Here is a 40,935-nt window from a genome sequence, read left to right on the forward strand (position 1 = left end):
CGCCCTGCGCGGGCCCGCGGCGGCACTGGCCACCCAGTTGACCGCACAACCGGCCCACCATTGACCGCACAGCTGGACGTCACTCGTTCGTGAGGCGTCGCCGTGGGGTCACGCCGGGTAGAGCTGTGGCCGGAGGCGAGCCATGGATCAGACCACGTTGCGACCCAAGCCGATGCCGGGCCGGCACCCCGGCCACAGCCAGGGTCCGGCCCCCGGGAGGCGCCTCGGGAAGCTGCCCCGGCCCGGCAATCCGCCCGGGCCACCCGGGCCACCTGGGCCTTCCGGGCCCGCAAAGCCTGCCCGGCCCGGGAGAGGCCACCGGCCGCACGCCGCGAGACGGCGCGGCAAGCGCCTGACGACCCTGCTGTTCGGGCTGCTGTGCGCGGCGGTCCTGGTGCTCACGGGCATCGGCCTCGGCACGGTGGGCGCCACGGTCGTCGGCATGAGCAAGCTCGCGGAGATGCGGAGCGAGACGGGACAGCCGGCTCCCGGACCCGCCGCTCCTGGCGCCGGTGCCGCCCCCGGTGCCGACTCCGCTCGCGGTTCGGCCGCCGTTCGCGCGAAGCCCTCCAGCCCCCAGGAGAAGGCCCGCCGCTCGTCCGCGGCCCACCCCCGCACCGCCACCCTCGGCGTCGAGGCCGTCGACGCCCTGCGTGGGTCCGGCGCCCTGCTGGTCGGCGTCCACATCCCCGGCCCTGGCCACGCGGCCGGGCTGGTGCGCGGCGACACCTTGCTGGCGTTCGGCGGGACCCGTATCGACTCGGCGGCCGAACTCGCCGCGGCCGTCGGTGCCGCGCGACCCGGCGGGCTGGTCACCCTGACGGTGCGCCATGCGGGCGGCGCTCGTCAGGCCCTGTCGGTCAGGCCCGGCGTCGTGACGTGAGCCCGCCCCCGAACCCGTGACGTGAGCCCGCCCCGGAACCCGCGTCGTGAGCCCGCCCCGGAGCCCGCGTCGTGAGCCCGTCACGTGAACCCGTGGCGGGACCCGGGTTCGCGGTCGTGCGCCGCCGGGTGCAGGATTCCTGACGTAGCCAACAGGAGGTCCTCATGAGCAGCGCGCCCGAGCCCTTCACCGCCGACGACTACCGAGCACGCATGGACCGCGCCGCCGAGGCGGCCGCGGACGCCGGCCTCGCGGGCGTCCTCGTCGCCCCGGGACCCGATCTCGTATGGCTCACCGGATACCGGCCCACCGCGGCCACCGAACGCCTGACGGTCCTCGTGCTCGCCGCCGGGCAGGACCCGGTCCTCGTCGTGCCGACCCTGGAGGCCCCGGACGCCGCACGGGCCGCGGGCGCGCCCGCGCTCACCCTGCGCGACTGGACCGACGGCAAGGACCCGTACGCCGTCACCGCGCCTCTCCTGGACGTGTCGGGCCGCTTCGGAGTGAGCGACAACGCCTGGGCGATGCATCTCCTCGGCTTCCAGCAGGCGCTGCCAGGCACCTCCTACGTCTCCCTCACGCAGGCGCTCCCGATGCTCCGTGCCGTCAAGGACGCCGCGGAGCTTGAGCGGCTCGCGGCGGCGGGCGCGGCGGCCGACGCGGCGTACGAGGAGATCCAGAAGGTGCCCTTCGCGGGCCGCAGGGAGACGGACGTCGCCGTCGACCTCGCGGACCTGCTGCGGCGGTTCGGCCACTCCCAGGTGGACTTCACCGTCGTCGGCTCGGGCCCCAACGGCGCCAACCCCCACCACGAGGCGGGCGACCGCGTCATCGAGCACGGCGACATGGTCGTCCTCGACTTCGGCGGCCTGCTGGACGGCTACGGCTCCGACACCTCCCGCACGGTCCACGTCGGCGAGCCCACCGCCGAGGAGCAGCGCGTCCACGACGTGGTGCGCGAGGCGCAGGCGGCGGGCTGCGCGGCGGTGCGGCCCGGCGCCGCCTGCCAGGACATCGACCGCGCGGCCCGCGACGTGATCACCGAGTTCGGCTACGGCGAGTACTTCATCCACCGCACCGGCCACGGCATCGGCGTCACCACCCACGAACCGCCCTACATGATCGAGGGCGAGGAGCAGCCGCTGGTGCCGGGAATGTGCTTCTCCGTAGAGCCCGGAATCTATCTTCCGGGTCGCTTCGGAGTCCGCATCGAGGACATCGTGACGGTCACCGAGGAGGGCGGGCGGCGGCTGAACGCCACCGCCCGCGAGATGGCGATCGTCAACTAACTGAGGACCGTCAGCCGGGGGCCGTCAACTGAAGTCCGTGCGGGGGCCGGTGCGCGGTTCGCGCCCCGGGTAGTACGCGAGGACGTCGTACGGGTAGGGCAGCGGCCGCGCGCTCGCCGTCGTCAGCCGCTCGTGCTGCTCGGGCGTCAACTCCCAGCCCACGCAGCCGAGGTTGTCGGCCAGCTGCTCCACGGACCGCGCCCCGACGATGGGCGCGGTCACCCCCGGCTGCTGCAGGAGCCAGCGCAGCGCCACCTGGGCCGGAGTGCGCCCGGCCTCCTCGGCGACCTCGAGGACGGCGTCGACGACCTGCCAGGTCCCCTCGGTGGCGCGCTCCTTCCAGGATGCCGCTCCCCGCGTGCCCTCGGGCGGTGCCGTCATGTCGCGCCGGAACTTCCCCGAGAGCCAGCCGCCCTGCAGCGGGCTGTACGGAATGACACCGACGCCCTCCGCCACGCTGAGGGGCAGCAGCTCCCACTCGATCTCGCGCCCGAGGAGGTTGTAGAAGGGCTGCAGACAGGAGTACGGCTCCCAGCCGTGCGCCCGCGCCACGTCGAGGGCCTTCTGGAGCTGCGCCCCGGAGTGGTTGCTCGCTCCCAAGTAGCGGACCTTGCCCGCCTTCACGAGGGTGTCCAGGGTGGACAGGGTCTCCTCGACGGGCGTCGTCGCGTCCCACACGTGGGTCTGATAGAGGTCGATGTAGTCGGTGCCGAGCCGCCGCAGGCTCGCGTCGACCGCCGACAGGATGTGCTTGCGGCTCAGCCCGCCGGCGTTCGGCGCGTCGCTCATCGTCGCGAACACCTTGGTGGCGACGACGAGTTCGTCCCTGCGGCGGCCCTTGAGCCAGCGGCCGAGGATCTCCTCCGACACACCGCGCCCGTACATGTCGGCCGTGTCGATGAACGTGCCGCCGGCCTCCGCGAACGCGTCCAGCATGCGGTGCGACGTCGCCTCGTCCGCGGCGCTGCCGAACATCATCGTGCCCAGGCACAACTCGCTGACCCGCAGCCCGGTCCGGCCCAGAAATCGTTGCTTCATGGTTCGCCTCCCCTGGTGAGGCCCCTCAAGATAGGCGAGGCGCCGCACGGCCGGTGGACCGCGCGGTGCGTCAGGCGGTGGCCAGGATCACGCACGACTCGGCGGGCAGCCGCACCACCCCGTCAGGGCCCGGTGCCTCGACCGGCTCCCACGCGGCGACCACGCGCGCGTGGCGCCCGTCCAGCGGTACGACGACGGGCTCCCCGCCGAGGTTCACGGCGATCCGCAGGTCGCCGCGCCGGAACGCGAACCAGAGGGCCGTCTCGTCGTACGCCACCCGTACCGCCGCCAGGTCGGGGTCGGTCAGATCGCTCCGGGAGCGCCGCAGCGCGATGAGCTCGCGGTGCCAGGCGAGCAGCCGGGCGTGGTGGCCCTCCGCGGGCTCCGACCAGTCGAGACAGGACCGGTCGCGGGTCCCGTGGTCCTGCGGATCCGGGATGTCCTCCTCGGCCCACCCGTGCGCCGCGAACTCCCTGCGTCTGCCCCGGCGCACGGCCTCGGCGAGTTCGGGGTCCGTGTGGTCGGTGAAGAACTGCCAGGGCGTCGAGGCGCCCCACTCCTCGCCCATGAACAGCATCGGCGTGAACGGGCTCGTCAGGGTGATCGCGGCCGCGCAGGCGAGCAGGCCGGGGGAGAGGGAGGCCGAGAGGCGGTCCCCCTGCGCGCGGTTGCCGATCTGGTCGTGGGTCTGCGCGTACCCCAGGAAGCGGTACGCGGGCGTCCGCGCGCGGTCCACGGGACGGCCGTGGGCGCGGCCCCGGAACGTCGAGTACGTGCCGTCGTGGAAGAACCCGCGCGTCAGCGTCTTGCCGAGCGCGGCCAGCGGGGCCCGCGCGAAGTCTTCGTAGTAGCCCTGCGCCTCACCGGTGAGCGCGGTGTGCAGCGCATGGTGGAAGTCGTCGTTCCACTGCGCGTGCAGGCCGAGGCCGCCGCTCGCGCGCGGGGTGACGAGCCGCGGGTCGCCCAGGTCCGACTCGGCGATCAGGGACAGCGGCCTGCCCAGCTCCGCGGCCAGGGAGTCGACGGCCGTGGAGAGTTCCTCCAGGAAGTGGCACGCGCGCGTGTCCCGCAGCGCGTGCACGGCGTCGAGCCGCAGGCCGTCGATGCGGTAGTCGCGCAGCCAGGCGAGGGCGCTGCCGATCAGATACGCGCGCACCTCGTCGGAGCCGGGAGCGTCCAGGTTGACCGCGGCGCCCCAGGGTGTCTGGTGCGTCTCCGTGAAGTAGGGCCCGAAGGCGGGCAGGTAGTTGCCGGAGGGGCCGAGGTGGTTGTGGACGACGTCCAGGACGACGCCGAGACCGTGCGCGTGCGCCGCGTCGACGAACCGTTTCAGCGCCTCCGGGCCGCCGTACGGCTCGTGCACCGCCCACAGCGACACCCCCTCGTACCCCCAGCCGTGCCGCCCGGGGAAGGGGCACAGCGGCATCAGTTCCACGTGCGTGACGCCGAGCTCCGCCAGGTGTCCGAGCCGGTCCGCCGCCGCGTCCAGCGTGCCCTCGGGCGTGTACGTCCCGACGTGCAGCTCGTACAGGACCGCTTCCCGCACGCCGCGCCCCGCCCAGGGCGTGCGCCACGCGTACCGGTCGTGGTCGACGACGGCGCTCAGCCCGTCAGGACCGTCCGGCTGGCGCCGCGAGCGCGGGTCGGGCAGGACCGGGCCCCCGTCCACCGAGAAGCCGTACCGCGTGCCGTCGTCGGCCGCCGCCTGCGCCGTCCACCACCCCTCGCGGTCCGCGTCGCGCTCCATCGCGCGCGTGGTGCCCGCACACTCCAGCACGACCCGCTCGGCCTCCGGCGCCCACACTTCGAACCTCACCGACGGTTCTCCCTCGTCCGCTGTCCATCACACCGTGCGTCCCATGGTGCGTCAGAAGCCGTCGCGCCGTGGGAGGAAGCGGACGATCAGCCGTCGGTCCGCCCGTTCTGGACACCCGGGGCGCGGGTGCACGACAATTGCCTGGTGACATCCTCTTTCGAGTTCTCCACGTTCCCGGCGGCGCCCGCGCGGGTGACGGACGCCGAGCGCGACCGGGCGCTGGACGCACTCAAGGAGGGCGCGGCCGTCGGCAGGCTCTCGCACGACACGTTCCTGCGGCGCATGGAGCTCGTGCTCGCCGCCCGCAGGCCCGACGAGCTGGCCGCACTCACCGACGACCTGCGCACCGAGGGCCGCTGGTCGCGCATGGTGCTCGGCGGTGTGGAAGCCGTCTCCGGGTTCACGATGAAGCTGCGCAGGGCCTGGGAGGCCGAGCGCCTGCCGAAGCTGCTCCTGCCGTCGCCCGACAGCCACCACCCGCTGCGGATCGGCCGCGACCCGGCCAACGGCCTGCGGCTCAGCCACGACACGGTCTCCAGGGTCCACGCCGAGCTGCGGTGGCAGGGCGGCATGTGGGTGCTGCGCGACCTCGGCTCCACCAACGGCACTTCGGTGAACGGCCGCAGGGTGACCGGCGCGGCAGTCGTCCGCGACGGCGACTCCGTGAGCTTCGGCCGGATGGCGTTCCGGCTCGCGGTGAACTGACAGGGCAGCATCACCCGGACGGGCGTACGAGGCCTGCGGCGCGGGCCGCGCGGTGGTCGTCTTGGACACACCCGCGCGGCCGCTCGCCGCGCCGACGCACAGGTGGGAGCCCCGCGGTGCGCTGCCTCTCCGTCCCGCCCGAGGATCCGCCACCCGCGGCCACCCCCGCCGTCGCACGCGTCGAAGTGCCGGTGACGCCTCTCGGCCCGGCGCCGGGTCTCCTGTCACCCGCCGTCGCGCGCGACCCGTACCCCGCGTTCCGCGTGCTGCGGGAGAGCTTCCCCCTGGCACGGGACGAGTTTCTCGGCGCGTGGCTGGTGAGCCGGTACGGGGACGTGTGCGAGGCCCTCGCGCGGGACGAGCTCGTCGCGCTGCCGCCGGGGCGCACCCTCGCGCACATGGAGGGCGCCACGCACCGCGCGCACCGCGCCCTGGTCGAACCCGCGCTGCGGGGCCGCGCCGTCGCCGCCCTGGCCGCGGGCGCCTCGCGCACCGCCCACGTCCTGGCCCGCCGGATCGCCGCCCGCCCGGAGACCGACCTCGTCGCCGAGTTCTGCCGGTGGCTGCCGACCGCCGCGGTCGTGGCCGCGCTGGGCCTGCCCCACGAGGACACCGCACGCGTCCAGCGGTGGTGCCGCGACGGCCTCGGCCACCTCGGCGGCGGCCACCACGAACTGGACGCCCGGCTCCGCCCCCACCTGGCGCGGCGGCGGTCCCGGCCCGGCGACGACCTGCTCTCCGTGCTCTGCGCCGCCGAGGTCGACGGGCGGCCGCTCGCGGACGGAACCGTGGCCGGGCTCGTCGGCTCGCTCCTCGGCGCCGGGGGCGAGGCCACCGCGCTCGCGCTCGCCTCGTTCCTCGCCAACCTCCTCGACGACCCGGCGCAGCTGGCCCTGGTCCGTGAGCGGCCCGAGCTGATACCCGCCGCCTGGGCGGAGTCCCTGCGCCGCGACCCGCCCGCCCCCGTCGTGCTGCGCCGCGCGGTCCGCCCGGTCGTCGTGGCCGGCACCGCGCTGCCCGCGGGAGCCGTCGTGGCGTGCCTGGTCGGCGCCGCGAACCGGGACCCCGCGCGGTTCGCCGACCCCGACCGCTACGACATCCGCCGCGCCGACCCGGGCCGCCTCGCGTTCGGCGCGGGCCGCCACGCCTGCCCGGGCGCCGAGCTCGCGGCCCGAACCGCCGGATACGGCCTGCACGCCCTGCTGGACGCCCTGCCGGGACTGCGCTGGGCGCCGGGCTTCAGACCGGACCCCCGGGGGCTGCTGACGCGCGGCCCGCGGACTCTTCTCGTACGCCCTCGGTGATGCCCTCAGTCACGCCCTCGCTGACGCCCTCAGTCACATCCTCGGTGCCGCCCGCGTCGGCGATGCGCTCCAGGAGCGCCACCGGCGCCACGGCGAAGAGCTCCGCCACGCGCGCGTGGCCCTCGAACTCCCGCTCCGGAGCGAGCAGGTCGGCCCACCGGCCCGCCGGGAGCACCAGCTCCGTCTCCCGCCAGCCGCCCGCGTCCGCGAGCCGCAGGGACAGCCGTGTCGCTGCCACCACGACCTCTCCGGAGCGGACGAACGCCAGGCAGTGCGCGGCGCCGGGCCCCTCGGCGGCCAGCGGCTCGTACGTGCCCGTGCCACCGAACAGCTCCGGCCGCCGCCCGCGCAGCCGCAGCGCCGTCGCGGTGAGGGCCAGCTTCTCCTCCGACAGGTCCCACGGCTCTCGCTGGGCGTCGAGCCGCTCCAGGACGTGCGGCTGGAAGCGGGCGGGCTGCCGGTTGTCCGGGTCGACCAGGGCGCGGTACTCGCCCTCCGTGCCCTGGTAGAGGTCGGGCACCCCGGGCATCGTCAGGTGCAGCAGCGCCGCCCCCAGGACGTTGGCGCGCACGTGGTCGCCGAGCTCGCGCGCGAAGGCCGCCACCGCGTACAGCGGCGGTCCGCACGGGCCCGCCTCCACGAATGCGCCCACGGCCTTCTCGTACGCCTCGTTGGGCTCGGTCCAGCTGGTGTGGAGTCCCGCCTCGCGCACGTGCTTCAGGAGGGCGTTCTGGAGCCGCATGTCGTAGGGGAAGCCGAAGCCGACCGCCGTCTGCCAGGCGGCCCAGGCCAGTTGGGGGTCGGGTGCGCACGTGCCGCCCACGCGCGAGGTCTGCTCGGTGACGTCGACGAGGAGGTCGGCCCACCGGTCCGGGCACTGGGTCAGGACGGAGATACCGGCCCGGACGTCGGCGCTCCGCTTGGTGTCGTGGGTCGTCAGGACAGTGCCTGAGTAGGGCCAGTCGCGCTGCACGCGCGCGCAGTACGCGTGGAACTCCTCCACCGGCACCGCGGGCCGCTCGGGCGCCCCGCCCACCTCCGCCGCCGAGAGGAGCGGCGCGTGCCGGTAGAACGCGGTGTCCTCGACGGCCTTGGCGCGCAGCGCCGACGCGGTCTGCGCGAACCGCGCCCGGAACTCCTCCACGGCCGACAGGACGTCAGGATCCGGAGCCATGGCGGACCCCGGGCCCTCTGAGCGCGCTTCTGCCGCCCGCAGCCGCCCCAGCGCCAGGTCCCGTACGACATCGACCGTCCGGGCCTCCTCGGGCACGCTGAAGGCCGCCCTGGCCTCCTCGGCGGCGCGGGCGGTGAGCACCGTCTCGGGCGCGTCGCCCCCGGAGGCGTACGGCCGGTAGACGGGCAGCCGCACCAGCAGCTCCCGCAGCGCGGTGCGCAGCATCCACGGCGCGTGGTCGCGCAGCGCGGGGACGGCCGCGCAGATGGCGCCCGCCGCGCGCGTGAGCCGGTCGACCTCGGCCGCCAGCTCGCGCGTGACGACCTTGTACGCGGCCCTGCGCACCGTCGCGTCCCAGTCGCCGCCCCGGTCGGCGGGCGGCGCGGCGAAGCGGCGGTACTGGCCGAGGAGTTCGCCGGCGCCCGCCGGGTCGGTGAGGACGCCGTCGATGTGCCGCAGCGCGTCGTAGCCGGTGGTGCCGGCCACCGGCCAGGCGGCGGGCAGCCGCTCGCCGTCGGCGAGGATCTTCTCGACGACCGTCCACCGCCCGCCGGTCGCCTCGTGCAGTCTCTGGAGGTACGTTCCCGGGTCCGCCAGGCCGTCCGGGTGGTCGATCCGCAGGCCTTCGACGACGCCCTCGCGGAGCAGCTGGAGGATCTTCCCGTGCGTCGCGTCGAAGACGTCCGGGTCCTCGACGCGCACGCCGATGAGATCGGAGATGGTGAAGAAGCGCCGGTAGTTGAGCTCCGTGCGGGCGAGCCGCCACCACGACAGGCGGTACCACTGGGCGTCAAGGAGCTCCGGCAGCGGCAGCTCCGCGGTGCCCTCCCGAATGGGGAACGCGTGTTCGTGGTAGCGCAGCACGGCCCCGTCGACCCGCAGCTGTCCGAGCTCGTCCCCGAGCCGGCCGCCGAGGAAGGGCAGCAGGACGCGCCCGCCGCCCGCGTCCCAGTCGATGTCGAACCAGCGCGCGTACGGCGACCCCGGGCCCTCGCGCAGCACCTCCCACAGCGCGTGGTTGTGCCGCGGGACCGCCGCCATGTGGTTCGGCACGATGTCCACGACCAGGCCGAGCCCGGACTGCCGGGCGGTGCGGGACAGGGACCGCAGCCCCTCCTCGCCGCCCAGCTCGTCCCGCACGCGCGCGTGGTCCACCACGTCGTAGCCGTGCGTCGATCCGGGGACCGCCTCGAGCACCGGTGACAGGTGCAGATGCGAGACACCGAGCGAGGCCAGATGGGGGACGGCCGCCTCGGCGGCCGCGAAGGGGAAGTCCGGCTGCAGCTGGAGCCGGTACGTGGCGGTGGGCGGCGGTGGTACCGCGGAGCCGGGCCGCTCCGGTGTCATGCGCGTCATGCGAACGTACGTACCCGGTCTGGAGGCTTTCGTGTCATCGACTCATGCGTGTCCGCCCTACGGCGTCGTTAGCGTCGGACGATGGCTCAGAACACCCGCGACGCGTACCGCACGGTGATCCGGATGACGGGGGCGGCGCTCCCCGTCGTGTCGTTCCTCGGCAGGCTCCCCGTGGCGATGATCCAGTTCGGCAGCGTGCTGCTGGTGACCGAGACCAGCGGGTCGCTGGCCACCGGCGGGATCGTCGCCTGTGCCCTCGCGCTCGGCCAGGTGTCCCTGGGGCCGTTCGTCGGGCGGCTCGCGGACCGGCACGGGCAGCGCGCCGTGGTGCTCGTCCTCTCGCTCGTCAACGCCGTGGCGATCGCGGCGTACACCCTGGGCGCCCTCGCGGACCTGCCCACGCCCGGTCTCGTCGCCCTGGGCGCCCTTGCGGGCGCGACGATCCCGGGGATCGGGCCGCTGGCCAGGGCCCGCGTCGTCCCGCTGGTGCGCGCCAAGGGCGGCGACGACCGGCTGGCGAGCACCGTGCTCTCCCTGGAGAGCACCATGGACGAGCTCTCCTTCGTGCTCGGCCCCGCCCTCGTGGGCCTCGCGGCCGTGGCGGGCCACCCGGCGTACGCCTTCGGGGCGGCCGCGCTGCTGGTGGCCGTCTGCGGCACGGCCTTCGCGCTGCACCCCACGGGACGTACTCCCAAGGCGGACACCTCCGGACCGGCACGCGCGCGTGGCGCACGCCCGCCGCTGCCGCGCTCGGTGTACGTGGTGCGGGCCGGGCTCCTCTTCCTCGGTGTGCTGCTCGGCGCCTGCGGCGCGGGCATCACCGCGCTGACCGAGGAGCTGGGCCGGCCGGGCCAGGCCGGGCTCGTGTACGCGGCGATGGGCGTGATGAGCGCGGTGGTGGGGCTCTCCATGGCCGCGCTGCCCGAGCGCTTCGGGCTGATCGCCCGGTGGCGGGTGGCGACGGCGGCCGCGGCACTCCTGTCGCTCCCCCTGGTGTGGACCGACAGCCTGGCGGGCCTCTACGTAGTGGTCACCTTCTTCGGCGCGATCTACGCCCCGAACCTCATCACCGGCTTCGCGCTCACCGAGCGTGCCGTGCCGCCGCAGCGGCTCGCTGAGGGCATGACCTTCGCGGCGAGCGCCTTCGTCGGCGGCCAGGCGGTGACGCTCGCGGTGGCCGGGCGGCTCGCGGAGTCGCACGGCGCGGGGGCCGCGTTCGCCCTCGGCAGCGTGGCCGCAGCGGTGGCGTTCGTGATCGCCCTGATCGCCCGTCACGAACCCCACCGCCCCGACCCGGTCGACCCGGCCCGTCAGGAACCCCACCGTCACCAGCCGTCCCGCGCCGGCGTCACGCCGGACGTTGCAGCACCGTGAGGCTCCGGTCGGTCAGCGTGAGCCGGTCGCCTGCCCGCACCTTCGGCCCCGGCTCCGGCGGCACCCCGTCCTCGTGCGCCGTGTCGATCACGAGCTGCCACTGGCGGCCGTGGTTGACCGGCACCACGAACTCGATCGGCTCGGGGGACGCGTTGAACATCAGCAGGAACGAGTCGTCGGAGATCCGCTCGCCGCGCGGCCCCGGCTCCGAGATGGCGTTGCCGTTCAGGAACACGCTCAGCGCCCTGGCGTGCGAGGCCTCCCAGTCCTGTTCCTCCATCTCCTCGCCCTCCGGGGTGAACCAGGCGATGTCCGACAGCTCGTCGTGCGTGCCCTGGACGGGCCGGCCGTGGAAGAACCGGCGCCGCCGGAAGACCGGATGGTCGCGCCGGAGCATCGCCATCGTGCGGGTGAAGGCGAGCAGCGAGTTCTCGCCGTCCGGCCAGTGCACCCACGCCAGTTCGCTGTCCTGGCAGTAGGCGTTGTTGTTGCCGCCCTGCGTGCGCGCGAACTCGTCGCCGTGGCTGAGCATCGGCACGCCCTGGGAGAGCATCAGGGTGGCGGTGAAGTTCCGCATCTGCCGGGCGCGCAGCGCCAGGACGTCCGGATCGTCCGTCTCGCCCTCGGCGCCGCAGTTCCAGGACCGGTTGTGGCTCTCGCCGTCCTGGTTGTCCTCGCCGTTGGCCTCGTTGTGCTTGTCGTTGTACGAGACGAGGTCGTGCAGCGTGAAGCCGTCGTGGCAGGTGGTGAAGTTGATCGACGCCAGCGGACGCCGCCCGTCGTCCTGGTAGAGGTCGGACGAGCCGGTGAGCCGGGAGGCGAACTCCGCGAGGGCCCGCGGCTCGCCCCGCCACAGGTCGCGCACCGTGTCGCGGTACATGCCGTTCCACTCGGTCCACAGGGGCGGGAAGTTGCCCACCTGATAGCCGCCCTCGCCGACGTCCCAGGGCTCGGCGATCAGCTTCACCTGGCTGACCACCGGGTCCTGCTGCACGAGGTCGAAGAAGGACGAGAGCCGGTCCACCTCGTGGAACTGCCGGGCCAGCGTCGCCGCGAGATCGAAGCGGAACCCGTCCACATGCATGTCCGTGACCCAGTGCCGCAGCGAATCCATGATCATTTGCAGCACGTGCGGCGAGCGCATCAGGAGCGAGTTGCCGGTCCCCGTGGTGTCCATGTAGTAGCGGGGATCGTCCATCAGGCGGTAGTACGAGGCGTTGTCGAGCCCCTTGAAGGAGAGCGTCGGGCCCAGGTGGTTGCCCTCGGCCGTGTGGTTGTAGACGACGTCGAGGATCACCTCGATGCCCGCCTCGTGCAGCGCCTTCACGGCCTGCTTGAACTCCAGGACCTGCTCGCCGCGGTCGCCCCACGAGGCGTACGCGTTGTGCGGGGCGAAGAAGCCGATGGTGTTGTAGCCCCAGTAGTTGTTCAGGCCCATGTCCACCAGACGGTGGTCGTTCACGAACTGGTGGACCGGCATCAGCTCCAGCGCGGTGACGCCGAGACCGGTGAGGTGCTCGATGATCGCCGGGTGCCCCAGCGCCGCGTACGACCCCCGGAGCTCCTCCGGAAGGTCCGGGTGCAGCATCGTCAGGCCCTTCACATGGGCCTCGTAGAGCACCGTCTCGTGGTACGGGGTGCGCGGCGGGCGGTCGTCGCCCCAGTCGAAGTACGGGTTCACCACGACCGACGTCATCATGTGCGGCGCCGAGTCGAGGTCGTTGCGCTCGTCCGGTTCGTCGAAGTGGTAGCCGTACACCTCCTCGCCCCACTCGACGCGCCCGCTCACCGCGCGCGCGTAGGGATCGAGCAGCAGCTTCGCGGAGTTGCAGCGGTGCCCCTGCTCCGGTGCGTAGGGGCCGTGCGCCCGGAAGCCGTAGCGCTGTCCCGGCATGATGCCGGGCAGGTACGCGTGCCGCACGAAGGCGTCGGACTCGCGCAGCTCTACGGCTGTCTCCGAGCCGTCGTCGTGCAGCAGACACAGCTCCACGCGCTCTGCGGCCTCGGAGAAGACCGCGAAATTCGTGCCGGCTCCGTCATATGTGGCACCTAAGGGATACGCCTGCCCAGGCCAGACCTGCATGAATACGACTCTTCCACTCACGCCCCCGCAAGATGGGGCCACTTCGGCCACAGTCGCCCGGAAAGTGGGGCAACCACCCAGGAGTTGTACCCGTCTAACCGTCTGACCACATACTCGGCTTGCCCACGAATGGGGCGCCAGGGGAGTAGGGGGAGTAGTGCGAGAGATAGTCAGACGCCACCTCGGGAAGGTGGTGGCGGGTGCGGCGGTCGCGGCGACCGCCACCGCCGTGCTGGTGGGCGTCAACATGCCGGGCTCGGAGGCAGGTGGGTCGGGGGACCGCCAGGCCAACGCGGCAGCGGCGAAGCAGGACGCCATCGCCAAGGACGGCGTCGTGGAGGCCGCGCCCGAGGAGGGCGCGAAGGGCATCGGCAGCGACCCGCTGACCGACGAGGAGATGGAGCGCGCCGAGAAGGCCTCGGCCTCGGGCCGGCTGCGCTCCAGCGCCCGGGACGTCGAGGGGGACCGCGGCCCGCAGCTGCTGTCCACCAACCTCAGCGAGCCGGACCCGGCCGACACCGGCAACGCGCCGCGCCGCGCCGAGGTCGTCTACTACGACTACAAGCAGGACGCCGTCATCACCAAGACGGTCAATGTGGAGACCGGCAAGGTCGAGGACACGGTCACCACGCGGAACGTCCAGCCGCCGCCCAGCCAGGAAGAGCTCGCCGAGGGCGCCAGGCTGCTGATCGCCGACCCGCTCGGCAAGGGCCTGAAGAAGGACTTCAAGCACGCCACGGGCAAGGCCCTGACCGGCCCGCAGCAGCTCCAGCTGAGCGGCATGGTCTTCCGCAAGGAGACCGTGAAGCGCGTGCCGTCCGACCTCACCGAGTGCGGCAAGCACCGGTGCCTCCAGGTCGTCACCAAGGTCAAGAACGGTCCGTGGATCGACACCCGGGCCCTCGTCGTCGACCTGAGCACCCGCACCGTGGGCCGCCTCGGCTGACCCGCGCGCCCGCGCACGAGACCACACACCAACTTCTCCTCGTACGAGGGAGTTCACTCCACCATGCACGTCAACAGACTTTCGCGCGCCCGCAAGGGGGCCACGATGGCCCTCGCGGTCTCCGCGCTCCTCGGCGGCGCCGTCACCGTCGCCGCCCCCGCGTCGGCGGCCCCGGCCAAGGCCCCCGCCCCGCCGGCCGACTGCAGCGACGCCTACAAGATCGAGCAGACCGTCGACGGCGGCACGACCTGGCGCATGTGCTGGCACTACAACTCGCTCTCCGGCCTGATCCTCGACAAGATCAGCTACCAGCCGAAGGGCGAGCCCAAGCCGATCCCCGTCCTGACCAGCGCCCGGCTCGCCCAGGTGCACGTCCCCTACGACGACGGCCAGGCCGAGTACGACGACGTCACCGGCACCGACTTCGGCCAGGCCCTGCAGAACCTCAACACCGGTGAATGCCCCGGCGGCACCATCAAGACCGTCAAGGTCCCGAACCGCGGCAACGTCAAGGGCCTGTGCACCACCACGCGCGCGCGTGGGCACGCGTACCGCCTCAACGACGACGCGAGCACCGGCGGCACCGGCAAGGTCTACTCCGCCCAGGCCAAGGACCTGCTCGTCTACACCGTGAACAAGGCCTCCTGGTACGAGTACATAACCGAGTGGCGGTTCTCCTCGGACGGCACCATCACGTCCAACGTGGGCGCCACCGGCAGCCTCTCGCCGTACGACTACGACGGCGGCGACGACCGCGGCTGGCCCATCGGCAAGGGCCAGCAGGCCAAGGCGGAGAGCCACGCCCACAACGTCTTCTGGCGGCTCAACTTCGGCCTGGACGGCTCCCCGAAGGCCAAGGTCGAGCAGTACGACTCCAAGGTCACCCCGCCCACCGGCAACGGCAGCCCGACCACGAAGACCACCCGCACCAAGGTCACCAAGGAGATCGCGGGCGACCGCAAGGACATGCGCTGGTGGCGCGTGGTCAGCGGGGCCGGCAAGAACAAGGACGGCCACCCGCGGTCGTACGAGTTCGTCCCCGGACCCAGCACCAAGCACGCCGGGCGGCCCTTCACCAAGCACGACGTGTACTTCACCCAGTACAAGAAGTGCGAGCAGTACGCGAGCAACAACCCGGGCTGCCCCAACGGCACCCCGGACAGCGTCGACAAGTGGGTGAACGGCCAGACCATGGACCACCCGATCTCCTGGGTGCACATCGGCTACCACCACATCGCGCGTGACGAGGACCAGCAGCCCATGCCGGTCCACTGGCAGGGCTTCTCGCTGGCCGCGCGCGACGTCACCGCCATGAGCCCGCTCACTCCGCAGGACCTCGCGAACCAGAACGGCCAGCCGCCGATCGGTGGTTGAGAAACCACCCTGCCCATCGGGCTGCACCTCCTGCCGCTCCCGGAGTACCCTTCCTTGATCGTTGACCGGGGGAGAGTCCGGGAGCGGAAGGCGGTGCGCGGGTGAGCTCGGGTGGTCGGGGGCTGCCCCCTGGTGACGAGGGTCACGAGGGGAGCTCCGCGGACGTACCCGCTGGAGCGGTGTCCCTGGCTCGGCCGATGGAGACGGGATCTCAGATCGGACCCGAACTGGACTGGGACGCCGACGCCTGGCGCGAGGTCCGTACGCGCGCCCAGCGCGCCGGGCGGGCCTACATCTGGCTGAATCTGGTGGAGCAGCGGCTGCGCGCGGTCGTGGCCGCTGTTCTGCGTCCCGTCTACGAACCCGTCCACGCCGACGACTGGGTCGTCGCCGCGGCGGGCCCCGCCGGGCAGGAGTGGGTCCAGCGGGCCGTCGCCGTGCGGGAGGTGAGCCGCCGCAAGGGCTATCTGCTCGACCCGGCCGACGACAACGTCCTCAGCTTCCTCACGCTGCCGCAGCTGCGCGAGCTGATGGTGCAGCACTGGCCCTGCTTCGAGCCCTACCTCGACGACCGGCGCGACGTCGAGCTGGCCCTCGACGAGCTGGAGGTCACCCGGAACGTCGTCTCCCGCAACCGCGCCCTCTCCGAGGCGGTCCTCGCCCAGGCGGAGCGCGCCTCGGCCAGGCTCCTGGACATACTCGGCTCGGGCACCGACACGCCTTCCGCGCGCCGCCTGCCCGTCGACGCCGTCGAGGACCTGGTCGGCGACCGGTACGCGGACGTGGTGGGCGTCTACGGCGACCGGGTGCGGCTCCTGCGGCAGTTCCCCGCCGAGGACATCTTCGGCGGCGCCCGCCGCCTCGACGCGATCGGCATCGGCCTCAACCTCCTCGTGCAGAACTTCTCCGGGCGCCGCCTGGTCAGGCTCGCCGAGTCGGGCTGCCGGGTGCGGCTGCTCTTCCTCAACCCGGCGAGCAGCTCGGTCAAGCGCAGGGAGCGCGAACTGGGCATCAAGAAGGGTGAGTTGAGCCGTTCCGTCGAGATGAACATCCTGCACATGCGCCGGGTCAGGGCGCGCCTGCGGGACCCGGGCGCCTTCGAGATCCAGGTCTTCGACGAGACGCCCCGCTTCACCGCGTACCTGGTCGACGGGGACGGCGCGGACGGTATCGCCGTCGTCCAGTCGTATCTGCGCAGGACCCGTGGGATGGAGGCGCCGGTCCTGGTGCTGCGGGGCGGCAGCCGGGTGGTGAAGTCGGGCGATCCGGGTGAGAGCGGGCTTTTCACTACATACCGCGAGGAGTTCGAGCTGGCGTGGGCGGACTCGCGGCCGGTGTCCTGACCGTCTCCGCGCCCTCCCGACGCCGCCTCGGCCGGGCAGAAGCGGAATGCGGTCCTCGGATTGTCAGTGGCGCATGGGATCGTGGTGGTCACTGGGGGAAAGCACCACAAAGAAGGGGGCGGCCATGGGCTGGCACCAGGAGCTGCTGATCGGTTTCGACCTGGAGACGACGGGGACGGACCCGAGCGAGGCGCGCATCGTCACCGGCGCCGTCATCGAGGTCAAGGCCGGCGAGACGCTGGGGCGTCGCACCTGGCTCGCGGACCCGGGGATCCCGATCCCCGCCGGGGCGGTGGCCGTGCACGGCATCACGGACGAGCGTGCGACGGCCGAGGGCAGGCCCGCCGACGAGGTCGCGGACGCGCTCGCCGGCGTCCTCACCTCGTACTGGCAGTCGGGCGTCCCGGTCGTGGCGTACAACGCGGTCTTCGACCTCACCCTGCTCTCCGCCGAGCTCCGGAGGTACGGCCTGCCGTCCCTGCGCGACCGCCTCGGCGGCATGGACCCGGGCCCGGTGATCGATCCGTACACCATCGACCGTTCCGTCGACCGGTACCGCAGAGGCAAGCGGAACCTCGAAGCGGTCTGCACGGAGTACGGCGTGCTCCTTGAGGCCGCCCACGACGCAGCGGCCGACGCCCAGGCAGCGGCCCGCCTCGCCTGCGCGATAGCCGACCGCCACCCGAAGGTCGCGTCCCTCGGCCCGGCGGAACTGCACCGCCGCCAGATCGAGTGGTACGCGGAATGGGCGGCGGACTTCCAGAACTTCCTGCGCAAGAAGGGCAATCCGGACGCGGTGGTGGACGGAGTGTGGCCGCTGAGGGTCGAGGGCTAGCCCTCGAAGGGGGCCGGGCCCTCAGAAGGGGTACCAGCGGACGGCCGCGTCGCCGTCCCGAAGGGACGCCACCCGCCGGCGGAACTCGACGAGCGCCTTCGGATTGGCGGGCGCGTGCTGCGCGACCCACGCGCAGCTGGCCGTCTCCCGGGCGCCGCGCAGCACGGCGCACCCCTCCCACTCCCGCACGTCCCAGCCGTAGACGGAGACGAACCCGTCGTAGGCCTCCGGCGAGAGCCCGTACCGATCGCGGGAGAGCGCCATGACGACCAGATCGTGCTCCCGCAGATCCGAGGAGAACGTCTCCAGATCCACGAGCACCGGCCCACCGGGACCGACCAGGACATTGCGGGGCAGCGCGTCGCCGTGGACGGGCCCCGGCGTGAGATGCGGGGTCAGCGCCGCCGCGGCGACGGCGAACCCGTCCCTGCGCTCGCGCAGATAGTCCGCGTCGGCCGGATCGATCGCGTCACCGGCGAGCCGCAGCCACCGCTCCACACCGCCGAGCAGTTCACGGCGCGGGAGCTCGAAGGAGGGGGAGTCCAGTTCGTGCACGCGACGGATGAGCGCCGCCAGATCACGCGGCTCGGCGGGGCGCACCGCCTCGGGGAGCCGGTGCCAGAGCGTCACCGGATGGCCGTCCACCAGGCGCGCCTCGGTCTCGGCTGCCCGCACGGCGGGGACGCCGGCCTTCTCGAGCCACGCGGCGACGGCCAGCTCGCGCCGCGCCCTCGTGAGGAGTTCGGGGGCGGCGCGGCCGACCTTGGCGACCAGCTCGCCCACGGCGAACACCGCGTTCTCGCCGAGCGCGAGCAGCCGGGCCCCGCTCACCGGAACCGGCAGCTGTGCCGCGTCCAGTACGTCCCGTGCCCGCGCCTCGTCCATCCCGTGCCTCCCGCACCCGTTGCCCCGTTCGCCCGACAGTCTCGCATTCGCACAGGCCAACCGGTGTGCGAGGGCGCGCAGCTGCTTGACGTATCAAGATCACATCAGCACGATGACGGGGGCCGCCGGGGCGGCCGGACCCGCATCAGCCGCCCGAAGGAGCCGATTCCGTGACATTGGCGACCGCGACGAAGCGGTCAGCGAGAGGCGCGCCGGGACGAGGGGCCGCGGACCACGGCGCTTGGTTCCTCGTGCTGCCCGCGCTGATCCCGATCCTCGTCCTCAGCGTCGGCCCGCTGCTCTACGGCATCGCGCTGGCCTTCACCGACTCCCAGTCGGGCCGCACCGAACCCACCCAGTGGATCGGCGCGCTCAACTTCCAGGACCTGCTGCACGACACGCTGTTCTGGGACTCGTTCAGGATCGGCCTGCTGTGGGCCTTCGGCGTCACCGTGCCGCAGTTCTTCCTCGCCCTCGGCCTCGCCCTCCTGCTCAACCAGCCGCTGCGGATGCGCTGGCTGGCGCGGGCCCTCGCGATCATTCCGTGGGCGATGCCCGAGGTGGTCGTCGGCATCATGTGGCGGCTCGTCTACCACCCGGACGCCGGCGTGCTCAACGAAACGCTCTCCAATGTCGGCCTGGGGGAGGGCAAGGACTGGCTGACCGGCACGGCCACCGCGCTCCTCGCCGTGATCGTCGTCGGCATCTGGGCAGGCATGCCGCAGACCACCGTCGCGTTGCTCGCCGGACTGCAGAACACCCCGCGGGAGCTGCACGAGGCGGCCGCGATGGACGGCGCGGGCGCCTGGCGCCGGTTCCGCACCGTCACCTGGCCCGCGATCAAGCCGATCGCCCTCGCCATCACGGCGCTCAACTTCATCTGGAACTTCAATTCGTTCGCCCTGGTCTACGTCCTCACCCAGGGCGGCCCTGGCGGCCGCACCCGCCTGCCCATGCTCTTCGCCTACGAAGAGGCCTTCCGCTACGGCCAGTTCGGCTACGCCGCCGCCATGGGCTGCGTGATGGTCGCGGTGATCTCCGTGATCCTCGCCTGCTACCTCGTCGGCCGCCTGAAGGGAGGCGACGAGGCATGATGCGTACGAAGAAGTCGACGCGCGCCGCGCAGTACGTGGCACTCGCCGCCTATCTGGTCTTCCTCGCCTTCCCGTTCCTCTGGCTGATCTCCACGGCCTTCAAGCCCGCCCGGGAGCTCGGCAGCCTGCACCCCACCTGGATCCCGAAGGATCCGACCCTGGAGAACTTCCGGCAGGCCTTCGACGAGCAGCCGCTCCTGCGGGCCGCGGGCAACTCCCTGATCGCGGCGCTCAGCGCGGCCCTGATCGCGGTCGTCATCGCCACCCCGATGGCCTACGTCATGGCCAGGCACCGCAGCCGCCTCGCGAAGGCGGCCACCGGCTGGGTGGTGATCAGCCAGGCGTTCCCGTTCGTCCTGGTCATCATCCCGCTGTTCCTGATCCTGAAGAACCTCCACCTGATCAACTCGCTGGTCGGTCTGATCATGGTGTACGTGGTGTGGTCGCTGCCGTTCGCGCTGTGGATGCTCGTCGGGTACGTCCGCGCTGTCCCCGCCGAGCTGGAGGAGGCCGCGGCGGTGGACGGCGCGAGCCGGGTGCGGACGTTCGTGTCGGTCGTCGCGCCGCTGCTCGCGCCCGGCATCGTGGCCACGGCGATGTTCGCCTTCATCACCGCGTGGAACGAGTTCTTCTTCGCCCTCGTCCTGCTCAAGACCCCGGAGAAGCAGACCTTGCCGGTCATCCTCAACCGCTTCATCGGCTCGGAGGGCGTCGCCGACCTCGGGCCGCTCGCCGCGGCGGCGTTCCTCGCGACCATCCCCTCGCTGGTCATCTTCGCCATCATCCAGAAGCGGATCACGGGCGGCATGCTGGCCGGGGCGGTGAAGGCATGACGCCCCCGCGCACGGCCCCACGCCTGCTGGCCGCCACCGCCACGGCCCTCGCGCTGCTGCTCGCCGGCTGCAGCGGCGACTCCGGCGACGACGACGGGAAGGTCACCCTCCAGTTCCAGTCGCTCGCCTGGCAGAAGGAGTCCGTCGACGCGAACAAGGCGCTCGTCGCCGAGTGGAACGCCACTCACCCGGACGTCAAGGTCGAGTACGTCCAGGGCAGTTGGGACAGCGTCCACGACCAGCTGCTCACCTCCTTCGAGGGCGGCGAGGCGCCGGACATCATCCATGACGCGTCGGACGACCTCGCCGACTTCGCGTACGGCGGATATCTCGCGGACATCGGCGACCTGCTCCCCGAGCGCCTCAAGTCCGACATCCCGCGGCGCAGCTGGGAGACGACGACCTTCCGGGGCAAGGTCTACGGCGTGCCGTTCCTCCAGGAGCCGCGCGTCCTGATCGCCAACGCGAAGTGGCTCAAGAAGTCGGGCGTACGGATTCCGACGCCCGAGAAGCCGTGGAGCTGGGCGGAGTTCCGGAAGGTCACCAAGGAGCTGGGCGACGGCACGGACGGGAAGTACGGCGTCGCCTGGCCGCTCAAGGAGCCGGTCTCCGCGACGCTCAACCTCTCGCTGTCCACCGGCGGGAAGATGTTCCACCGGGGCGCGGACGGCAAGGTCGACGTCCGCTTCGACGCGGCCGACGCGATCATGCCGCGCACGGTCCACGACCAGGTCAACGAGGACAAGAGCGCGTCGGCCACGACTCTCGGCATGGGCGGCTCCGACACGCTGCCCGGCTTCTTCGGCGGCAAGTACGCGATGGTCCCGCTCGGCTTCTCGTACCGTCAGCAGATCGTCCAGCAGGCGCCCGAGGGCTTCGACTGGCAGGTGCTGCCCGCCCCGGCGGGCGAGGAGGGGCTCGCGCAGGGCGTCAGCCCGCAGACCCTGTCCGTCTCCGAGGACAGCCCGCACAAGAAGGAGGCGGCCGAGTTCATCGACTTCTTCCTCCAGCCGGACAACATGGTGAAGCTCGCGCGCGGCGACTGGATGCTGCCGACCGGCAAGGAGGCACTGAAGGACCCCGCCCTGCGCACCGAGAAGGACGACTGGGCCGCGGGCACCGCCCTCGCCGAGGACCTGCGCCCGGCCCCCGCGCAGACGGTGCGGGGCTACCCGGAGTGGAAGGACAAGGTCGCGACGCCCGCGCTCCAGGAGTACTACAGCGGGGCGATCGACCTCGACGAGCTCAGGAAACGGCTCGTCGAGGACGGCAATCTGGTCCTCAAGAGGTATCAGCGGTAGGCCGTCGGCGGGCCCTCGGCGCGGGGTTCAGGGGCCGCGGGATTCAGGGGCGGAGCCCGTGGTTCTGGCCCGCCCGCACGAGCCCCGATTCGTACGCGGCGATGACGGCCTGCGCGCGGTCGCGGACGCCCAGCTTGGCGAAGATGCCGGTGGCGTGGTTCTTCACGGTCTGCACGCCGATGGCCATCTGCTGCGCGATCTCGCTGTTGTCGAGGCCCGCGGCGATCAGCCGGAGCACCTCGACCTCGCGCGGGGTGAGCCCGGAGATGCCCCCGGCCGGCGGGTGCGAGGCCGGGGCCGGGGCCGGGGTGACGAAGGTGGCGAGCAGCCGGGTCAGCAGCCGCGGGGCGACGACGGCCTCGCCCCGGTGGACGGTGCGCAGCGCGGTGACGAGCTCCTCCGGGGAGACGTCCTTGGGCAGGAAGCCGGAGGCCCCGGCCCGCAGGGCACCGACCACGTGTTCGTCCATGTCGAAGGTGCTGAGCGCGAGGACCCGGCACCGGGGCAGCTCGGCGGCCAGGCGCTCGGTGGCCTTGACCCCGTCGAGCACCGGCATGCGGATGTCCATCAGGATGACGTCGGGGCGCAGTTCGCGGGCCGCCGTGATGGCCTGCTCGCCGTCGCCCACCTCGCCGACGACGTCGATGGCGGGGTCCGAGCGGAGGATCAGCGAGAGGCCCCGGCGCACGAGGGGCTGGTCGTCGGCGATGAGCACGGTGATCCGCTCGGGCTCGGCACCGCGCTCGGCACCGCGCTCGGGCTCGGAGGTGGAGGTCATCGCGTCCCGTCCTTGTCGTGTGTGCCGGAGGTACCGGCAGTACCGGCGGTACCAGAAGTGTCAGCTGTGTCGGCCGCGTACGTGTCGGCCGGCAGCGGCACGCTCGCGACCACCTCGAACCCGCCTTCCGCACGGCTGCCGACGCGCAGGGAGCCGTCGTGCAGGGCGATGCGTTCCCGCATGCCGAGAAGACCGTATCCGCTGCCCGTGACGCCCCCGCCGGGCGCCCTGCCTGCCGTGGCCCCCGCCCCGGCGCCGTCATCGGTCACCTCCACGGTGACGCGGTCCGGCAGATAGGCGAGCCGCACCGTCGCACGGGCGGGCCCCGCGTGCTTGCGGGCGTTGGTCAACGCCTCCTGCACGATGCGGTAGAGGGTGAGGCCGACGGTCATCGGCAGCGGGCGGGGCCGCCCGGTGACGTGGAGTTCGGCCGGCAGGCCCGCCGCGCCCGAATCGGCGACGAGCCGCTCGATGCCGTCCACCCCGGGCTGGGGCTCCGACGGCGCCTCCTCCAAAGTGTCGGTGCTGCGCAGCACTCCGAGGAGCTGACGCATCTCGTGCAGCGCCGTGCGGCCGGACTCCTCCAGCGTCACCAGCGCCTCGCGGGCCGTGTCGGGGTCGCGGTCCAGGGTCGACCTGGCGCCGCCGGACATCAGGTACATGGTGGTGATGTGGTGGGCCACGATGTCGTGCAGCTCCCGGGCGATGCGACGCCGTTCCTCGGTCACCGCGCGGTCGGCGAGCAGCCTCCGGTTGATGTCGAGCTGCGACTGCCACTGCCGCACGGCCAGGCCGATGGCGACGATGAGGCAGGGCGTCACCAGCAGGTCGGTGATGCCCATGCCGATGAAGGGCACGTCGTTCTGCCAGTGCCGCGCGAGCTGCACGGGACCGGTGGCGATGACACCCAGCAGCAGGGCCCACCGTCCGCTGTACCTGGCCACGGTGTAGAGCCCGATCGTGACGGCGGCGCCGTACGTGTTCGACACCGGCTCGCCCGGGTCGACGGCGAGCCCGAGGTTGACGGCCAGCTGCACGGCCAGGGCCGCGCCGAGCGCCTGCACGGGGTAGTGGCGTCTGAAGAGCAGCGGGACCACGGAGACGGCGATGAGCAGGATGCCGAGCACGGTGACCGGTGCGTCCGGGCCCTCTTCGCCCGGGACGAGGTAGGCCAGCAGGTCGAGCGTCACGGCGAGGGCGGCGACCACCACGTCCCCCGGCGTCGGCCGCACCCCGCGCGTGGGCGGTACCGTCGGGAAGAAGTCGCGGGCCATCCTGGCGCCTCCGAGTCGAAAGTCCGGCGGGCCCTGATGTCCCGTCTCTGGGCACCATTAGATCCCGCCCGACGGAGCCCCGAGTCGGCGCGGTGGCGGTTCTTCCGGCCAGTACTGGAGTACTGCCCGCGAGGAAGTACCGGACCACGGTCAGGGGTGCGGACCCTTCCGGCGGCCGACGTGCTCAAGGGGCCCCGCGTGATGACCTATTGGCATGATCCGCAAGCTGACCTCTTTCTCCACCCGGCATCGATGGATGACCATCGTCGTCTGGACGATCCTCGGAGCGGCCCTGTCGTTCGTGGGGAACTCGATGATGTACGACGTCACCGACTCCCAGGCCGGGGACTTCCTGCCCAAGAAGTACGACTCGGCGGTGGCGCTCCGGATAGCCGAGGAGGAATTCGGCGCGAAGCCCGACCCCAACGCCCTGACCGTGCTCGTCGCCAGGGACGACGGAGGCCGGCTGACGGTGGGCGACCAGCGGCGCATCGCGGACACCGCCGCGGATCTGGGCCGGGAGCGGATCATCGCGGCGAAGCCCGAACCGCTCATGAAGGACCATTCGCAGACCCCGCGCGTCTCGGCGGGGGCGGTGGCGCCCGACAAGAGTTTCCGGCTCCTCACCGTTTCCCTCGACGGAAATCCCAGTGACCCGGGTCTGCAGGACGTCTACAAGGAATTCCGCGACACCGCGAAGGACGAATTCGCCGACGCGGACATGCGGGTCGGATTCACCGGCGGCATCGCCTCCACGGTGGACGACACCGAGGCCGAGGAAGACACGGCGAAAATCGTCTCCAGCCTGACGATGGGCCTCATCGTCCTGCTGAACGTGCTGGTGTTCCGCTCTCTCGCGGCCGCGTTCGTGCCGCTGATCGCGGTGGCGCTGATCGGCGGAGTCGCCTCGGGTGCCGTGGTCGGCGCGGCGAAGCTCTTCGACATCAGCCTCGACGCGTCGACGCCTTCACTCATCGGCGTCGTCCTCCTCGGGATCGGCATCGACTACTTCCTCTTCCTGATGTTCCGGTTCCGGGAACAGCTGCGGAACCACCCCGAGCAGAACGCCCGGACGGCCGCCGCCGAGACGACCGGGCGGGTGGGCAGCGCGATCACATCCGCGGCGCTGACGATCGTGGCGGCCTTCGCGACCCTGGGCCTGGCCAGTTTCGGGCAGTTCCGGGTCCTCGGCCCGGCGATCGCGATCTCCGTGCTCGTCATGCTCCTCGCCAGCCTCACCCTGATGCCCGCGCTCCTCGCCGTACTCGGACGCGGCATGTTCTGGCCCGCACGCGCCTGGAAGAAGGAGCACACCGGCGGCTTCGCCGCACGCCTGGGCCACGCGGTGAGCAGCCGGCCGCTGCGGTACGCCCTCGGCAGCCTGGTGCTGCTGGGCGCGCTGGGCGCGGGCGCGCTCGGCATCAAGATGAGCTACGACCAGCAGGGCCGGCACGAGACCGCCGCCGTCAGGACCGCCGAGCAGATCTCCCGCAGTCTGCCCGCGGGCGTCTCCGACCCGCACACCGTGTACGTACGCAGCACGAACGGCGAGGAGATCAAGCAGAGTTCGCTCACCGGCATGACCCGCTCCCTCGCCAAGGCGGAGGGCGTCGGCGAGGTGGGCAAGCCGGTGCTCAGCAAGGACCGCACGGCCGCGCGGGTCGACCTCCTCCTGAGCGTCAGGTCCGATTCGCAGAAGGCGCGCGACCTGGTCTCGGGTCCCGTCAGGGAGACGGCCGCGCGGACCGCCCCGGAAGGCACGCAGGCGTATGTCACGGGGACGGCCGCGATCTTCGCCGACATCTCGACGGCCGTGGAGAAGGACCTGCGCCTGGTGTTCCCGGTCGCGGCCCTGCTGATCGCGGTGATCCTCTTCCTGCTGCTGCGCTCCCTGCTCGCCCCCGTCGTGCTGATGCTCGCCGTGGGGCTCGGCTTCCTGGCCACGCTCGGCGCGAGCACGCTGCTCTTCCAGCACGGCCTCGACCGGCCGGGAGTCTCGTTCACGCTGCCCTTGGTGCTCTTCCTCTTCGTCGTCGCCCTCGGCACCGACTACAACATCCTGATCACCGACCGGATCAGGGAGGAGATGGAGAAGCCGGTCCCGGCCCGGCACGCGGTGGCCGAGGCGGTGCGGCACACCGCGCCCGCCATCGCCACGGCCGGCATCGTGCTCGCCGGTTCCTTCGCGAGCCTCGCCGCGAGCCCCGCCACCCAGGAGATCGGCTTCGCCACCGGCCTGGGCATCCTCCTCTCCTCGCTCGTGCTCTCCCTCGTGCTGGTGCCCGCCCTTGCCGCGATGCTCGGCCGCGGTCTGTGGTGGCCGCGCAGGTCGGGACGGACGCCGGGTCACCACCGCGTCCCGGACGGGCCGCACGCGCCGCAGCAGGAGTACCGGCCGCAGCCGTACGGACAGCCCTCGCCGTATCAGTCGTACGGACAGCCCTCGCCGTATCAGCAGCCCTCGCAGCACCCGGAGTACCAGCCGTACGAGGCTGACCCCGCCCGCGCCCAGCACCGGCCGACCCGATGACCGCCACCCCCGCGCACGACCGACGAAGGACGCACATGAAGCCGACTCCCCGCACTCCGTGCTGACCGGCGAAACGCCGGCGAAGGACTGCACCTGCCCGACCGGCACGGGCCGGAAGTAGCCCCGAACCGCACCCGGGCCGGGCGGCTTCAATGCCGCCCGGCCCGGGTACCGCCCGCCGTCACACCGCGACCGACTCCTCCATCTCCTCCTCCATCTGCGCGTCCTGAGCGGCCGCCGGGGCCACCGCGGCACGCCCGCGCCGCTCCCAGAGCCCCGCGACGCCGACCACGACCAGGCCGAGCAGCAGCCACCCGGCCAGCGTCCAGACGTGGCCGCCGAGTCCGTGGCCGCCGAAGTAGAGGTGGCTGCGGATGCCCTCGACGAAGCCCGCGCCGTTCCAGAAGGCGTGCAGGGAGCCGAAGAAGCCGTTCTGCAGCTCGGGGCGGAAGAGCCCGCCGGACGACGTGAAGTTGAGCATCACGAAGAGCACCATCATCGCCAGCGTCGTCCAGCGCTTCAGGAACGTGTGCAGTCCGACGCCGATGAAGAGGATCCCGGCCGCATAGAGCCAGCACATGGCCCACACGCCCCACAGCCCCTGGTGCACCAGGTGGAAGACCGGGCCCGCGAGCGCCGCGCCGATGAGGCTGACGGCGAAGGAGACACCCACGACGAGCCCCGCGCGGGCCCGCATCCGCAGCCCCGCGCCCGCCGCGCCGAGCACCGCCACCGACGCGTACGAGCCGATGCTCACGGCGACGAGCAGGAAGAAGAGGCCCTGGCCCGTGGGGTCGTCGTCGACCGGCGCGGCCACGTCGGTGACCTTGAGCGGCTCGCCCTGCTCCGCCGCGACGGGCGTGAAGATCTTCTGCGCGGCCGTCGCGCTCATGTCGGACCCCGCGGTCGCCACGATCAGCTCGGGCGACTTCGCGTCGGGCACGTAGGCGCCCGCTATGTCCTGGGACTTGAGCGCGTCGACGGCCTGCTCGCGCGAGCCGAGGGTACGCACGTCGAGGGCGTCGCCCGCCTTGTCCTTGACGGTCTGCGCGAAGGCCTGGGTCTGCGGTCCTGAGCCGACGACGGCGATCGGCATGTCGTTCGGCTCGGGCGTGACGAACGCGCCCATGTAGGCGAGGCCCATGCCGAGGCACATCAGCAGGGGCGTGAGCAGGTGGAGCAGGACGTGGCGCAGGACGTCCCGCAGTCGGGCGGCGGGTTCCGCGGGGGTGGCGGACATGGGGGGACTCCGGTTGCTCGGCTTGTTCGGGCTCGGCTTGTTCGGGTTCGACAGAGACGGTCGAGATGGTTGGCATATACAACTCTCGTTGTGTTGTACTGTACAACCATTCATGGAGAGGGAGAAATCGTGACCGATCGAGACGGGTCCGGGGCCGGAGCGAGGGCCGGCGGCCGGGACGAGTCCATCGAGATCATCCAGCGGGAGATGACCGCGTTCGCCCGGCGGGCGCGCGCCACCGCCGCGCGGATGCACCCCGAGCTCTCGCTCGTGTCCTTCACGCTGCTCAGCCATCTCGAATACCAGGGCGGCTGCCGGGCCACGGACCTGGCCGCGCACTACACGCTCGACAAGTCGACCATCAGCAGGCAGGTGGGCGCGCTGGAGAAGGCCGGGCTCGTCGAGCGGCGGCTCGATCCGGCCGACCACCGGGTGCACGTCCTGCATCCGACCGAGCGGGGCAATGAGGTCCTCGCGCAGGTCGGCGCCGCCCGCCGGGTCGCGTTCCAGGAGCGGCTCGCGGGGTGGAGCGGGGCGGATCTGGAGCGGTTCGCCGAGTATCTGCTCCGCTACAACGAGGCGGCGGCGGCCGACGACAATCCGGCGTAGCGCGAGCACAGGTCACGGGCGAGCGCCGTCTGTTTACATCTTGCACGAGACGTCTCGTCTCGCTTAAGGTCTGGGCATGACCTCATCCGGGCCTGCCCACATCGCCATGTTCTCGATCGCCGCCCACGGGCACGTCAACCCGAGCCTCGAAGTGATCCGCGAGCTCGTCGCGCGCGGCCACCGCGTCACGTACGCCATCCCGCACGTCTTCGTGGACAAGGTCGCCGAGACCGGTGCCGAGCCCCGGCCCTACACCACGACGCTGCCCTCCCCGGACGACGACCCGGACGCCTGGGGCACCGAACTGATCGACAACATCGAGCCGTTCCTCGCCGACGCGATCCAGGTCCTGCCGGAGCTGGCCCGCGCCTATGAGGGGGACGAGCCCGACCTCGTCCTGTACGACATCACCTCCTATCCGGCGCGCGTCCTCGCCCGCCGCTGGGGCGTCCCCGAGATCTCGCTCTCACCGAACCTCGTCGCCTGGGAGGGCTACGAGGAGGAGGTCGCCGAGCCGATGTACGCGGAGCTGAAGGAGACCGAGCGCGGCCGGGCGTACTACGACCGCTTCACCGGCTGGCTCGCCGAGAACGGCATCACCCAGCAGCCGGACCCCTTCGTCGGCAGGCCGCCGCGCTCCCTCGTGCTGATCCCGAAGGCCCTGCAGCCGAACGCCGACCGGGTCGACGAGAGCGTCCACACCTTCGTCGGCGCCTGCCAGGGCGACCGGGCGGCGCAGGGCGACTGGGAGCGGCCCGCGGACGCCGAGAAGGTGCTGCTCGTCTCGCTCGGCTCGGCCTTCACCAAGCAGCCCGCCTTCTACCGTGAGTGCGTCAAGGCCTTCGGGGACCTGCCGGGCTGGCACGTGGTGCTCCAGGTCGGCAAGCACGTCGACGCGGGCGAGCTCGGGGACGTACCGGAGAACGTAGAGGTGCACCCCTGGGTGCCGCAGTTGGCGGTCCTCAAAAAGGCCGACGCCTTCATCACCCACGCCGGCGCGGGCGGCAGCCAGGAGGGCCTCGCGACCGCGACGCCGATGGTGGCCGTGCCGCTGGCCACGGACCAGTTCGGCAACGCGGACATGCTCCAGGGGCTGGGTGTCGCACGGCACGTGCCGATGGAGGAGGCCACCGCCGAGACGCTGCGCGAGGCGGTCCTCGCACTGGCCGGTGACCCCGAAGTGGCCCGCAGGCTGGGGGAGATCCAGCGGTCGATGGCGGCGGAGGGCGGCACGGAGAGGGCGGCCGACCTCATCGAGGAGGAGCTGGAGAAGGCGCGGGCGGGGCGGCCCTGACGTGACGCTGCGTGACGCGGTTCCCTCGGTGGCCCAGTTATTGGATAACGCTCTGATAACGCGCCACCGTGCTGGAAGGCCCATTGACTCGCCCTGAAAGGTTGACCGTTACCCCCGGCCAAAGGTTGCACAGCGTAGATCTTGTTCCTTGGGCGAACTACTTCCTAGCGTGAGGTGAACTTTCGCCGAACGCCAGGAAGTTGACCCCCATGCGTCGAGACATACCGCCCCTCGCCGAGGTGCGCCGCATCACCGAGAAGAAGCGTGACGCGTGGTGGACCGTGTTGCTTGTCGACCCGGTCGCCACGCCGCTCGTGCGGCTCACCGCCAAGTACACGCGTATCACGCCGAACCAGATCACCTGGGGCGCGTTCCTCCTCGGGCTCGGCTCGGCGGCGTGTTTCGCGTTCGGCGACTGGAAGTGGCTCGCCCTCGGTGCGGTGATCTACCACTTCAGCTTCATCCTCGACTGCATGGACGGCAAGGTCGCCCGGCTCACCGGGCAGGGCTCGGTCTTCGGCGCCTGGCTGGACTTCGTCTTCGACCGGATCCGCGTCATGGTGTGCGGCGTCGCGCTGATGTGGGGCCAGTACGACCGCACCGGCGACACCCTCTACATCTGGCTCGCGCTCGCCGTCGTCGCGCTCGACACCCTGCGCTACATCAACTCGCTGGAGATCTTCAAGATCCGGCACACCATGCGCAAGCAGATCAAGACGCGCATGCGGGCCGCGCGGCGCGCGCAGAACGAGGCGGAGCTCGCCTTCATGGAGGACCTGCTGCGGGACAACCCCTCGGCGGACATCGAGCAGGACCTGCAGCGGGCCGCGGGCGAGGCGCCCTACGCCCCGCAGCCGTCCCAGGAGGCCGGCGCCGAGGGGGAGACGGCGGCGGTGGCTCCGAAGGCTCAGGTGATCGACCTGCACCAGGAGTTCCGGCGGAAGTTCCCCGCGTATCTGCGGGCCCGTTCCTTCCTGCTGCGCCACCGTATCCGCGCGCACCTGGTGAGCGGCATCGAGTTCCAGATGGGCGTCTTCATGATCGGCCCGCTCTTCGACGCGGTGATCCCCGCGACGATCGTCTCGGGTGCGCTCCTGCTGGTCTTCGAACTCGCCATCATCTACAAACTGCTGCTCTCGACCCGTGACTTCACGCGGACGATCGACTCCTTCGAGGAGCAGAAGGTCCCCGCCGCGGCCTGAGGCGCGACGCCGGTACGCATGGTCCCGACGCCGGACGAGCTGGTTCTGCCAGCGCGTCCGGCGTTGCCCGTGTGGCGCGAAACGCCTTCTGTTACCGCGAGTTGGGGGTGCTGTGGCCCGGGATGTCCGGTCCGGCAGCACAGATCCGGTTTGTTATTACGGAACCTTGTTGAACAAGTCACAGCTGTATGTAGGTATTGATCTGCGCGCGTCAATCAGTCAGGGTTTCGTCCCAACACCCGGAGATCTTCCGGCCCTCGAGGGATGTCGCGACGAACTTGTCGCCACGGCAGGCCCTGGGCGAAACAGCTGAATAAACCCCCCACATCCCCCCACACAGCACTGAGGAGACCCCTCTTCATGGCAACTCACAAGCGTGCCCGCACGATGAAGCTCACCGCCGCGATAGCCACCGCCGCCACCGCGGTCGGTGTCACCGTCTTCGCGACCTCCTTCGCCGGTGCGGCCACCCCCGCCGAGGGCAAGGTGTACGGCCTGAACGCCAAGGGCGCCGTGGCCGGCAGCTACATCGTGATGCTCGACGAGAAGGTCGACAAGGCCGGCAAGTCCGACCTGGCCGAGGAGTACGGCGGCGAGCTCAAGCGCAACTACTCCTCCGCGATCAACGGCTTCTCGGCCAAGGGCCTGAGCGAGACCGAGGCCAAGCGCCTGGCCGCCGACCCGTCCGTCGGCAAGGTCGTCCAGTCGAAGAAGTTCACCATCGACGCCACCCAGGACAACCCGCCGTCGTGGGGCCTGGACCGCATCGACCAGGCGGACACCGCTGCCGACAAGAAGTACACCTACCCGGACGCCGCAGGCGAGGGCGCCACCGCGTACGTCATCGACACCGGTGTCCGCGTCAGCCACAAGGACTTCGGCGGCCGCGCGGTCTCCGGCTTCGACGCCGTCGACAACGACGACAACGCCGACGACGGAAACGGCCACGGCACGCACGTCGCCGGCACCATCGCCGGTGAGGCGCACGGCGTCGCCAAGAAGGCGAAGATCGTCGCCGTCCGCGTCCTGGACGACCAGGGCTCCGGCACCACCGAGCAGGTCGTCGCGGGCATCGACTGGGTCACCAAGAACCACCAGGGCCCCTCCGTCGCCAACATGAGCCTCGGCGGCGGAGCGGACGAAGCGCTCGACGCGGCCGTCCAGAAGGCGATCGACGCCGGCGTCACCTTCGCGGTCGCCGCGGGCAACGAGTCGACCGACGCCTCCCAGGGCTCCCCGGCCCGGGTGAAGGACGCCATCACGGTCGCCTCCTCCACCAAGGACGACAAGCAGTCGGACTTCTCCAACTACGGCTCCGTCGTGGACATCTACGCCCCGGGCTCGGACATCACGTCCGCCTGGAACACCGGTGACGACGCCACCAAGACCATCTCCGGTACGTCGATGGCGACCCCGCACGTCGTGGGCGCCGCCGCCGTCTACGTCGCCGCCCACCCGGACGCCAAGCCCGCGGACGTCGCCAAGGCCCTGACCGACGGCGCCACCCCCGACAAGATCTCCAACCCGAGCGAGGGCACGCCCAACAAGCTCCTGAAGGTCGTCGAGTAACCCTCGCCGCTCCCCGAGCCGCGGTCGTCGTGCCCACCCCCACGGGGCACGGCGGCCGCTCTATCGTGTGCGCATGGCGATCAAGACATACGCGGCGCTGCTGCGCGGCATCAACGTGGGCGGCCACAAGAAGGTGCCGATGGCCGACCTCCGGGCGCTCCTGGAAGGGCTCGGCCACGGCGGCGTACGGACGTATCTGCAGAGCGGCAACGCCGTCTTCACCGCGGACCACGGCGACGAGGAGTCCCTGGCGGCCGAGGTGCGGGCGGCGATCGAGGAGCGCTTCGGCTTCGCCGTCGACGTCATCGTGCGCGACAGCGCCTACCTGAAGGCGGTGGCCGACGCCTGCCCGTTCCCCGCCGCCGACCTGCAGCCCAAGCAACTGCACGTCACCTACTTCTCCGCGCCGGTCACCGAGGAACGCTTCGCCTCCCTCCGCCAACCCGACTTCCTACCCGAGGAGTTCAGGCTCGGCGACCGGGTCCTCTACCTGTACGCCCCCGACGGCCTCGGCCGGTCCAAGCTCGCCGAACAGCTGGCACGACCCGCCCTCACCAAGGGCGTCGTCGCCACCACCCGCAACTGGAACACCGTCACCCAGCTCGTGGAGATGACCCGTGACTGACCGCACCCCCGCCGTCCAGGCCGCCATCGAGGGCGAGCTGCGCCTCCTCGATCCCGAGGTGCGCGCGTCGCCCGAACTCTTCGGGGCGCTGCTGCACCCCGAGTTCACCGAGTTCGGCGCCTCCGGCGCACAGTGGGACCGCGCGTCGATCGTGCGGGTCCTCACGGCGAGCCCGGCACCCGGCACCCGCCCCTTCACGACCTCCCGCATGAGGGGCGTCCAGCTCGCCGACGACCTGGTGCACCTGACCTTCGACACGGACAACAACGGGCGCCGGGCGCACCGCAGTTCACTGTGGCGGCGTACCGACGGCACCTGGCGGCTCTGGTTCCACCAGGCGACCCCGTTCGAGGACGACTGATCCCCCGGCCCGGCGTGCCCGAAGCGGTCCTGCTACCCGAAGTGGCCCGTGCTCAGAGGCCTCGAATGGCCCAGGAGCAGGAGCCATTCGCCGCATAGGGTCGGGGCATGACGACCGTCGACTTCTACTTCGACCCGGCCTGCCCCTTCGCCTGGATCACCTCGCGCTGGATCCTGGAGGTCGAGCCCCAACGCGACCTTGACGTCCGCTTCCACGTGATGAGCCTCTTCCTCCACAACGAGGGCAACGAACTCCCCGACTGGTACAGGGACCTGGTCGACCGCTCGCTCACCCTGACGAGGATCGCCGCGGCCGCCGCGGACCGGCACGGCGAGAAGGTCCTCCGCGACCTCTACACCGCCTTCGGGACCCGCATCCACCAGGACGGGAACGAGGACTTCGGGGAGGTCGCCGAACAGGCCCTGGCCGAGCTCGGGCTGCCGGCCGATCTCGCGGCGGCGGCGCACGACGCCTCGTACGACGACGTGCTGCGCCGCAGCCACGACGCGGGCAAGGACCCCGAGGCCGACGGCTATGTGGGCACGCCGACGATCCACGTCGACAGCACCGTCTGGTTCGGGCCCGTGCTGCGCGCGATCCCGCGCGGCGAGGAGGCGGCCCGGCTCTTCGACAGCTTCCGCGTCCTCGCGGGCCACCCGGACTTCTTCGAGCTGAAGCGCACCCGCACCGGTGGCCTCGACTTCTCCTGAGGCCCCGGCCGCGGGCGTTCAGTCCATGGGGCGCCGCGAGGTCATCTGGAGGGTGATCGTGCCGCCCTCCTCGGGAACCGCGCGGATCTGCGTGTAGCCGATGCGCTCGAGGACGGAGAGGGAGGGGGCGTTCTCCGCGTCGACGGTGGCGTGGACCTCGGCCAGGCCCAGGGTCTCGTGACCGTACGCGGTGAGGAGCCGCGCCAGCTCGGTGCCGAGCCCGAGCCCCTGGCTCTCCCTGGTGAGGCCGTAGACGATCTCGTGGCCGTCGAGCCAGCTCTCCGGGGAGGGCTTGACCTCGGCGTGGCCGGCATAGCGCCCCTCGTAGCGGACCGCCCACACGGGAAAGCGCCCCTCCGCGTACACACGGCTGAAGATCCGTCCGAACAGCGCCCGGTCCTCCGCCTCGCTCTGCATCCCGTCCCCGAACCAGCGCCCCACCGCCTCGTCCTGGAACAGCGCCACGAAGTCCTCCTCGTCGGAGGGTGCATAGGGGGCGAGGGCGAGGCGTTCGGACCGCAGTTCGGGCGTCATCCGCGTGACGGTAGGGGGCGGGGCACGGGGGCGCAAACGGATTCCCGGGCGGCGCTCAGCCGACCGCCCGCGGCAGTCCGATGGGGTTCGGGAACGGCAGGACGTCCGCGTCCAGGATGTGGCGGGCCGCCGGCTCCAGCGCGGCGAGGAGCGCATCCGTCTCCTTGTGGTGCAGCGGACGCAGCATGCGTGCCGCGAGGCGGTCCGTGTCGTCCTCGATCAACTCCCGCTCCGTCAGACCGCGTTCGGTGACCCGGCCCAGTGCGTCGAGCAGGCCGAGGCCGCGCATCCGGTCCACGGAGACCTCCCACTCCTCCTCGGTCCAGCCCCGGTCCTGCCGGATGCCGGCCGCGTCGACCCGGTCGGTCGCGGCGGCCAGGACGAGGCTCTCGCGGGCGTCAAGGCCGCGGTCGGCGAGGACCGCGACATGGGCGTCACCGCGGAACTCCCGGACGCAGGTGCACAGTTGCCAGAGCCGCTCGACCGGGTCGGCGCGGTCCGCCAGGTCGCGGTTGGCGGCGAACAGCGGGCGGGCGAGCGACGGGGCGTCCTCCACCATGGCCATCAGGGGTCCGTTGACCGCGGCGGCCAACGTGCCGACCGACGGGACCAGTTGGCGCAGGGCGGCGGCCGTGAGGCGGGCGCGTTCCTCGACGACCCGGTCCGGCGACGCGTACTCCCACGCGGACGGTAGGGCGCGCGCCACCATGCCGGGCGCGAAGACACCCAGTGCGGCGGCGGCCACCCCGGGGCCGACGCGGCCCATCGGCGCGGTGCGGGCCGCGAAGTACCCCATCCAGAAGCCCTTGAGGCCCACGGCCCTACCGAGGCCGCGGCAGCGTTCCTCGAAGTAGACCACCGCGTGCAGGGGTTCGGTGCGCAGCCACAGCGTGCGGGATCGGCTCGGGGTCATGAACCCACAAGCTAGGCCAGTGCGGGAGTCCGCGCCAGGGGAGCAACGGGGCAGGTGCCAGGCGCATAGGCCTCGTCGTAGCGCCGTACCAGGAGCCGCGCGACCGCAGGCGCCGGTCCGAGGACGTCGGCCAGGACATCGGCACCTGCCGCGCCCCGCGCGATGCGGTCCGGCAGGAAGCCGGGAGCAAGGACATAGGGGGCGACGGCCACCCGCCGCACCCCCGCCACGGCCCGCAGCTCGCGCACGGCGTCCTCCGTGCGCGGCAGGGACGCGGAGGCGAACGCAGGCCGCACGGCGCACCAACCGGTGTGCCGCCACTCCCGCGCGATGTCAGCGATCACTGCGATCGCCTCCGGGTCCGACGACCCCGCCGAGGCCAGGACGACCCCGGTCGAGGACTTGTCGGCGGGGTCGAGCCCCGCCTCGTACAGCCGCTGCTCCAAGGCAGACAGGAGCAGCGGGGACGGGCCGAGCACCGCGGCCTGCCGGACGCGCAGCACCGGCGGCGCCTCGCGCAGCACCGCGGGGATGTCCGCCTTGGCGTGGAACGCCCGCGTCAGGAGGAGGGGCTGCGCCACGACGTCGCGTACGCCCTCGGCCGCGAGCCGCTCCAACACCGCCGGTACGGAAGGGGTGTTGAAGTCCAGGAAGGCCGTCTCCACCCGCAGCCCGGGGCGCAGCGACCGCACCCGGCGCACCAGCGCGTGCACGGTCGCGGCGTGCCGCGGGTCGCGGCTGCCGTGGGCGACGACGAGGAGGACGGGACGGTGCACGGGACTCAGCTCCTCACGAGGAGGCCGCGGCTGCGCAGGACGCGCCGCTCAAGCGGGCTGAAGATCAGCAGGTCGATGGCGACGCCGACGATCAGGATGAGCAGGATGGCGAGGAAGATCATGGGCATGGAGCTGGCGTTGCGGCCGTTCTCCAGGAGCTGGCCGAGACCCACGCCGAGCTCCGGCGAGGACGCGATGATCTCCGCGGCCATGAGCGAGCGCCAGGAGAAGGCCCAGCCCTGCTTGAGCCCCGCGAGATAGCCGGGCAGCGCCGCGGGGAGCACGATGTGCCAGGTGTGCCGCAGCCCCGTCGCGCCGAGCGTGCGGCCCGCCCGCAGGAACAGCGGCGGCACCTGGTCGACGCCCGACACCAGGCCGTTGGCGATGGAGGGGACCGCGCCGAGGAGGATGACGGCGTACATCATCTTGTTCTCCAGGCCCAGCCACAGCACCGCGGGCGGCACCCACGCCACCGAAGGCAGCGACTGCAGACCGGAGAGGATCGGGCCGATCGCGGCCCGGATGAACCGCACCCGCGCGACGATCAGGCCGAGCGGTGTGCCGATCGCCAGGGCGAGCAGGAAGCCGAGCAGACCGCGCGAGACGGAGGTCCAGATGTAGTCGAGCAGGGTGCCCTGCAGCCACGCCTCGGTCACCTCGTCCCACACCGCGGACGGCGAGGGCAGCTTCGTCGGATCGTCGACGATCTTGAAGGAGACCAGCGCCTGCCACACGAGCAGGACGAGCAGGACCGCGGTGAGCGGCGGCACCACCTTCTGGACGAGCACCTGCCGCACCGGCGTGCGGACGGGGCCCGCCTTCGTCTCCAGCGCGTCGAGGCCCGCCTCCAGGCCGGCGAGGTCCTGGCCGTCCCCGGACTCCTTGACCGGTTCTGTCGTCTCAGTGCTGGCCATGGCGGCGGATCTCCCCACGCAGTTGTTCGGTGACCTCGACGGACAGTTCCGCCACGGCGGTGTCCTCGATGCGGCGCGGGTGCGGGATGTCGACCCGCCACTCGTGCGCCACCCGGCCGGGACGCGACGAGAGGAGCACGACGCGCTGGGCGAGGCGCACGGCCTCGCGGACGTTGTGCGTGACGAAGAGGACGGAGACGTTCGTCTCGCGCCAGATGCGGGTCAGCTCGTCGTGCAGCACATCGCGCGTGATCGCGTCGAGCGCCGCGAACGGCTCGTCCATCAGCAGCAGCCGGCTGTCCTGAGCCAGCGCGCGGGCCAGCGCCACCCGCTGGCGCATGCCGCCGGACAGCTCGTGCACCCGCTTGCCGTACGCGCCCTGCAGCCGGACGAGTTCGAGCAGCTCCTCGGCCTTCGGGCGGCGCTCGGCCTTCGGCACGCCGCGCAGCTTCAGGGCGAGCTCGATGTTCTTGCCCGCGGTCAGCCACGGGAAGAGGGCGTGCTCCTGGAACATCAGGGCCGGGCGGCCGTCCGTCGCGATGCTGCCCGCGGACGGCTCGTCGAGCCCCGCGACCAGATTGAGCAGCGTCGACTTGCCGCAGCCGGAGGCTCCCAGGAGGGTGACGAACTCGCCCGGCGCGACATCGAGCGTGATGTCGTCCAGGACCAGCTGGGGTCCGGCGGGACCGCCGAAGGACTTCGAGACGTGCTCGATCCGCGCGGCGTGTCCGGCCGTGGTGCGGGTGTCCTCCGCGGCCGTGGCGAGGGTGGTCGCCATGGTCGTCACCTCCTGGGAACGGGTCGTGGTCCGGGGCTACTTGACGCCGAGACCGGCGTCGTCGACCGGGGACTCGCCCGCGGCCTTGAGAACCTTGTTCAGCGGGCCGAGGTCGTAGATGCCCTTGAGGTCGGGCTTCTCCAGGAGGCCGGCCTTGACGGCGTGGTCCGCCTCCGCCTCGAGGGTGGCGGCCAGCGGGTCGTCGGTCGTCTCGATCGACTTCCACGCCGGGTCGAGCACCTCGGCGGGCAGCGCCTTGCCGGAGTCCGCCTTCAGCCGGGCGTTCGCGGCGGCCTTGGCCTTCTCCGGGTTCTTCTCGATCCACGCGTTGGTCTTCACGGCGCCGCGCAGCACGGCCTCGACGACCTTCGGGTGCTCCTTCAGGAACTCCTGCCGCACGATGATGTTCGTGATCACGAACTTCTTGTCCGGCCACAGGTCGGCCTCGTCGAGCAGCACCTTGCCGCCCTCGGCGACCAGCTTGGACGCGGTCGGCTCCGGCACCCAGGCGCCGTCCACGGAACCGGACTTGTAGGCGTCCGGGGTGATCTTGTTGTCGGTGCGGACGACCGACACGTCGCCCTTGCCGCTCTGCGCGTCGACCTGCCAGCCCCGATCGGCGATCCAGTTGAGGAAGGCGACGTCCTGGGTGTTGCCGAGCTGCGGCGTCGCGATCTTCTTGCCCTTGACGTCGGCCAGGGACTTGATCTTCTCGGGGTTCACCACGAGCTTCACGCCGCCGGACGCGGAGCCGCCGATGATCCGCAGGTTCTTGCCCTGCGACTTGGTGTAGCCGTTGATGGCGGGCGACGGGCCGATCCAGCCGATGTCGATGGAGCCCGCGTTGAGCGCCTCGATCTCGGAGGGGCCGGCGTTGAACTGCGAGTACTTCGCCTCCGTACCGCCGAGTTCCTTCTGGAACAGGCCCTCCTGGCTGCCGACGAGGGCGGTGGCGTGGGTGAGGTTCGGGAAGTACCCGATCTTCACGCTGTCCAGGCCGTCGATCTTCTCGGCGCCCTCGGCGACCTTGGACTTCTCGTCGGCGTCGGCCGCCTCGGAGCCGTAGCCGCAGGCGCCGAGCGCCAGGGCGAGGAGGGGCAGTGCCGCGAGGGCGGCGAGTCGGGTGCGTGGTGCAGGCACGGGAGGTGGTCCTCTCGTTGGCCCGGTCTCACGCCGTCAGGTCGTGGCCGGGAGGTCGGCAGGTCTTCGTCTTCGTACGGGGGCGCCCGCGAGGAAGCGGCGGGCGTGGGCGCGCATGCGGTGCGCGTACGTCATCGAGCACATCGCGCCACCCCGCCCTGTCCGCTGCCGAGGGCACCGCTGCCGATGCGGCCGCCCTCTTTCGCGAACGTCGCGAACACGTCGACGCAGGTCATGGTCAGAAGTCCCAGCCCTCGTCGTCGGCGGCCGGGCCGCTCTCCGGCACGGCGTCGGTGGGCGCGGCGAACGCGTCGCCCGCCATGCCCGCCGCGAGCGTCGTGCCGTCCGCCGGGTCGATGAGCAGGAACGAACCAGTGCGGCGCGAGTCGGCGTACGAGTCGAGGGCGAGCGGCTCGGCGGTACGGACCTTCACCCGGCCGATGTCGTTGGCGACGAGCCGGCCGGGCTCGGGGTGCTGGGAGAGGTCGTCGAGAGTGAGCCGCGACGGGATCTCCTTCACGATCGCCTTGACCGTACGGGTGGTGTGCTTGAGCAGCACCCGCTGGCCGACGGTGAGCGCGGTGTCCGCGACGTGGCAGACCGTGGCCTCGACGTCCTGCGTGGTCGGCGGGGCGTCGCCGCTCGGCACGATCAGATCGCCGCGCGAGATGTCGATGTCGTCCTCGAGGAGCAGCGTCACGGACTGCGGCGTCCACGCCACGTCCACCGGGGTGCCCAGCAGGTCGATCCCGGTGACCTTCGAGGTCCGCCCGGAGGGCAGCACGGTCACGGACTCGCCGACCCGGAACGCGCCGGCCGCGATCTGGCCCGCGTAGCCGCGGTAGTCGGGGTGCTCGGGGGTCTGCGGACGGATCACGTACTGGACGGGCAGGCGCGCGTGGCAGGTGGTCAGGTCGTGGCTGACCGGGACCGTCTCCAGGTGCTCCAGGACGGTGGGGCCGCCGTACCAGTCCATGTTCGAGGACGGCTCGACGACATTGTCGCCCGCGAGGGCCGAGATCGGGATCGCGGTGATCTCCGGGACGCCCAGCTCGCCCGCGTACGCGGTGAACTCCTCGGCGATCTTCGCGAAGACGGTCTCGTCGTAGGCGACCAGGTCCATCTTGTTCACGGCGAGGACGACGTGCGGGACGCGCAGGAGCGCGGCGACGGCGGCGTGCCGGCGGGTCTGCTCGATGACGCCGTTGCGGGCGTCGACGAGGACCACGGCGAGGTCGGCCGTGGAGGCGCCGGTGACCATGTTCCGCGTGTACTGCACGTGCCCGGGGGTGTCGGCGAGGATGAACCGGCGCCGGGCGGTGGCGAAGTAGCGGTAGGCCACGTCGATGGTGATGCCCTGCTCGCGCTCGGCGCGCAGGCCGTCGGTGAGCAGCGCCAGGTCGGGCGCCTCCTGGCCACGGCCGAGGGAGACGCGCTCGACGGCCTCGAGCTGGTCGGTGAGGACCGACTTGGAGTCGTGCAGGAGGCGGCCCACCAGGGTGGACTTGCCGTCGTCGACGGAGCCGGCGGTGGCGAACCGCAGCAGGGTGGTGGCCGACAACTGCTCGGTGGAGAGCGGCTGGACCGGCTCAGTGGTGCTGTTGCTCATGGTTAGAAGTACCCCTCGCGCTTGCGGTCTTCCATCGCGGCCTCGGAGAGCTTGTCGTCGGCCCTCGTCGCCCCGCGCTCGGTCAGCCGCGACGCGGCGATCTCGGTGATGACGGCGTCCAGCGTGGTGGCGTCGGAGTCGACGGCGCCGGTGCAGGACATGTCGCCCACCGTGCGGTAGCGGATCAGCCGCCGCTCGACCGTCTCGCCCTCCTTGGGGCCGCCCCACTCCCCGGCGGTCAGCCACATCCCGGAACGCTTGAAGACGTCCCGCTCGTGCGCGAAGTAGATCCGCGGGAGCTCGATCTTCTCGCGGGCGATGTACTGCCACACGTCCAGCTCGGTCCAGTTGGACAGCGGGAAGACGCGGACGTGCTCGCCGGGGGCGTGGCGGCCGTTGTAGAGCTGCCACAGCTCGGGGCGCTGGCGGCGCGGGTCCCACTGCGA

37 protein-coding genes (1 of these 37 cut by a window edge) are annotated in these 40,935 nt (G+C 71.9%); 21 read left to right on the forward strand and 16 right to left on the reverse strand.

Annotated features, from left to right (window positions below; translation table 11 throughout):
• The 3 genes from ACH4D5_RS23660 to ACH4D5_RS23670 all read left to right on the forward strand — a co-directional run.
• On the forward strand, positions 1-64 hold the 3' portion of the coding sequence (locus tag ACH4D5_RS23660; RefSeq protein ID WP_398305901.1) for a LysR family transcriptional regulator. The gene continues 812 nt to the left of window position 1, outside the view; only the last 64 of its 876 coding nucleotides appear in the window; its start codon lies beyond the left edge, outside the window; it ends in the stop codon at positions 62-64.
• Positions 65-142: 78 nt separating this feature from the next.
• Positions 143-883 carry a PDZ domain-containing protein gene (locus tag ACH4D5_RS23665; protein ID WP_398305904.1) on the forward strand — a complete coding sequence of 247 codons (741 nt, stop codon included), beginning with the start codon at positions 143-145 and terminating at the stop codon, positions 881-883.
• 164 nt (positions 884-1,047) lie between these two features.
• Positions 1,048-2,172, forward strand: a complete 1,125-nt coding sequence (locus ACH4D5_RS23670; protein ID WP_398305906.1) for a M24 family metallopeptidase — start codon at positions 1,048-1,050, stop codon at positions 2,170-2,172.
• A 24-nt stretch (positions 2,173-2,196) separates the two neighbouring features.
• Here the strand turns inward: ACH4D5_RS23670 and ACH4D5_RS23675 are convergent, their stop codons facing one another.
• Together ACH4D5_RS23675 and treZ are read right to left on the reverse strand one after the other, a co-directional pair.
• Positions 2,197-3,210 (reverse strand): aldo/keto reductase, encoded by a 1,014-nt coding sequence (locus ACH4D5_RS23675; protein WP_398305908.1) that lies wholly within the window; start codon positions 3,208-3,210, stop codon positions 2,197-2,199.
• Positions 3,211-3,280: 70 nt separating this feature from the next.
• Positions 3,281-5,026, reverse strand: coding sequence for a malto-oligosyltrehalose trehalohydrolase (treZ, locus tag ACH4D5_RS23680; protein WP_398305910.1), 1,746 nt, complete (start codon positions 5,024-5,026; stop codon positions 3,281-3,283).
• A gap of 144 nt (positions 5,027-5,170) precedes the next feature.
• On the opposite strand from treZ, the gene ACH4D5_RS23685 reads away from it, so the two are divergent.
• A complete protein-coding gene (locus ACH4D5_RS23685) occupies positions 5,171-5,731 on the forward strand; it encodes an FHA domain-containing protein (RefSeq protein ID WP_398305913.1) in 561 nt (186 codons plus the stop codon).
• Between the two features lie 116 nt (positions 5,732-5,847).
• Entirely contained in the window at positions 5,848-7,035 is a 1,188-nt protein-coding gene (locus ACH4D5_RS23690) for a cytochrome P450 (RefSeq protein WP_398305916.1), read from the forward strand.
• Here ACH4D5_RS23690 and treY read toward each other — a convergent pair.
• The gene (treY, locus tag ACH4D5_RS23695) at positions 6,971-9,556 is read right to left on the reverse strand and encodes a malto-oligosyltrehalose synthase (protein WP_398306068.1); all 2,586 of its coding nucleotides are present in this window, start codon (positions 9,554-9,556) and stop codon (positions 6,971-6,973) included. The two genes, ACH4D5_RS23690 and treY, sit on opposite strands and share 65 nt — an antisense overlap.
• Before the next feature lie 90 nt (positions 9,557-9,646).
• Between treY and ACH4D5_RS23700 the strand changes: the two genes are divergently transcribed.
• Positions 9,647-10,939 (forward strand): MFS transporter, encoded by a 1,293-nt coding sequence (locus tag ACH4D5_RS23700; RefSeq protein WP_398305919.1) that lies wholly within the window; start codon positions 9,647-9,649, stop codon positions 10,937-10,939.
• Here ACH4D5_RS23700 and glgX read toward each other — a convergent pair.
• A complete protein-coding gene (gene glgX / locus ACH4D5_RS23705) occupies positions 10,914-13,022 on the reverse strand; it encodes a glycogen debranching protein GlgX (protein ID WP_398305922.1) in 2,109 nt (702 codons plus the stop codon). The two genes, ACH4D5_RS23700 and glgX, sit on opposite strands and share 26 nt — an antisense overlap.
• 157 nt (positions 13,023-13,179) lie before the next feature.
• Here glgX and ACH4D5_RS23710 point away from each other — a divergent pair, with 157 nt between their 5' ends.
• The 4 genes from ACH4D5_RS23710 to ACH4D5_RS23725 all read left to right on the forward strand — a co-directional run bounded on the left by ACH4D5_RS23710 (position 13,180) and on the right by ACH4D5_RS23725 (position 17,520).
• A complete protein-coding gene (locus tag ACH4D5_RS23710) occupies positions 13,180-13,968 on the forward strand; it encodes a Tat pathway signal sequence domain protein (RefSeq protein ID WP_398305925.1) in 789 nt (262 codons plus the stop codon).
• Between the two features lie 63 nt (positions 13,969-14,031).
• Positions 14,032-15,342, forward strand: coding sequence for a copper amine oxidase (locus tag ACH4D5_RS23715; RefSeq protein WP_398305928.1), 1,311 nt, complete (start codon positions 14,032-14,034; stop codon positions 15,340-15,342).
• Between the two features lie 101 nt (positions 15,343-15,443).
• Positions 15,444-16,685 (forward strand): SAV2148 family HEPN domain-containing protein, encoded by a 1,242-nt coding sequence (locus ACH4D5_RS23720; RefSeq protein WP_398305931.1) that lies wholly within the window; start codon positions 15,444-15,446, stop codon positions 16,683-16,685.
• 124 nt (positions 16,686-16,809) lie between these two features.
• Positions 16,810-17,520 (forward strand): 3'-5' exonuclease, encoded by a 711-nt coding sequence (locus tag ACH4D5_RS23725; RefSeq protein ID WP_398305934.1) that lies wholly within the window; start codon positions 16,810-16,812, stop codon positions 17,518-17,520.
• A 21-nt stretch (positions 17,521-17,541) separates the two neighbouring features.
• Here the strand turns inward: ACH4D5_RS23725 and ACH4D5_RS23730 are convergent, their stop codons facing one another.
• The gene (locus ACH4D5_RS23730; RefSeq protein ID WP_398305937.1) at positions 17,542-18,405 is read right to left on the reverse strand and encodes a phosphotransferase enzyme family protein; all 864 of its coding nucleotides are present in this window, start codon (positions 18,403-18,405) and stop codon (positions 17,542-17,544) included.
• A 170-nt stretch (positions 18,406-18,575) separates the two neighbouring features.
• On the opposite strand from ACH4D5_RS23730, the gene ACH4D5_RS23735 reads away from it, so the two are divergent.
• The 3 genes from ACH4D5_RS23735 to ACH4D5_RS23745 are packed head-to-tail and all read left to right on the forward strand — an operon-like array spanning position 18,576 to position 21,633.
• Complete coding sequence (locus ACH4D5_RS23735) at positions 18,576-19,499, forward strand: carbohydrate ABC transporter permease (RefSeq protein WP_398305940.1); 924 nt, start codon at positions 18,576-18,578, stop codon at positions 19,497-19,499.
• Positions 19,496-20,332 carry a carbohydrate ABC transporter permease gene (locus ACH4D5_RS23740; RefSeq protein WP_398305943.1) on the forward strand — a complete coding sequence of 279 codons (837 nt, stop codon included), beginning with the start codon at positions 19,496-19,498 and terminating at the stop codon, positions 20,330-20,332. The genes ACH4D5_RS23735 and ACH4D5_RS23740 overlap by 4 nt, the downstream gene beginning before the upstream one ends.
• On the forward strand, positions 20,329-21,633 hold the full coding sequence (locus tag ACH4D5_RS23745; protein WP_398305946.1) for an ABC transporter substrate-binding protein: 1,305 nt from the start codon (positions 20,329-20,331) through the stop codon (positions 21,631-21,633). The genes ACH4D5_RS23740 and ACH4D5_RS23745 overlap by 4 nt, the downstream gene beginning before the upstream one ends.
• Positions 21,634-21,676: 43 nt before the next feature.
• Here the strand turns inward: ACH4D5_RS23745 and ACH4D5_RS23750 are convergent, their stop codons facing one another.
• Both ACH4D5_RS23750 and ACH4D5_RS23755 read right to left on the reverse strand, forming a co-directional pair.
• Positions 21,677-22,411, reverse strand: a complete 735-nt coding sequence (locus tag ACH4D5_RS23750; protein ID WP_398305949.1) for a response regulator — start codon at positions 22,409-22,411, stop codon at positions 21,677-21,679.
• Positions 22,408-23,685 (reverse strand): sensor histidine kinase, encoded by a 1,278-nt coding sequence (locus ACH4D5_RS23755; protein ID WP_398305952.1) that lies wholly within the window; start codon positions 23,683-23,685, stop codon positions 22,408-22,410. Before ACH4D5_RS23755 ends, ACH4D5_RS23750 begins: the two co-directional genes overlap by 4 nt.
• Positions 23,686-23,899: 214 nt before the next feature.
• On the opposite strand from ACH4D5_RS23755, the gene ACH4D5_RS23760 reads away from it, so the two are divergent.
• Entirely contained in the window at positions 23,900-26,215 is a 2,316-nt protein-coding gene (locus ACH4D5_RS23760) for an MMPL family transporter (RefSeq protein WP_398305955.1), read from the forward strand.
• Positions 26,216-26,396: 181 nt separating this feature from the next.
• Here ACH4D5_RS23760 and ACH4D5_RS23765 read toward each other — a convergent pair whose 3' ends face one another.
• Complete coding sequence (locus ACH4D5_RS23765) at positions 26,397-27,455, reverse strand: hypothetical protein (RefSeq protein WP_398305958.1); 1,059 nt, start codon at positions 27,453-27,455, stop codon at positions 26,397-26,399.
• 207 nt (positions 27,456-27,662) lie between these two features.
• On the opposite strand from ACH4D5_RS23765, the gene ACH4D5_RS23770 reads away from it, so the two are divergent.
• From ACH4D5_RS23770 to ACH4D5_RS23800, 7 genes are all read left to right on the forward strand, one after another.
• On the forward strand, positions 27,663-28,064 hold the full coding sequence (locus ACH4D5_RS23770; protein WP_398306071.1) for a MarR family winged helix-turn-helix transcriptional regulator: 402 nt from the start codon (positions 27,663-27,665) through the stop codon (positions 28,062-28,064).
• Positions 28,065-28,140: 76 nt separating this feature from the next.
• Positions 28,141-29,358 carry a macrolide-inactivating glycosyltransferase gene (gene mgt, locus ACH4D5_RS23775; protein WP_398305960.1) on the forward strand — a complete coding sequence of 406 codons (1,218 nt, stop codon included), beginning with the start codon at positions 28,141-28,143 and terminating at the stop codon, positions 29,356-29,358.
• Positions 29,359-29,567: 209 nt separating this feature from the next.
• On the forward strand, positions 29,568-30,560 hold the full coding sequence (locus ACH4D5_RS23780; protein ID WP_398305963.1) for a CDP-alcohol phosphatidyltransferase family protein: 993 nt from the start codon (positions 29,568-29,570) through the stop codon (positions 30,558-30,560).
• A 360-nt stretch (positions 30,561-30,920) separates the two neighbouring features.
• Complete coding sequence (locus tag ACH4D5_RS23785; protein WP_398305966.1) at positions 30,921-32,129, forward strand: S8 family peptidase; 1,209 nt, start codon at positions 30,921-30,923, stop codon at positions 32,127-32,129.
• Positions 32,130-32,202: 73 nt separating this feature from the next.
• On the forward strand, positions 32,203-32,754 hold the full coding sequence (locus ACH4D5_RS23790; protein WP_398305969.1) for a DUF1697 domain-containing protein: 552 nt from the start codon (positions 32,203-32,205) through the stop codon (positions 32,752-32,754).
• Positions 32,747-33,115 carry a DUF4440 domain-containing protein gene (locus tag ACH4D5_RS23795; protein ID WP_398305972.1) on the forward strand — a complete coding sequence of 123 codons (369 nt, stop codon included), beginning with the start codon at positions 32,747-32,749 and terminating at the stop codon, positions 33,113-33,115. Before ACH4D5_RS23790 ends, ACH4D5_RS23795 begins: the two co-directional genes overlap by 8 nt.
• Positions 33,116-33,222: 107 nt before the next feature.
• Entirely contained in the window at positions 33,223-33,825 is a 603-nt protein-coding gene (locus ACH4D5_RS23800) for a DsbA family protein (protein ID WP_398305975.1), read from the forward strand.
• Between the two features lie 18 nt (positions 33,826-33,843).
• Here ACH4D5_RS23800 and ACH4D5_RS23805 read toward each other — a convergent pair whose 3' ends face one another.
• The 8 genes from ACH4D5_RS23805 to cysD all read right to left on the reverse strand — a co-directional run.
• Positions 33,844-34,359, reverse strand: a complete 516-nt coding sequence (locus ACH4D5_RS23805; protein WP_398305978.1) for a GNAT family N-acetyltransferase — start codon at positions 34,357-34,359, stop codon at positions 33,844-33,846.
• Between the two features lie 55 nt (positions 34,360-34,414).
• Complete coding sequence (locus ACH4D5_RS23810; protein ID WP_398305981.1) at positions 34,415-35,272, reverse strand: hypothetical protein; 858 nt, start codon at positions 35,270-35,272, stop codon at positions 34,415-34,417.
• Positions 35,273-35,283: 11 nt separating this feature from the next.
• On the reverse strand, positions 35,284-36,057 hold the full coding sequence (locus ACH4D5_RS23815) for a sirohydrochlorin chelatase (RefSeq protein WP_398306074.1): 774 nt from the start codon (positions 36,055-36,057) through the stop codon (positions 35,284-35,286).
• Positions 36,054-36,962, reverse strand: a complete 909-nt coding sequence (locus ACH4D5_RS23820; protein ID WP_398305984.1) for an ABC transporter permease — start codon at positions 36,960-36,962, stop codon at positions 36,054-36,056. The genes ACH4D5_RS23815 and ACH4D5_RS23820 overlap by 4 nt, the downstream gene beginning before the upstream one ends.
• Positions 36,949-37,740 (reverse strand): ABC transporter ATP-binding protein, encoded by a 792-nt coding sequence (locus tag ACH4D5_RS23825; protein WP_398305987.1) that lies wholly within the window; start codon positions 37,738-37,740, stop codon positions 36,949-36,951. The genes ACH4D5_RS23820 and ACH4D5_RS23825 overlap by 14 nt, the downstream gene beginning before the upstream one ends.
• Before the next feature lie 36 nt (positions 37,741-37,776).
• Positions 37,777-38,880, reverse strand: a complete 1,104-nt coding sequence (locus ACH4D5_RS23830) for an aliphatic sulfonate ABC transporter substrate-binding protein (protein WP_398305990.1) — start codon at positions 38,878-38,880, stop codon at positions 37,777-37,779.
• A 238-nt stretch (positions 38,881-39,118) separates the two neighbouring features.
• Entirely contained in the window at positions 39,119-40,489 is a 1,371-nt protein-coding gene (locus ACH4D5_RS23835) for a sulfate adenylyltransferase subunit 1 (protein ID WP_398305993.1), read from the reverse strand.
• 2 nt (positions 40,490-40,491) lie between these two features.
• Positions 40,492-40,935 (reverse strand): sulfate adenylyltransferase subunit CysD (cysD, locus tag ACH4D5_RS23840; protein WP_398305996.1); only part of this gene is annotated, 444 nt, incomplete at its 5' end.

Source organism: Streptomyces sp. NPDC018029, from assembly GCF_044327655.1.
Taxonomy (GTDB): domain Bacteria; phylum Actinomycetota; class Actinomycetes; order Streptomycetales; family Streptomycetaceae; genus Streptomyces.

Bases quoted from the DNA above. Each gene is read 5' to 3' on its own strand.
- ACH4D5_RS23670 (WP_398305906.1), top strand. From the start codon at position 1,048: ATGAGCAGCGCGCCCGAGCCCTTCACCGCCGACGACTACCGAGCACGC.
- ACH4D5_RS23790 (WP_398305969.1), top strand. From the start codon at position 32,203: ATGGCGATCAAGACATACGCGGCGCTGCTGCGCGGCATCAACGTGGGC.
- ACH4D5_RS23785 (WP_398305966.1), top strand. From the start codon at position 30,921: ATGGCAACTCACAAGCGTGCCCGCACGATGAAGCTCACCGCCGCGATA.
- ACH4D5_RS23765 (WP_398305958.1), bottom strand. From the start codon at position 27,455: ATGTCCGCCACCCCCGCGGAACCCGCCGCCCGACTGCGGGACGTCCTG.
- ACH4D5_RS23755 (WP_398305952.1), bottom strand. From the start codon at position 23,685: ATGGCCCGCGACTTCTTCCCGACGGTACCGCCCACGCGCGGGGTGCGG.
- ACH4D5_RS23820 (WP_398305984.1), bottom strand. From the start codon at position 36,962: ATGGCCAGCACTGAGACGACAGAACCGGTCAAGGAGTCCGGGGACGGC.
- ACH4D5_RS23800 (WP_398305975.1), top strand. From the start codon at position 33,223: ATGACGACCGTCGACTTCTACTTCGACCCGGCCTGCCCCTTCGCCTGG.
- ACH4D5_RS23770 (WP_398306071.1), top strand. From the start codon at position 27,663: ATGACCGCGTTCGCCCGGCGGGCGCGCGCCACCGCCGCGCGGATGCAC.
- ACH4D5_RS23675 (WP_398305908.1), bottom strand. From the start codon at position 3,210: ATGAAGCAACGATTTCTGGGCCGGACCGGGCTGCGGGTCAGCGAGTTG.
- ACH4D5_RS23665 (WP_398305904.1), top strand. From the start codon at position 143: ATGGATCAGACCACGTTGCGACCCAAGCCGATGCCGGGCCGGCACCCC.
- ACH4D5_RS23745 (WP_398305946.1), top strand. From the start codon at position 20,329: ATGACGCCCCCGCGCACGGCCCCACGCCTGCTGGCCGCCACCGCCACG.
- ACH4D5_RS23715 (WP_398305928.1), top strand. From the start codon at position 14,032: ATGCACGTCAACAGACTTTCGCGCGCCCGCAAGGGGGCCACGATGGCC.
- ACH4D5_RS23825 (WP_398305987.1), bottom strand. From the start codon at position 37,740: ATGGCGACCACCCTCGCCACGGCCGCGGAGGACACCCGCACCACGGCC.
- ACH4D5_RS23810 (WP_398305981.1), bottom strand. From the start codon at position 35,272: ATGACCCCGAGCCGATCCCGCACGCTGTGGCTGCGCACCGAACCCCTG.
- ACH4D5_RS23740 (WP_398305943.1), top strand. From the start codon at position 19,496: ATGATGCGTACGAAGAAGTCGACGCGCGCCGCGCAGTACGTGGCACTC.
- ACH4D5_RS23835 (WP_398305993.1), bottom strand. From the start codon at position 40,489: ATGAGCAACAGCACCACTGAGCCGGTCCAGCCGCTCTCCACCGAGCAG.
- mgt (WP_398305960.1), top strand. From the start codon at position 28,141: ATGACCTCATCCGGGCCTGCCCACATCGCCATGTTCTCGATCGCCGCC.
- glgX (WP_398305922.1), bottom strand. From the start codon at position 13,022: ATGCAGGTCTGGCCTGGGCAGGCGTATCCCTTAGGTGCCACATATGAC.
- ACH4D5_RS23805 (WP_398305978.1), bottom strand. From the start codon at position 34,359: ATGACGCCCGAACTGCGGTCCGAACGCCTCGCCCTCGCCCCCTATGCA.
- ACH4D5_RS23725 (WP_398305934.1), top strand. From the start codon at position 16,810: ATGGGCTGGCACCAGGAGCTGCTGATCGGTTTCGACCTGGAGACGACG.
- ACH4D5_RS23700 (WP_398305919.1), top strand. From the start codon at position 9,647: ATGGCTCAGAACACCCGCGACGCGTACCGCACGGTGATCCGGATGACG.
- treY (WP_398306068.1), bottom strand. From the start codon at position 9,556: ATGACACCGGAGCGGCCCGGCTCCGCGGTACCACCGCCGCCCACCGCC.
- ACH4D5_RS23730 (WP_398305937.1), bottom strand. From the start codon at position 18,405: ATGGACGAGGCGCGGGCACGGGACGTACTGGACGCGGCACAGCTGCCG.
- ACH4D5_RS23750 (WP_398305949.1), bottom strand. From the start codon at position 22,411: ATGACCTCCACCTCCGAGCCCGAGCGCGGTGCCGAGCGCGGTGCCGAG.
- ACH4D5_RS23760 (WP_398305955.1), top strand. From the start codon at position 23,900: ATGATCCGCAAGCTGACCTCTTTCTCCACCCGGCATCGATGGATGACC.
- ACH4D5_RS23780 (WP_398305963.1), top strand. From the start codon at position 29,568: ATGCGTCGAGACATACCGCCCCTCGCCGAGGTGCGCCGCATCACCGAG.